Source organism: Wandonia sp., assembly GCF_984588085.1.
The window spans coordinates 24,258-81,928 of the sequence record NZ_CFIGVI010000005.1; the positions used below are offsets into that span (position 1 = coordinate 24,258).

Below are 57,671 nucleotides of genomic sequence, written 5' to 3' on the forward strand. Positions count from 1 at the left end.
AGGTTTGTCCGACGACAACAACTTCGTATGAAGCTATTATTACGGATGGAGTAGAAACATGTAATAGTACAATAACTATTGTTGTGGAAGATCCTGTACTTATCGTTGATGCCGGAGAAGATACCACATTTTGTCCCGGAGAATGTATTGATCTCGATGCCGAAGCCAAAGTGATTGTCAGCCCTGCAGGCATAAAAGAGTTTTGCGATGGTACCATTCAGGAAATCACAGGAGCTTTTGGTATGGTAAGTAACTCTATTGAAATTAATGTCACCGGGTTAAATTTAGCTACAGTTACTTCAGATTATATCACCTCTGTATGTATTACCGGATTACAGTTTTTCGGACAAAACCTTTTTCCTCCGTCAACTGTTGATTTATCCAGTTTTGACATTTCACTCTCTTGTCCTTCCGGGCAATCTGTCCAGCTAGTAACAACCGGAGACTTGTCCGGTCAAAACCTTAGTAGCTTTGGTCAGGAGACCTGCTTTACATTACTGGCTGCCCAGCCAATCAATACTGGAACCAATCCTTATGATGGTGACTTTCTGCCAACAAACGGAAACTCGCTCAACGACCTCACAGGATGCAGTACAGAAGGTAACTGGACATTAACAGTCAATACTGACGCAAATATTGGGTTTGGTTTTTTCAATGGCTGGTGTATCACATTTGACGATCCTGAAATTAGCTATGAAGCGGATTTTGCATGGACTCCGGTAACTGATATGACCAATGAAACAACATTAACACCAACGGTCTGCCCTACTACCACCACAACTTATACTTTGGAAGCTTCTGACGCCAATGGTTGTATCAGTACTTCTGATCAGATTACAATCAGTCCTTCGTCAGATTGTTGTGACCTTGTTATTGATGATATTCAGGTTACCCCTGCATCATGTGGTGCAAACGATGGTGAAATTACGATTCAAACCTCAGGTGCTACAACCGGGTTAATTTTCAGTATTGATGGAGGAACAACCTTTCAACCATCTAATGTCTTCAGTAATTTATCTGCCGGCAACTATGCTATTGTTGTAACAGATGATAACAACTGTGATGTTTCGGAGAATGTAACTATTAGTAATAATGGTGCTCCCGTTATTGACGATATACAAATAACAGGCTCCAATTCATGTACTGCTTCAAACGGTTCTATTTCTGTCACTGTTTCCGGAGGTACACCGCCCTATCAGTATAGTTTAGATGGTGGAACGACTACTCAACCGGGAGCTAACTTTACAGGTCTTAGCAGTGGTAATTATACCGTAACTGTTATTGATGATAGTGGTTGTGAAGTATCCAGCTCAGTTATTACTATTCCGGGATCCGGAGGTGCAATAACTGCAGATACTGATACACAACCGAATTCGGCCTGTTTATCCTGTAATTATGATGGACCTTCTATCATGATTAATGAGCTAATGATCTCTCCAAGCAGTGGAGACGGATCCATATCAGGTGAAGGTGGTTCCGGAAACGGACGGGGTGAGTGGATCGAACTTTACAATCCTAACTGGTGTGACTCAGTTGACATTTCCTGTTACTATCTGGGGAACAGTGCTCCTGGCAGTGTTGGTGGGACAAACTCAGGAGGTTACGTAATCCCTCAGGGAACGATTGTACCACCATTGGGATTCGCGTTGATAAGAGGAGTGAACGCCTCTCCGGTGCCCTCACAGCTTCTGGTTGAAAACGGAGGGAATGTTGTCGAATTAATTGTACCTTATAATATTACCGATCCCGGAGTTTGTGTGGGAACAGGTACACAACGTCTCTGGTTCCCAAATGCCGGAGGATGGTTTGCTTTTTATGATGCTCAGGGAGTTCCACAGGATGCAGTAAGATGGGGAATGGGAAATACAACTGATTTAGATGGTACACCTTGTGTTCCCCAATCAAACTGTAGTTTTTCCGGTACTCTGGATAGTTATAATGCAATTCCTGATGCAAACAAAAATCACGTCAGTACTCTGGACGCCGGATCTCATATCGGGCAGTCTATTCGAAGAATTCCGGATGGAGGAACATGGAATGGAGCTGGAACTTCTTCTTTAGCCACTTGTAATGATCCTTCTAATTGTCTTGCTGAAACCGGAATCAGTTTTTGCAACGGAACTGCAACAGTTACCCCACAAACCGGAACAGCACCGTTTAGTTATCAGTGGGATGATCCGGCATCCCAAACCTCTCAAACGGCTTTAAATCTGTGTGCAGGGAATTATACGGTAGTCGTAACGGATGCCAATGGTTGTACTGCCACTTTTTCGGTGACTGTAGACGAAGATGTTTTTACAATTGAAGCTACCAGTATTGATCCTGTTTGTTACGGTACAGACGGTAGTATTAGTGTCACAACAAGTCCGGCAACAGGTACTTATCAGTTTGACTGGTCTGCCAATACAGGAATAACAGATAATCAAACAACCACAGCTGACAACCTTGGTGTGGACACCTACTCTGTATCGGTAACCCGCGGAGGTTGTACAAGAGACACTTCTGTTACGCTCACATCGAATGGTATCGAAGCCATTGTAATTACAACCGAGTCAACCGAATGTGGTTTTGATAATGGTGCACTTTCCGTTACCTCGGTAACGGGAGGAACTCAACCCTATTCTTATCAGATCAACTCCGGTTCTTTTGGTTCCTCAAATCAATTTACTGATTTAGCCTCAGGTAACTATACGGTTACTGTAGAAGATGCTGAAGGATGTGAATACACAGAAACGGATATTTTAGTTGATCCGTCGAATGGTATTGAGAGCATTACAGCCTTCAGTGCTGAAGCCACATGCGGTTTTGATGATGGACAAATTATTGTTGAACAGGTTTTCGGAGGTGAAGCACCGTACTCTTTCCTTTTGAACAATACACTTACTTCAGAAGAAGGTGTATTTACAGATCTTTCTGAAGGGGAATATACGCTGACAGTTGAAGACAACAACGGATGTATTCTGGAGAATCTGTTCACAGTTCATACAGCTGCATCAATTGAAGAAGTAATTGTTCCGAACGTATTAACACCTAACAATGACGATGTGAATGATTACTGGTTTGTAACCGCTGATTGCGTAGAGGAGTTTGAATGCTCTATTCTTAATCGATGGGGAAATCTTGTCTACCAGTACAATGATATTTCAGGCTTCTGGAACGGGAAGGATATGGGAGGAAATGACTCTCATGAAGGCGTGTACTTCTATAAAATAACGTTGAAGTATTACTCCGGAAACTCTGAAGATTTACACGGGTTTATTACCCTTGTTCGAAAATAATAACTACTCACAATAAAACGGGGCGGTTAAAAACCGCCCCGTTTCTCTTTGTATATATGCTTCAATAGCTATGCTTCAATTAAGTTGATTGTTTCTTCAATAGCTGACTTAATATTATTTCTTACTTCTATCATACTTGCGTCCATCATATAACAAGGAGCAGAAACAATTCTATTTACCGTATCTACCTGTACTTCCTTAACCGTTTTAAAAACAGGTTCTACACCTGTCTGTTTGATCCCATCTGAGAAGCCCTGAATATCATAAGGAGAAGCCTCTTCTGTTGTTCCCAAAGTCATGGTTACATGAATATCGGAATCTTCAAGAGCTTTTGACACAACAACCGGACTAACACATAGTGCACAAACCGGTTTCCCGATATTTATCATATTAACGATCAACAATTTGACTTCAGGTAAAACCATTCCCTTCGGACCATCAAATGCCCAGGATGTAAAGTTTTTTGCAGATCCGAATCCTCCCGGAATTACTAAAGCGTCAATATCCGCAGGGTCGATTTCTGTTATGTCTTTTACATTTCCTCTCGCAATACGCGCAGCCTCTGTCATCATGTTTCGGCTTTCTTTCATTTCTTCTCCAGTTAAATGGTTCACAACATGGTGTTGCGGTTTATTTACTGAAATACAAACGTATTCTGCTCCCGCTTCCTGAATAGCAAGCATTGTAAAAACTGACTCATGAATTTCCGCACCATCATACACTCCACATCCTGATAACAATACACCGATCTTCTTCATATCCTCAAATCTGTTTTTCTATTTCTCTGATTAATTTCGACAACGACTAAGATAAGAATTGTTAAGCAATGGAATAAAACTTATTCGTATTTTAGCGGGTATGAATGATTTTCATAGAATCGTTTTTTATGACGGCGATTGTGGTTTTTGTAACCGATCGGTAATGTATATATTGCGTCATAATAAAAAGGAACCTTTTTTATATTTCGCCTCGCTTCAATCTGATTTTGCAAGTGACTTTTTTTTGCAGAAAGGAGAACCTTTGCCCGACTTATCTTCTCTGATTTTCTTTGAAAATGAACATTTTCATTACCGTTCAACCGGTGCACTCCGAATAGGAAAGCATCTGAAAAGGCATAAACTTTTATCAGGAATATTATTACTAATCCCGGTTATCATTCGGGATAGTGTATATAACCTCATTGCCAAACACAGAAAGAAAATCTATAAACAGGAAACCTGCCAACTTCCTTCCGAGAAGGAACGACATCGCTTTCTCGGATAACCCGATAGTTAGAATATAATAACTTTTTGCATTTTTTGACTTCCTTCTTCAGTAACGCAAATAATATACAAGCCTTTTGGAAGCGAAGATACTTCAAAGACTACCTGATCTCCTGTATCAACAGCCGACAACTCTACCTGTTGACCGGTTGAATTAATTATTTTGACTCCACTGATTTCATCACTATCTACTACAAGTGTGTGATCAGACGTATTTAAATAGGCAAATAAACGTTCTTCACGAGCACAATTTACTGTAACAACTCGCAACATTTCGCCCTCTCCATTAAAGTCGGTCTGTGAGAGTTTATAATACATGATTTCCTCATCGTCTGATACATCTTCAAACTCATACGTATTACTATTATTTGTCGTTCCGCTTCCTTCTACTCGCCCTACTTCTCTCCATGAAATACCATCTACTGACCTTTCAATCGAAAAGTAATCGTTGTTACTTTCAGAAAAAGTTGTCCATCTTAGTATCGTTTTATTATCATTTTCACAAACCGCTGTGACATCTTTTAGCTTAACCGGAAGAGGAAAACCGCCACAATCTACACTGTTAATCTGAAGGTTATAGGTTCTGTTCTGACTTGAAGACGTTGCGCTACTCCAACTTGAACCCCACCCTACTTTACCGGAATAAACTCCTGATCCGGCATTATTCGTCCGATCGAACCAGGGCTCTTCATCCGTATTATCACTTCCCCCCCTGTTTTCGATTAGAAGCTCAAGGTTCTGAATACCATCGTAAACAAAACCTGTGGACAATACAAATGTGTAAACTCCAGTTGAACTGAAGGTCATATTTCCCGACCAGACCTGTGTAAAACCAGCTGTTCCCGGGTACCCCGGAGAACTGCTATAATTATTCACAGAAGTATGTCGCATATATATTCGAATATTGTTGTAGGTGTAGGATCCAAACGGGGAATGATTATCTAAACGAAAAGATAACGTTGTAAGTGTTTGTGCCCCACCCAGCTGAAAAGGCATATACAATCCTGCCGACCAACTGTAAAGTGCCCAATCATCGTCTGTGGTAAAAGGGAATTCAGAGGTATTCAGTGGACAGTCAGTCTGCCCAGACACAAAAAAGCTTGAAATAAAAATACTGGTGGCTAGTAGTAGTTTGTTCATGATGTTACGTTTTATTTTGACCGCAAAAGTACATCATAATCAATCTGATACAAAAAAAAATTGTTTTTTTTATCAAAAAAATGCGACCCGTGTTAAAATTAACGTAACACTTCGGTAAGAATAAGTAACATTACCCAACTCGTTCTGAACCTATATTTTAGGGCACTTCTTACAATGTTTCCCCTTCTTCTTATAGTTCTTACAACACTTACTTTTCTTTCCACAACATCCTCCATCAAATGAAGGAATGTCTTCCGAAAAAAGCGGATAATTAACTTCCAATCCATTAAGATTTTTCGCTTCCATTTATTTAGATTAAATCCAAACAAAAATAAGCAAAAAAACGTTTGATTAGAATCAGGCAGATAATTTTATTGTCATCAAATTAAAAAGCCTATCAAATTTAGGGGTTGCAGCGCGAAGATAATTGACAGAATCATTAACTAAACCGGAGATATTTTCATCCGAAGTATCATCAATACTCTCGTTTGCAATCAGTAAATCAGGTTGTAAACGCACATACATCAGATTTTGATCAAAGTCCATCTGTTTCTTCATGTAAGAATGTGTCTTTACCACCTCGCTATCTATCCAGTCGGCTTTCTTCGTTACACAAGATCCCGTTCCCAAAGAAATTACTAATAGCTTATCATTCGGAAATAACTCCCTCGCATATTCGTACGCATGTTTCGTTGGGTTCTTTGCTGTCAGCATTCCGTCAGCCAATTCCCGATCCCGGTATCGAACAGGAGGAAAGTATCCGGGTACAGCAGAACAAGCCATAATTACCTCGGACAATTCCGTAGCGTTTTGCTCTTCTGTATTGTTCTTAAAAAAATAAGGTGAGTTTTCAACCAGATCATAACTAACGAACATATAGTTATGTTTCAGATCACTCATACGATAATTCCCAAAACTGGACTCCAATACCAATCGGAAAGGATAAACATATCTATGAGAACTATTCCCATTACTTTTATTAAAAATCTGGTGTCCCCGATTCATATACATATTCAGCATATCTCTTACCGAATATTTCATCGAACCATCAGGATTCTTTAACATCAGACCACTACTGATTATGGTCCCGGTTGAAGTACCAACAAATAAGTCTACTAAATCAGGGATTAGAACTTCATGACCTATCACTCGAAAATTCTCTACGATATGATCCAACATAATCAAAGGAATAATACCTCTGATTCCCCCTCCGTCAATCGACAACACAACTCTATATCCGCACGTATCCATGGATACAACTTACGAAAAAAAAGAGTGGCAAACAAATTTTTGTGATTTTTTTAACGAACACGAAGTGTCTGTCCTATCTGAAGAATAGTCGTCTGACGAATCCCGTTTAACGAGCACAAACGCGACACAGTAGTTCTGTATTTGGCAGCAATATGTCCCAATGTATCGCCTGAGCGCACTTTGTGATAGGTCGCGCCTGATGTTGATGCAGAACTGGCCGAAGATGAGGAGTAAGAAGGACTTCCTTTAAATAGTCCGCTATGTACAAATAGGTTCTCATCTACCAATTCTTTTTTATCAAAATTAATGATTCGTTCCGGATTGATCGGAATGTCAAAGAACCGCACTTCAAAGTGAAGGTGAGCGCCGTACGACCTACCTGTATTTCCCCCCAGTCCAATAGGGTCTCCTGCATTTACTAATTGATTGGGAACAACCATATGCTTGGATAAGTGTGCATAAAATGTCTCCAGACCATTGTAATGGCGAATAATTACAAGATTACCAAAACCGGACTCATTGTATTTAGCATAGCGTACCCTACCTGAGAAGGCAGCGCGAACGGTATCTCCTGTTCGCAAACCAATATCAATTCCATGGTGAGGACGACCTCGTCTCCATCCGTAACGAGAAGTCACTCTTCCGTCAAATGGCATCACAAATTCGGAATACATTGAATCTACCGTACACAACCAGATTGTGTCTTTCAGATCTGAGTAACTATTTTGCAAATTGGAAGGATAGCAAACTTCCGTGTCCCAATCATGTGTAAAATTCAAGGTGGAATCTGCCGCAAGAATATCGTATAGGTAGCTATTCATGATACCGTCAAAGTGCATATCCTCCAGATATTCCCAGGTATAATTTGAATAAATAACCATCGGACCTCTTTCAGAATCCAGTGTATCCAGTACATATTGAGATCGAGCCGTTAATGCGGAAGCAAAAATGATAAAAAACAGAGTAAATCGAATAGTGAACTGCATGATTTTCAAGTATTTTAAAAAGTCGGGGTGAGAGGATTCGAACCTCCGACCACACGCCCCCCAGACGTGTACTCTAACCTGGCTGAGCTACACCCCGAGCTCATTAAAATTCAAAACTTCGCAAAGATAGCAATCTTTTTTAGTTTTAGGATGTATACTACTTTATCCAACTGATTTTTGTATAGAAGAATATGGATAATCAATTAATTAGCATCCAAAATTTTGAGGATACGCAAATCAAAAAATATACTCTCGTTTGGCTTAACCAAATTGAGGTTTCCCTTTGCTCCAAAAGCATGTCTGGAGGGAATCCGAACCCATAGCTTATCACTTAATTTCGCCTTCGAAAGTGCCATATTTAATCCTGGCAGGTTGCTTCCTCCCCCAATCTTCAATTGATATGGTTCTCCGTTCTTAAAGGAATTATCATAACGAGGATTAGATTTAGCGTGTGCAAAATAGTCTATCAGAATTTCGTCGCCCTCTTTTACATCTGGTTGTGTCTTTCCTCTATTGATGATCCATACCTCTACACCATCGACAGTGTAATCTGGCATACTTATTTCATTCACTTTCAGCGCAATCAAATTATCTGCATTAGGAGGAACGACACCCGGGATTCCTTTTTCCCCTCTCGCATATTTCGCCGGAAGAAATATATCCACCTCATCACCTTCTTTTAATTCTTTAATGGCAATATCCCAACCTTCTGTCTGCAATCCCCATCCGACCATATACGGTATGGGTTTCCCCAACTTCTCGTTGGTATCAAATACTCTTCCATCCGTAAGTCGACAGGTATAGTCTATCCAAATAACATCATTATCTTTTACCTGTGCTCCGCTACCTTTCTCCTTGTATACGATATAAATACCATTATTCAGAAAAAGTGTATCAATCGGGGCTTTTTCAATTTTTGGTGGCATAACATCAGAAACTGTCTGTTCAGTAGAATCCGAACTTTCAATTGATTTTCCGTTCTCACGAAATGATTCATCCTTTTTTTTATCTACACCTGAAAAATTACAGGAAGTGACTACTAAAACTACTAGCAGCAAAAAACTTAATTTCTCGTTTTTCATCGGCTCAAACCAATTAAGTGAATATCAAAAACAACCGTTTCCAAAGGAGGAATTTTATCCATATCCCCTAATAGACCATGCGCTAAGTGACTTGGAATAATCAATTTTGCCCGATCACCAACCCGCATGTACTTAATTCCTTCCTGAAGCCCACTTTCCACTTCACTCCTGTCAATCAAAAAAGATTCGGCACCCGTTGAATCCGATGAGTAACAAACAGTCCCATCCAATAAACTGATCTCGTATTCTACCTTTGCAAACCAACCTGCTCTTGCAGAATCTCCTTCTCCATGTTCATACACCATATAACGAAGTCCTGTTCCTGACTCTGTCATTTTCCAATCCGGCCTTCTTTCCAAAAACTTTTGGATTACATATTCTTCGTCTTCTGACCAGGACTTATTCAGTTCAACGGATTGCTCCTTTGTCCACTCAATATTCTGCTGTTTTTCTTCTTCTCCACAACTCTGGAGTATCAAAGCTATACCCAGCAATACGCAAAAGCTATATTTCATTTTTTAATGCTTTTTTAAATCGTTCCACAGCGCTTTCTATCGGTAAGTCCCATCTTCCTCCGGCTGCATTTTTATGTCCTCCACCACTGAAATATTTTGCCGCTATCTCATTTACCGGATTATCCGCTCCTTTGGAACGGAAAGAAATTTTCACAAATCCTTCACTTTCCGAAAAATAAGCTGCCATTTTCACTCCAACAATAGACAAAGCTACATTTACCAGTCCCTCGGTATCTCCCTTTTTATAGTTAAAGCGTTTCATTTCTTCTTCTGTAAGAGAGATAACTGCCGTGTCCAGATCTTCCCAGATTTCCATTTTTTCAGCCAGGGCGTATCCTCTCAGCTTGATCCGATCAATAGTATTGGTATCATATACATTTTCATGTACTTCATATTGTTTGACTCCCGCCCGAATCAGCTTTGCTATAATCTCGTGTGTCTCCGGTTTTGTTGACGGGAATCGAAATGAACCTGTATCAGTCATAATTCCACAATAGAGTGGCGTACCGATCAGGGCGTTCAACTTATCTTCATGTCCCGAGGCCATAATAAGTTCGGCAATCATTTGACTGGTCGAGCAACAAGAAGGATCAGAATATGAAAGATCAAAAAAGTCTTCATCAGGATCCAGGTGATGATCAATCATTATTTTCTTTGCTGTCGCTTCTTCCAAAGCTGGTCGCATATCCTCTCCTACACGTCCGGGAGCATTAAAATCCAGATGTATTATAAGGTCTGCTTTAACAAAAAGATCTTTGGCAAACTCATTTTCCTGCTGCCAGCTATGCACCTGATCAGCTCCCGTCAGCCAGGACAGAAACTCAGGAGCGGGATCCGGATGACAAATATGAGAATCAATTCCTAAAGATTTGAGGAAGAAATACATTCCTAACGAACTCCCTATGGAATCTCCGTCAGGTGATTTGTGTGCTGTAATTACGATGTTATTTGCGGCTTCAACTTCTTTCAGGAAGCGAAGACTGTTCTCTGCATTAAATATGGACATGTACCTTGTTCAATTTTTGCCCTAAAGGTATGAATTTTGGCTGTATAACGTTAGTTTGCACTTTTGTTACGCAATTCCCTAAAAGCTACTGAAAACAAGTACGATTCCTGAAAACTTATACCAACGTCTTCATTTCTTCCACAATTTTTCCTGACAAATCAGAAGAAACATTAACAAGAGGAAGGCGCATATACTTCTCCATTATTTTTCTGAAAACCAGGGCTTCTTTAACTCCTCCGGGATTTCCTTCTGCGAAGAACAATCCGGTAACAGGCAACAGTTCATAATGCAGCTTACGTGCCAATTCCAAATCTCCTTTTAAACCTGCATGTACCATTTTACAGAACTTTTCAGGAAGAGCATTCGAGACAACGGAAATAACTCCGTCTCCCCCACACGCAAGAATCGGTAATGTAAGTGCATCATCTCCCGAAAGAAGAAGAAAATCGTCCGGTTTGTTACGAATAATTTCCATGATCTGCTCTAAACTTCCGGAAGCTTCTTTCATAGCAACAATTGACGGAATTTCAGAAAGTCTCAAAGTTGTTTCTGCTACTACATTCGACGAGGTTCTCCCCGGAACATTGTATAAAATAATCGGTAAATCCGATACCTCAGCTATGTACTTGTAATGTTGATAAATCCCCTCCTGTGTAGGCTTATTATAATAGGGAGATACGGAAAGAATCCCATCCACAAGTGACGTATCAACCTGCTTGATTTTTTCAGCAACATCAACTGTATTGTTTCCTCCCACGCCATAAACAATCGGAAGTCGTTTATTGTTTACTTCCGCTACCGTTTCAAGGACCTGCTGTTTTTCAGTTGACGATAATGTCGGAGACTCCCCAGTAGTACCTTGTACGACCAGAAAATCTGTCCCCCCATTCAGTTGCAACTCTACCAATTTTCGCAAAGCAATAAAATCGATTGAATAATCTGATGTAAAAGGGGTTACCAAAGCTGTCCCTACTCCTGAAAAACGTTTAGCGTTCATACGTTGAATCTATTTAATACCTAACTGATACAAAGTTGGCGAAAGTTTTGAAATATTTTTATCTTCTCAGAACATACTTTCTGAATAATCTTACTTTTTCAGAGAACTGGTTGCTACTATCTGAAAATACTGCCGAGTAAAAATCTTCTTTTGGAGTAAATCCAATCTTTAGCCTGTTTTCTGTTTTTCGCAATAGTTTTCGTACTTTATCTGGAAATTCAAAAGGAAAAACTACCAAAACTTCAAAGTCTCCTGAGAAATAATGCTTCAAATGTTCATTTTTGAGTTTCCCGAAAAGGGAGAAATCCGTCCCGTTCATTTCATTTGGAAGCCGAACATGATTCTTTGCCCCTGACTTTCGCTTATCCGGTTCCCAAACAATAGTATCAAGCTGTAGCCCGGAATTCATATCTTTCATTTCCAGTAATAATTCCCGAAATTTTTCCTGTTCCGCATGATTTAACACGGGTAGAATAAACAAAACACGCTTCCAGTCTTCTATATTACTAACCTCCATCAGGCTTTACCAATTAGGGTTAAGAATTCTTTTTCACTTATTATCTGAACCCCTAACTTCGTTGCCTTTTCTAGTTTTGCGGGCCCCATATTTTCACCCGCTACAAGATAGGTAGTCTTTGATGAAATTGACCCCACGTTCTTCCCCCCGTTATCCTCAATCAGCTTTTTCAGTTCATCTCTGCTTACTGTTTCAAAAACTCCTGATACAACTACTGAAGCTCCTTCCAGCAGATTAGATACCAACTCTTTCTCCTCCATCTCAAACTGGAGCCCACTTTCCCGAAGACGACGTATGATTTCGATATTCTCCGGTTGCTGAAAATGATACTGGATACTCATCGCTATTTTTTCTCCTATCTCATCCACCGCTATCAATTCGTCAAAAGAAGCTGCTATCAGTTTATCAATCGACCCGAAGGCCTTTGCCAGTTTTTTTGCGACAGTCTCTCCTACAAACCTGATTCCTAACGCAAACAAAACGCGTTCAAAAGGTATTTGCTTGCTGGCTTCAACTCCCTGCAACAAATTATTGACAGACTTATCAGCCATCCGTTCCAGTTTGACTAGATCATCGAATTTCAGGTTATAAATATCTGCCACATCTCGTATTAAGCCTTTTTTGAAAAGTAATTCAATGGTTTCTGCTCCCATTCCGTCAATATCCATTGCCTTTCTACTGATAAAATGCTCCATCCGTCCTGTTATCTGAGGAGGGCAGCCTAATTCATTCGGGCAAAAATGTTGTGCTTCCCCCTCACGACGGATCAACTCAGCCCTACATTCAGGGCAAAACTCTATAAAACTTACTTTTTCCGCATCCGATTGGCGAAGTTCAGTATTCACCCCTACGATCTTCGGGATTATCTCCCCTCCTTTTTCCACATATACCGCATCACCAATATGTAAATCCAATTTTTCTATTTGATCAGCATTATGGAGAGAGGCTCTTTTTACGGTAGTCCCTCCCAATGCTACAGGTCGTAAATTTGCAACGGGTGTAACTGCCCCGGTTCGCCCTACCTGAAAGTCAACCGATTCAAGAATCGTCTCAACTCTCTCTGTTTTAAACTTATACGCAATTGCCCATCTGGGAGACTTAGCTGTAAACCCCAGATCATCCTGTTGCTGATAACTATTTACCTTTATAACAACTCCATCGATTTCAAAAGGTAATTCATTTCGTTGCTTATCCCAAAAATGGATGAACTCCATAATTCCTTTTATGGTTGTATGCTTTTCAATATATCGCTCTTTAACAGGAGGAATCTTAAACCCCCAGTCTCCCGCATGTCGAACCATTTCAAAATGTCCGGATTCTACTCCGTCAGCACCATACACGCCATATAAAAAACAATCCAAACCTCTTTCTGCTACGACAGAAGAATCCTGTAATTTCAGCGTACCTGACGCTGTGTTTCTTGGATTAGCGAATAACGGTTCTCCTAATTCTTCGCGATAATTATTTAATGCATGAAAATTCTCCAACGGGAAAAAGATTTCTCCTCTGATCTCAAAATCTTCAGGAAAGTCACCTCTGAGTTGAAGAGGAATTGTTCTGATTGTACGCACATTTGCAGTAATATCTTCTCCCTGGGCTCCATCTCCTCTAGTAACAGCCTGAACAAGCCTACCCTCAACATATCGTATCCCTATCGCTACACCATCATATTTAAGCTCACAAACATATTCCAGATCTCCCGGAGCCAGTTTTTTTATCCGGGCCTCCCAATCGGTAATTTCTTCCTCTGAGTAGGTATTACTCAAAGAAAGCATTGGGAAACGATGTACAACCGAAGGAAATTTCTTTGTTATATCTCCACCTACGCGTTTTGTTGGGCTATTTTCATCGGCAAACTCAGGAAATAAAGCCTCCAGCTCCTGTAATTCTTTCAACAACATGTCAAACTCGAAATCAGAAATTTCAGGTTCTGATTGTACATAATATAAATAATTATGATGATTCAGTTCTTCTGTTAATCGTTTAATCTTATCCTCTGCCTGTTCTTTTGTCATGATTGAAAGTCATTTTCGGGGCGAAAATTACGCATTTTCAGCAAAAACCATTCGTTCCTTCTCCTGCAAATCCATCAACACACTTACGTGAATAAACTTGTGTTCCTGTACTTGCTTTACCGTCTCTTGTGCCAGATCCTCATGTATTTCAAACCCTAACAAACCTCCGCTCAGTAAACTTTTTGAAGCATACGCAGCTATTTCCCGGTAAAAGATTAATGGATCATCGTCTTCAACAAACAAAGCTTTATGTGGTTCAAAACCAAGAACATTATCTTGCATCTCTCGCTTATCACGCAACGGAATATAAGGTGGGTTCGAAACAATAATATCCCACTTCGCGTCTTTCAACACCTCACACTCTCTCCATTTTAATACATCTCCCTGATAAAATGCTACTTCTAATCCTGTATTTACTGCATTTTCTCTGGCAAGTTGTAACGCCTCTTCTTCACTATCTACTCCAACAACTTCTGCCGTCGGGAAAGCTGACTTCAAACTCAAAGCAATACAACCTGACCCTGTACATAAGTCAAGTATTCTCAATCCTTCATAACCGTCCCGCTTATTTACAATCTGGTGAACCAATTCTTCCGTTTCCGGACGGGGAATCAAAGCTCTTTTGTCAACCTTCAACCTCAGTCCAAAAAACTCCGTATCCCCAATAATGTATTGCAAAGGTTCATCGTTCAGTAAACGTTTCACCACATCTCTGAAAAAAAGCAAATCAGATTCAGACAGACCTTCTGTTTTATTCAATATCAGATCTGAACGGGAAAACCCGAAACGTTTCTCAAAGGCAAGATGCTGGATACCCCTGATTTCACTTTCACTAAACCGGGATATCAATCGCTCTTTCATGTAATCAAGACATGCAGCTATTGTATTTTTACTTACAAACATTTTCTATTCTTCTAATAACAGCAAAAGTAATTTTATATTCTCGTAAATTTTTTATTCGTCCTTTTCAAAGTCTCATTTTAAACTTTATTGTTCATCGGCTTACCTCGTTAAACGAACAAAAACAACACTTCATCCCAAAAGAATAATAATTGCAAGAATATTTTGTCTTTTCTACCCTTCAAGCCCCTATCCTTCTACTATTATTCATAAGTAAAAATCCCACTCAAAAAGCAAAAACCCAAGCAACTTTAGCTGTTTTTTAAACGTCTAATAAGTATATTTGTAAAAAATATAACAATGAAAAAACTTATAATTTCAATATTTTCTTTACTGTGTTTAGCGACATCTTTCGCGCAGGAACAACCTAAATCAAACTCCAGCAATACAAGTGTCCAAAAAGATCGATTTACATCAATAGCGGACGTTGATTCATATATTAAAGCAGTTCAAACAAAAATTGAGTATGTAAAAAATACTCCTGAAGAGCATGCCATAGCACTTAAAGAAGGTTGGTACGAAAAAATGGAAAAGAACATTCAGAAAGCTCTGATTCAGAGAGAAGAATTAGTTAAAGCATCTGAAGATAATAACAAATAAAACCAATTGACATGAAACACATACATTTTCTCATTGGATTACTGGCTCTTGGTATATCTTCTTTCGCTAACGCTCAGGGGAACAATTGTATCAATGCAGCCCCTTTGTGTACTGATTCACCCATTACTTTTCCTGCCGGAACCAACTCTGGAACAGGAGAAACAGGACCTGATTACGGATGTTTGGGTTCTGAGCCTAATCCGGCATGGTATTTTCTTCAAATTGCTGACCCCGGGTCTATCACTTTTACTTTAACAACAAGCCCTTCAGAAGATATAGATTTTATCCTTTGGGGACCTTTTGCAAGTCAATCAGCACCTTGTACGGATGATTTGACAGATGCAAACGAGGTAGATTGCTCCTATTCATCTGCTTCCACAGAAACAGCCGTGATTCCAAATGCTCAAACAGGAGAGTTGTATATTCTACTAATCACAAACTATTCTAATGATCCTACAAGTATATCAGTATCCCAAACAGGAGGAACCGGTACAACTGATTGTGGAGCCGTCATTCCCTGTGATTTGGTTGTAGATGCAGGTCCTGACATTAATATCTGTGTAGGCGAACCTCAACTTCTTAACGGATCATTTACTGATGATGCAGGTAATACATCTTACACCTGGACATCTGTTCCGGCAGAAGCTGTAAATGATCTGGATGATCCGACATTGCTAACACCTACATTTACTCCGACAATAAATTATGACTCAGTAGTATTTACTCTTACAGTCGCTGATGACGGAGCTTCTTTAGGTACTTGTACACGAACTGACGAGGTTACAGTTTACTTCAGACCTCTCCCCTCATTATCTTACAATCCGAATGTTTGTCCTAATGATGATGCCTCCTTTGTTTTTTCGGGAATAGAAGGTGACACTATCAATTACACATTAAACGGTGTAGCAGGTATAGCTGCAATTGATCAATCGGGTGAGGTTGTCATTACAACTGAAAATGTCACAGAAAGTCAGGAATTAATCCTTACCAGCGGATCTATCGGAACATGTCCACTTTCTGCGGACGACTTAGATAGTATCGGAAATGGATTTATTACAATGTATCCGATATCAATAGATACACTCATTCAATACCCTGCCGATTGTGGCGTTAACAATGGAGCTGTACAGGCTGTTGCCTCTAACTTTCAAGGAACACCGAGTTACCTGTGGAGCGGACCAGGTCCCGACAGCCCCAACACTTTTCAGGCTACAGTTTGGCAAAACCTTTCATCAGGATGGTACTACTTCTCCGTTTCTGATAATGTTTGCACCATAAATGACAGTGTATTTGTAGAGCAAAACAATCAACCCGTTGCACAGTTTGAAGCTGATCCAACTTCAGGAAATGCACCATTGAATGTCGTATTTACAAACAACTCGGAAAATGCAAGCTCATTTGAATGGGACTTTGGAAATGGTGAAACTGCCAGTGTAAATGATATGAGTTCTCAAAACACAACATACGGTCAGGAAGGTGTTTATATTGTAACACTTACAGCTATTGAAGGAGAATGTACAGATGTGGCAACTCAGGAAATTGTGGTCAACCTTATTTTACCTCTTTCCTATGACCTTCCAAACGTATTCACTCCTAACGGGGATGGAAGTAATGATGTATTTACTGTGAACGCTCAAAACGCGACGAGTATGAGTCTTTCAATTACCAATCGTTGGGGGAATATCGTTTTCCAATCAGATGATGTAAATGCAACATGGAATGGTCGGATAATGAATACAGGTGAAATGTGTGCTGAAGGGGTGTACTTCTATACCTTAAAGATTGCAGGAGCCGATTTAGAGCAAATTTCAGAACATAACTTTGTACATTTGGTACTGGAATAAAGTTTGATTTTCTTTTTAGTTAAACGATAAAAGTCTCGGGATTTCTTCCCCGGGACTTTTTTATTTACCATTATCAATGCTCCCACTATCTAAATGAATTCATACGCAAAGTTTATCTAGCTGTTTTCTACAAACCATTTCTTCGTTTCCCTTTATTCCGCAGTAAGACTATTATTTACATGTTCCATTCTAATGGAACAGTTAACTAACTGGTTATAAATAAAATTTAAACTTGAGCTTCTGAAGTTTTGCTTCCGGTGTACCCATAACAATGGAAATCTCATAGTCTACGACACACAATTTTGCAACCAATTCAATACTAAACCATCCTTAAACCTCCTGATATATTAATTCACCGGATTTAACTAAAATCCTGAACGAATATACTACCCGCTGACTACGTAGAACTCTTAATTTACGTCAAACTATCTGTCGTATCATTAAATCATGTCTACTTATTCAGAACAAGACACACCGAAACAAAAAAGAGGACTCAAATAATGAATCCCCTTTTACTTTCATAGTTGTTTTTTAGCTTACAGCTTCTTATTAATTCGCACGTAGCGCCTCAAGATCTTCTACAGGATGGCTTTCTCCATCGATTACAATAGTGGCAATACCCATGTTTTTCAATGCAGAAATTGCATAGTTCACATCCTTTTCAGGTTTAAACATTAGAACTACACGATACACATTACCTTCTCCTTTTTCGTATGTAAACTTCATGTGTTCATACAATGGATTCGTATAATTTATCATATTAGTAAATTCCTCCTGAGTAGCTGTGACTTCAAACCTTGTAGATTTGAATCGTGCCTCTGTCTTAAACAAATTCTCTTTCACTGAATAATGAGCAGTTAATTCCTGTGCATATCCAAAATACCCCAGGCTTAATACAGCCAAAATAGCAACAAACTTTTTCATAATTTACTCTCGTATTAATTGAACGAAACCATGCTTTTCAAGAATCTCTCCGTTCCATGTTTCTGTTTTCACATTATAAAAATAAACACCTTCTCCTAATTCTTCTCCTGCCTCATTCGTACCATCCCACTTAAAGTCAGGACTTGTATATACCCGAATCACATTCCCCCATCGGTTAAGAATAGCAATTTCAAAATTCTCAAGTCCGTCATACTCTTTCAACTGGAAGAAATCATTCAAATCATCCCCATTAGGAGTAAAGACATTAGGCACCTCAAGATCACAAAGAATAAAGTCCACAAGAATTGTATGACTATATGATCCACATGAATTTGAAACAGTCACCGTATACTCACCTGGCTCATCAATATTTGTTGCTTGTGCCTCATATCCATTATCCCAGGAATAAGTCTCATTTTGTTCCAAATGAAGCGCTTCTACATAATAGACACTTCCTGTACACAATACAGAATCTCTTGCCTCTGTCCATGGATACCTGTTAAAATCAACATAAGTCGTGTCCGAATCATCACAAACATCTTCCGAATATACGAAACCTACAGTTCCCATACCTTCATAAACAGCATTGGTATTCAGGTCATTTTCATCGATAAAAGTAACATCCAAATCATCCAAAACAGACCATACACCTGTGGTTACACCCTGATTACCAAACATAAATAATGTGTCATCACAAACTAAACTAAAATCATTCAGAATGATCTTGTCCTGTGTATCAATGGTAAACAATGTATCATTTGTACATCCACTACTATCTACAAGCGAAGCCTGGTACTCTCCGGCAGGAAGATAATTAGAGAAATTCGTCCCTATTACCGATCCTCCTGAGATCCATTCGAATGACTCAAGCGCCAGTGAATCTGCAGCAAACAGAAACTCCTCATCTCCTGGACAAACAAAGAAATCAGAGTCAAACCCAAAGTTCTCAGGGATAGCTACTGTTACCGTCATTTGATCATCTGAAGAACATTGTGGAGCCCCTTGCGGATACACTGTGATCGTAAAGGTTTCTTCTCCCGTAACAGTAGCATTCGGATTAACAATATTCGGATTATCCAAATTATCAGGACTTGTCCATTCGTATACCAGATTTGAGAAACCATTAGCTGAAACTGTTGCTCCCAACTGAACAACATCAGTACCAGTTGTATTACAAACAAGAATATCATCTAATGCCTGAACAACAGGTGGCTCTTCAACATTTACGACTAAAGAAGTATCATTAATACACCCAAAGTTATCAATCACCTCATAATTCAATGTGTACTGTCCAACCTGATCCGGGGTTCCCTGAAATAAATTATTGTTATCTGAAATACTCCCCCAAGGATAAGAACTTGTCCAATACGAACTATCCTGATCTTCCGGAACGACAACATCAATTGTAATATTCTCCGCTAATAAAGCCGGGTTTACATTAATAGAGAAACCAAAAATCACTCCATCATCTGCCGCCCAGTTATCCGTAAATATAATGGTCCACACATCATTCAACGGACATCCGATCAAATCACTCAGGTCTCCAACTGCTGCATAGTCCCCTGCAGGGATAGATCCACTACCTGAAGCAGCATCTACCCAAGTCTGTGTTGCAGTTGGCGTAAAACAATAGTTATATCCGACTCCAATTGTAGAAGGGTCATCACAATCTACATTATCTGCCTGAACAGGCTCTCCAAGGTTAGCACCTCCCCCTCCTTGTTGGTGAAGCGTTACCGTTTGTCCTGTAGCACATTGAACCTGTAAAACAAAATCCCCGATAAATGAATGTTCTATCTCTATGCATACACTTTGTAAGTCATTTATATCCGTAAGTGTTGCTCCGGGCACATACCCTCCTAATTCCAGAGTATGTACTTGTGCAACTCCGTATTGTTCATCATCCACACATCCATCGGCAATAGTAGATGAATTAGGAAAACCATTCCATGTATTCCCATATGTTTCGAGTGTGGCTTCAATAGAAATGGATTGTCCCAAACAGATGGTTGTATCTGTTGGAAAGTCTTCAAAAGATGGTGGTGGCGCAACATATACGCGCAACCCTGTAGAGTTCATACTTTCACACCCGTTCTCATCCACGACTACTAATCGAGGCGTGTAATATCCTGGCTCGGTGAATGTATGCGTTGCATTTTCCTGAGCAACCGGTGCCGAACCATCCTGGAAATCCCACTCATAGCTCACAATATTAAATCCTGAAGGTGAGTACGATCCGTTATTCAAAAAATCTAATGGAACGTCCAAACATGCCGGAATACTATCTCCTGCAATTCCGGAAACAATAGCATCTACAATAGGAGGTGTACAAGGTGCAACACACGTTACCGCCGCTGTAAACCTTCCTCCCCCTGAGGCATCTGAAACAAACCGTATTGTGATACACCCTGTCGGGTTTGTAGCTGATGCAGCCAATACAATTCCCTCTAATTCATTATCAACATACGAACCTATTAAAGGGGCTCCCGTATTATCTCCATCATAAACAAACATAGAATCTGCAGAACCACCAACAGCATCCAGATTAAAGAGGTTAAACTGGATGAAAATTTCATCATTTACCGGATCAGGTGGACAAAATGTAATGGTTATATCTTCATTATCCGAATACCCGGGTCCCCCCTGTCCTCCTGAGTCAATAATAAAACCTGTACATGTACTAAATGTAGCTCCATCATTTGCCGAAGTATAATCAATTTGATCCTGTTGTGCCTTCAAAAGAAAAGGAAATGCAAGACCAAACAATAATAAAACTTTCTTCATTTTTTACCGTTAATAAACTGTTTATACATTATTCTGTTTAAAACGAAATAGTAAGTCAAAAACACTAACTTTGCACAAATATTATTGAAATAATCCTTATGCAGACATCAGAACTTCAACGAATCGCTTCACAGGTAAGACGTGATATTGTCAGAATGGTTGCAGCAGTTAATTCCGGACACCCGGGTGGATCATTAGGTTGCGCTGATTTCCTGACTACGTTATACTTTGATACTATGAGAATTACTCCTGAAAATTTTTCTATGGATGGGGTAAATGAAGATTTGTTTTTTCTTTCAAACGGACACATTTCTCCTGTGATTTATAGTGTTCTTGCAAGAAGAGGTTATTTCGACGTAAAAGAGCTTGCCACATTCCGCAAGCTTAGTTCCCGTCTTCAGGGACACCCCAGTGTCGATAAAGGATTACCGGGAATTCGAATGGCGTCAGGTTCTCTTGGACAAGGTCTTTCGTGTGCACTTGGAGCAGCTTTGACTAAAAAGTTAAATAACGACGATACTGTTGTCTACTCGCTTCACGGAGACGGAGAATTACAAGAGGGGCAAATTTGGGAAGCTGCGATGTACGCTGCAGCCAATAAGGTAGACAATATTATTGCCACAGTTGATTACAACGGCAGACAAATAGACGGAGACGTGGATGATGTCCTGTCACTTGGAAATCTGGCACAAAAGTGGATGGCTTTCGGTTGGGAAGTACTTGAAATGGATGGGCATAATATTGATGAGATTAAAGATATATTGTCAAAAGCAAAGTCTAAGCTAGGAAACGGAAAGCCTGTAGTCATTTTGATGAGAACAGAAATGGGACAAGGAGTTGATTACATGATGGGCTCTCACAAATGGCACGGAGTAGCTCCAAATGCCGAGCAACTTGAAAATGCGCTTGGACAATTGGAAGAAACGTTGGGGGATTATTAATTTTAGATGCGGAAAACCTTTTTTGTCATACTGTTTAGTTGCATCTCGTTGGGAAGCTATGCTCAACCGGATGAGTTAACTCGAATTCTTTTCGTTTTTGACGCCTCCAACAGTATGAATGCAAAATGGGACGGATCAACACGTATTGCAATTGCCAAAGAACTATTGATTAAAGCGGTTGACAGTTTGCGTGGTGTTCCGAATCTAGAACTCGGATTACGTATATATGGTCATCAGTCACCAATTACTCCTACCTATCAGGATTGCGAAGACACCAAGCTTGAAGTTCCTTTCACAAAAGGCAATCACAATCTGATAAAAGGAAAAATCAGAGGAGTCATTCCTAAGGGAACGACCCCGATTGCCCGTAGTCTTGAAGCAGCAGCAGATGACTTTCCTGATAAAAATGCCCGAAATGTCATCGTTCTTATTACCGACGGAATTGAAGCATGTGATCATGATCCTTGTGTAATAGCGGATAAACTTCGCGCAAAGGGAATTTCCATTCGTCCTTTTGTTATTGGAATCGGGATTGATATGGAATACCTCAATCACTTTGATTGTATCGGAACCTATCTGGACGCGAATAACAGAACTTCGTTTGCCAACGTTTTAACCACTGTTATAAACAGTGCTTTAATAGCAACTACGGTTCAGGTTAATCTGAACGATATCTATGGCACCCCTTCTGAAACAGACGTGACATTTAACTTGTATGAGTCCGGTAAAAAAATCCCTTTGTATTCGTACACACATACGTTGAATAAATTCCGTCTTCCTGATACATTAGTAATCAATGATCGGGTAACATACGATCTCGAAGTATTTACTACTCCTGTCGTATCTAAAAGTGGTATTACTATCAAGCGAAATCAACATAACATTATTGAGATTGATGCTCCAAGAGGAACACTACATGTTCGCTTTTCCAATGCTCTTCGGGAATACCCTGTTCAGACGCGTGTCATGCAACACGGAAAAAGTAAAACACTGAACGTGCAGGAAATGAATCAAGAGGATGCTTATATCGTAGGGAAGTACGATCTGGAGATTATGACTCTTCCCCGGATTTACCAAACAGTAGAGATTAACCAGAGTAGTAAAAAGACGATCAATATTCCGGCACCGGGAATTCTGTTGTATACGACAAGTAAAAAGATATCCGGGCAGTTATTCCTGATTACTAACACCAATGAAATGGAGTGGGTAGCCAATCTTGATGAACAGGCACAATCCGACACATGGAACTTACAACCGGGTAATTACCGGATTGTATACCGTCCTCTGAATGCAATGAATACATTGCACACTGATAGAAAAGACTTTAGAATATTATCCAATAAAACAACTTCGTTAAATTTTTAGTAGCATGCAAGAATTTGAAATTTTTGGGAATAAAGATACCCGTTCAGGTTTTGGAGAAGGACTTCTTGAAATCGGAAAGAAAAACCCGAATGTTGTTGCACTTTGTGCTGACCTGACCGGCTCATTAAAAATGAATGCCTTTCAGAACGAGTTCCCGGAAAGATTTTTTCAGGTAGGAATTGCTGAAGCCAACATGATGGGACTCGCTGCCGGAATGACTATAGGAGGAAAAATCCCATATACAGGAACTTTTGCAAACTTCTCTACCGGGCGTGTATACGATCAGATTCGTCAATCCATTGCTTATTCTCAGAAGAATGTCAAAATCTGTGCTTCTCATGCCGGGCTAACATTAGGTGAAGACGGAGCTACTCACCAGATTCTTGAAGACATCGGTATGATGAAAATGCTGCCAAACATGACCGTTATTGTTCCTGCTGATTTTAATCAGACCAAACAGGCTACAATTGCTATCGCAGATCATGTAGGTCCTGTTTATTTACGATTTGGTCGTCCTTCAGTTCCGATTTTTGTTAAACCGGATGCGAAGTTTGAAATTGGAAAAGCAGATGTTCTTATCGAAGGAACAGACGTAACAATCATAGCATGCGGACATCTTGTGTGGAAATCAATCGAAGCTGCTCAGGCACTTCACGAAAAAGGAATTTCTGCTGAAGTTATCAATATGCATACGATAAAACCACTGGATGAAGAAGCTATTTTGAAATCTGTTGCAAAAACAAAATGCGTAGTAACAGCAGAAGAGCACATGAGAAATGGTGGTTTGGGAGATTCCGTAGCACAAGTACTGGCTATGAACACTCCTGCTCCTCAGGAATATGTGGCAGTCAATGATACTTTCGGCGAAAGTGGAACTCCTAACGAATTAATGACCAAATATCATATTGATACAGTTGATGTTATTACAGCAGCTGAAAAGGTACTGGCTCGTAAAGCCTAGTTTCTTCTCCTTATGACCAGAAAGGATACTTTTCTTAAGCGTTTAGGACAAACATCCCCCTTCCCTTTTTTGATCGATGTGGATTATGCTGAAGGCATATACATCTACGATAAAGCAGGAAAGGCATACATGGATATGATTTCCGGTGTATCTGTTACTAACATCGGACATCGTCATCCTAAAGTAATTGCAGCACTGAAAAAGCAACTGGATAAGCATCTGCATGTGATGGTTTATGGAGAATTTATTCAGGATAGTGAAAATGAATTTGCAGAAAAGTTAACAGCTATACTGCCGGAAAGTTTGAATTGTGTATATGCTGTAAACTCTGGAACAGAAGCAAATGAAGCTGCACTGAAATTGGCAAAAAGAATTACGGGCAGAACCGAGTTGATTTCTTTTCGAGGATCTTATCATGGCTCCACACACGGATCTATGAGTGTCTCCGGAAATGAGATTAAAAAGCTAGCTTTCCGTCCGTTATTACCTGATGTACAATTCCTTCAACACAACTTTATCAGTGACCTGGAGCGAATTACAGAAAAAACAGCGGGGGTTATTATAGAAACTATTCAAGGTGATGCGGGAGTTCGCGTTCCTTCTGTTGAATTTCTGCAGGCACTTCGTAAACGATGTTATGAAACAGGAGCCCAACTTATTTTTGATGAAGTTCAGGTAGGTTTTGGAAGGACGGGTAGAAATTTTGCATTTGAACACTACGCAATTGTACCCGATATTTTAACATTGGGAAAGGCCTTGGGAGGAGGAATGTCTTTCGGAGCATTTGTTTCTTCTTATGACAAGATGAAGTTATTGTCTTTTGATCCTATACTTGGTCATATCACTACTTTCGGAGGGCATCCGATGAATTGTGCAGCAGCAGCAGCAGCGTTAGATGTTCTCGTCACAGAAGTAGACATGAATGAAGTAGAACGACTAGGATATTTACTGGAAAAAATCGTTAGTCAATCTGACGAAATAAAAGAAGTAAGACGAAAAGGAATGTTATTTGCATTTGACATGGTCTCAGCTGACAGGGTAGCAAAAGTTGTAGACAGATGCCTTGAAAAAGGACTTATTAGTTTTTGGTTCCTTTCACATCCTTACAGTTTCCGTTTATCTCCTCCACTGACTATCACAGAAAGTGAAATTCGAAAGGCAGGACAAATAATATTGGACGCAATCAAAGAGACAGAGTAATTCTCAGAATCTGTTTCTTTTGTTAAAAATTTCTAATAATACGCTCCCGCCTGAAATAATTTCTACCTTTATAATAAGATTAAGAATTTCAAATGGAATCTTTCAGGTGTAATACACGCGTTTTGTGTGTGTTTTTTTGTAAAGTAACGGAAAAGCAATTATGATACTGTTACTTATATACCTTTTTATAGCAATTTTCACTTCTTTTCTTTGTTCTATAATGGAGTCCGTATTGCTATCACTACCGATTTCCTATCTTAAATCAAGAGCTGAAAAAGGAGACCGGAATGCTGATTCTATGGTTAAGCTGAAAGAAGACATTGATAAACCGTTGTCTGCCATCCTTTCCTTAAACACCGTAGCCCATACAGTCGGAGCTGCCGGAGTTGGTGCACAAGCTTCCATTGTCTTTGGGGAAGCCTATTTCGGGTTGGTTTCTGCTATTCTTACTGTTTTAATATTGGTTCTTACAGAAATTATTCCCAAAACATTAGGAGCTAGTCATGCTAAAGATCTGGTAGGACTAACGGCTAAGATTATAAAGGGAATGATTATTCTTACCTATCCTTTAGTTGTTGTTTCTGCATTTATAACCAAACTGATTTCGAGGAATAAGGAAGGTGATTTTACAATTTCGAGGGACGAAATTTCTGCGTTAGCCAGTATTGGTACGCGCGAAGGAATTTTTATTGAAAAGGAGAATAAAATCATTCAAAACCTGATAAAACTAAAAGGTATCCGCGTATCGGAAATCATGACCCCACGTGTGGTAGTTGTAATTGCCAATGAAGAAATGACTCTACAGGATTTCTTAAAAAACAAAGATTTTCTGCACTTCTCCCGCATTCCGGTTTACAGAGAGAACAGTGATAATATCACCGGATATGTCTTCCGCTCTATGGTATTTGAGAAACTGGCCGAAGATCAGTTTAATCTTAAACTAAAAGACATTAAACGAGACATTCTGATTTTCCCAAAGTCCACAACCCTTTTCAATGCGTGGGATGAAATGCTTTCAAAAAAAGAACATATTTCTCTTGTTGTAGACGAATATGGGGGAATGGATGGAATTACAACTCTGGAGGATATTATCGAATCTTTGCTTGGCTTCGAAATTGTTGATGAAAAAGACAAAGTTGAAAACATGCAACAGTACGCAACCGAACGTTGGAGGACGAAACAGAAAAAATATATTCTACTGAAAGAAAGTCAGAAAAGCAAAGAAGAAAATAACGAATAGTTTCGTTGTTATTCGCTGATAACTTTTTGAAAGTACGGAAGGGCTTGTACCAAACGGCTTCCATACCACGAGAAGAACTCACCATCCAACAATCGAACTTCTGCATCGGGACATAGCGCTTTATACCGCCGAATATGTTCCTCTTTATACGGATATGGTTCTGAGCTCAATATAATTAAATCGGGATGCAAGCAGACAATCTCTTCATCGGACAACTCCGGGTATCTTACCTGTTCTTCTAAAACATTCTCCCACCCGATTCTTGTTATCATATCATGAATAAAAGTGGTGCTACCTGCTGCCATAACCGGTCTTTCCCAAATTAAATACAGCACTCTTTTTCTTTTTTCAGCTTGTTGAATAGCTTCAAAACCTTCTCGAATTGTAGTAATCATTGAACGGGTTTTCTCTATCCTATTAGTCAGAACACCAATACGCTTGATCATATCCAGCGCTTCTTCCAGTGTATGAATATCAGAAACCCAAACAGGTGCAATACGCGCTAACTTTTCAATATCCTCTTTGGTATTCTCTTCCTTATTAGCGATAATAAGATCCGGGGCCAACGCCTGCACCTTATCGATGTCTACGTTTTTTGTCCCTCCTACTCTTGTTTTTGATCGAAACCAGGTATCGGGATGAATACAAAACTTTGTAATTCCGACAACCTCATCTTCCAGCCCCAGATCAAAAAGAAGCTCGGTCTGACTGGGCACTAAAGAAACGATTCGCCTTGGAAAATTTTCCAGGCGAATCGTTCGGTTCATTTGATCTTTATATTCCATTCGGCACAGGTTTTACGCCATTGCCGCTATAATGTCATGACGCGTAATAATATGGTATCCGTTCCCTGTATTAACCAAAACTGCAGGAACATCTTTAGTGATTAACGCCGATATCTTTTCAATCGTAGCTGTACTGTCAACCACAGGTAAAGGCGGATGCATAATCTGTGAAACAGGTTTATTCAATAAATCCGGTTGCTCACACAACAACTGAAAAACGTGAAGATCATCCACAAATCCAACAAACTCTCCTTCTTTCATCACCGGAATCTGAGAAATAGAATGTTTCTTCATTTTCGCAACCGCATGTGACAACAACTCTTCCGAATACAATGTCACCAAAGGCTGATCTCCATGACGACCGACAATATCTCCCGCGTTCTTCGTTTCTTCCTCAAGGAAGCCACGTTCACGCATCCAGTCATCATTAAAAATTTTCCCGACATATCGACTACCATGGTCATGGAAAAGCACAACTACAACATCGTCTTCCTTCAACTCATCTTTTAGCTGTAAAATCCCTTTAATTGCAGCCCCGGCGGAATTTCCTACGAATATTCCCTCTTCTCTTGCCAGTTTACGTGTATAAACAGCAGCATCCTTATCCGTAACTTTTTCGAATTTATCAATCACATCAAAATCCACATTGGCAGGAAGGATATCCTCTCCTATCCCCTCCGTGATATACGGATAAATCTCTGCTTCATCAAAAATTCCTGTCTCATGGTACTTTTTGAAAACAGAACCATACGTGTCAATACCCCAGATCTTAATGTTTGGATTTTTTTCCTTTAAGTATTTCCCTACTCCTGAAATAGTCCCTCCGGTTCCAACACCAACTACAAAGTGCGTTATTTTACCATCTGTTTGCTCCCAGATCTCAGGTCCGGTCGATTCATAATGCGCTTCACGATTCGATAAATTGTCATATTGATTGACATACCATGAATTAGGGATTTCATTCGCAAGACGTTTTGAAACCGAATAATACGATCTTGGATCACTCGGATCAACCGCTGTAGGACAAACAACGACTTCAGCACCTACCGCTCTAAGGATATCCATTTTTTCCTTCGATTGCTTATCATTCAGAACACAAATCAATTTATATCCTTTTACGATAGCCCCCAAAGCCAATCCCATACCGGTATTTCCTGAAGTACCCTCAATAATGGTACCTCCCGGTTTTAGTAAACCTGCTTTTTCAGCGTCTTCAATCATTTTAACCGCCATACGGTCTTTCACTGAATTTCCGGGGTTAGTAGTTTCTACTTTCGCAAGAATCGTAGCCTTTACGTCCTTTGTCAGTTTATTTAAACGTACAAGCGGAGTATTCCCGATTGTCTCAAGTATGTTGTTATACACCTTCATAAATTCTCTTTTCTTTGACAAAGATAATAGTATAAAACGGAATAGCCGGGGTATCAACTCCTGTTTTCCGGCAATTCCCCGGACGGAGTCCCCCAATCGTTTTCAAATGACACAGAAGCTATTAACAAGAGCCTATTTCAAACATCCCATGATCTCTATTTATTCACTAATTTTGTAGAATGAAATGGAAATTTCCGTCCCCTGATCCTTTTATCATCGGAATTATCCTGATGATTGTGGTCGCTTCTATTTTCCCCTTCCGGGAATCATACAGTATTCATTTCCCTCTCAAAGACATTATCTACTGGGGAATTACAGGGATTTTCTTTCTTTACGGGTTAAAACTAAACCCTAAACAGATCCGTCAGGACATGAGTAACTGGCGACTTCACATCCTGATTCAGTCAGCAACTTTTTTATTTTTCCCTCTGATTATTTTACCTTTTTACTCTTTGTTTGCAGGAGGACCTTACGAAAATATCTGGCTGGCAGCTTTCTTTCTGGCTGCCCTGCCCTCAACAGTTTCCTCTTCCGTAGTGATGGTATCAATAGCCAAGGGGAATATTCCATCTGCCATATTTAATGCCAGTATCTCAGGATTAATCGGATTAATTGCCACTCCTCTCTGGATGAGTATCTTTTTATCTGCAAACGGAGAAGGTCCTGAACTTTCCGAAACGATCCAACAATTGGTTCAGCAGATATTACTCCCTGTTGCTTTAGGGTTATCACTGAATAAGTACCTGGGAACAACCGCTCAAAAACACAAATCCCTGATCGGATGGTTTGACAAAATCATTATTTTTCTGATTATTTATAAAAGTTTCTCCACCGCCTTCCTTTCCGGAGTATTTACTCAACTCCCACCGGTTTCGTTACTTTTACTTGCTGTTTGTATTATTGCGCTCTTTTTCCTTGTATTTTATAGCATCCGTTTTTTATCACGAAAATTTCATTTTTCAAGAGAAGATACAATAACAGCTTTATTTTGCGGTTCAAAAAAATCACTGGTTCACGCATCAGTTTTTGTGATTATTCTGGTTACAGATAGTGCGGCTCAAAGTTTATTTCTGCTTCCTGTTATGGTGTATCATGCTTTTCAGCTTTTTTACACCAGTTACCTCGCCCGGAAATGGGGAAAAGAACAATAAAGTTGTATTAATCGGTCAAACGAAGCAGCAGATTCGGGTTAGGACAATTCGCACTTAGATCCGACAACTCTTCTTCCGAGCTTACCCCCGGATAATCCCCCTCTTTTCCCTGCATATCCAGAATAATCTGAAAGTGAAGATGTGGAGGATAATCTCCGTTTACAGTCCGGTCTCCTAACTCTCCAATCTTTTCGCCTGCTTTAACTTGTTTTCCTTTCCAAAGTCCTTGTAAACTATTCACTGATAGATGACCGTATAAGGTATGAAAAACCTGCCCGGCAAACTGATGTTTCAAAATTATTGTAGGGCCATAATCTCCCAGTGAATCATTGTTCTGAAAACTATGTACTTCTCCTTCCAAAGCTGCGAGAACAGGTGTACCGGAATCGCACCAAAGGTCTATTCCCAGATGAATAGTACGCTCCGGAGTTTGAGAATCTCTAAAAACAGGGCTTCTTTTATAAATGGCTCTTCGCTCCAGATAACCTCCCCACAAATAGTCCACATCAAGATCAGCTATGATTCCATCCACATACTTACAGAAGGCTTCGCTATCACTTACCTCCACACTATTCTGTTCCGTAAAAACCTCTGACAAATCAAGCCGGGCATACTTGCTCCCGATTTCTAATACCCGGGCTTCTGGTAAAGCGCTAAAAAAAGCAGTATTAAATACAGACATACTTCAAAGTTACTAATGGGATTTTGTAAACCCAAATCAACGGTCCGCGATTTTGCGAAAATAACCAGTAAACGAAAATTAATGTACCTTTAAAAATCAATTCGTTTTTAAGAAGAATTTCATGTCTGGACAACCGTTAAAAATACTAAAAGCTTCTGCTGGATCAGGTAAAACCTATGCCCTGGTTCAGGCATTTTTAAAGATTGTGATTACCAATGATAACCCCGATCACTTTGCGAGGGTTATGGCAATGACTTTCACCAATAAAGCGGCTTTGGAAATGAAAGAGCGAGTGATTAAAGCACTGGTACAACTCAGTTTTCAGGAAGCGGAGGACATTAAGTTTGTAAATGACACCTGTACAGCAATTGGTATTCCTCCGCATGAAATCCAAACAAAGGCTAAAAGAATTCTTAAACGTATTCTTCACAACTTTAATGATCTCTCCGTTCAGACGATTGACAAATTTAATATCCGGCTTGTCCGGTCATTTACCCGAGATCTTGATCTCCCGGGCGATTTTGAAATTCTTCTGGATACGGAAGAACTTCTTTCCCGTACGATTGATAAGTTAGTAGATGAAATAGGTGAAAAAGGGAAAGAAAAAATATCCAATCTTCTTATTTCTTTTGCCCGACACAATATTGACGAAGAAAAACACTGGGATTTTAGAAAATCACTACTCGACTTCCTAAAAATGACCGAAAAGGAGGAGTTTAAGGAGGTCATTGATATCATATCAAGAACCGAATTTACAAAAGAGAAAAAAGAAGCAATTTCTCTGGTTTGTCAACACCTGGAAGAACAGTTCAATCTGAAAAAAGCTTCGATTGTTCGCACGATTGAAAGTAATAACTGGACAAAAGAAGATTTTAAAATCGGGCGTGCTAATCCTTATGACAGAATTTGTCAGATTCCAGAACTTTCATTAGCAGATATGACAATCCGGTCAAGTACGGAAATAAGTGCAGTATCTCCTACAGAGGCGATGCTTAAAGCCATTCTTTCAGAAGCGGAAGGAGGTGCTAAAACAGCTATTTCTCCTGAGTTTTTCCAGCAATTACTGGATTTCTACAATTATACAGAGAGCATCAAAGACGAGTATATGGTACACAAGTACGCAATTGATAGTTTTCATCAATTGGCGCTGCTTAAATATACTTCCGAACTCATCAAAGAAACGCGAAACAGGGAAAACATCTTACAAATCAGTGAGGTAAACGGTTTAATATCAGAGCTCATTCAGTCAGAATCCGCACCTTTCATTTACGAACGAATCGGTACACGCTATGACAATTACCTGTTGGACGAATTTCAGGATACATCACGGTTACAGTGGCTCAACCTGATTCCCTTGCTACATGATTCTATGGGAGAGAATAATAGTAATCTGATTGTTGGAGATGCCAAACAGGCTATTTACCGGTTCAGAAACGGGCTTGTAGAACAGTTTGCTGCTTTGCCTGCTATCTACAACCCGGAAGACAACCCCGAAATAGCGATGAAGTCGGTTTATTTTCAACAAATGAGTTTACCCGATACACTTCAGTATAATTTCAGATCCAAAAAAGAAGTGGTCGAATTCAACAATACTCTTTTTGCCGGAATCCGTGAGCAACTTCACCCCGATTACGCCCCCTATTATAATAACGAGGATTTAGTCCAGATAGCCCGGGGAGCTTCCGGCGGATATGTGAAATTTGAACTTTCCTCTCCTGATAACACCAATGAAACGTCAGAGGAAGAAGATGAATCCACACCACAGGAATTATCATTCATAGACAAAACAATTGAAGAAGCTGTTGCGGACGGATACAGTACCGGAGATATTTGTATTCTGGCAAGAAAACGCGGGCATTGCGAGGAATGGGCAAATTACCTGATCAAAAAAGGATATTCCGTTATTTCGGACGAAGGGATGAAAGTAAGTCAATCCCCCTGGGTGACAACCCTTGTTGCCTGTCTTGAATACAGAAATACCCCTTTATCGGAAACTCATCAACTACTTTTATCGGAGAGCTTTTTGCTCGCAAAGCAAATAGAGCCTTTTAAGACACTTGTTCCTTATATAGAAGAAAGAAAGTTCGACTTTCGAAGATTCTGTAACGATTTTTTTCAATCCGAATCGGCATTGGACTTTACCTATGAAAACCTGTACGATTTTTCGCAACACCTGTTAAAAATCTTCCAAATACGGGAAACAGATGATCCGTATATTCATTATTTCTGCAATATGCTTCTCAATTTTGACCTTACCTCAGGTCCCGATCTGTCGCGTTTTCTGGAGCATTATCGCACAAAAGGGCATAAAGAAAGTATTCCTCTCCCGGAGCAGAGTGATGCCATTACCATCATGACTGTACACAAATCGAAAGGACTTGAGTTCCCGATCGTTCTGCTTCCCAATATGAAATGGAGATATTCCCTCCTTCCCGGAGAACAATATATCTTCCATGACAAACAATATGATCAGGTATTTTATCAGGCCATTAGCTCCAACCGGACGAAAATTCAGGCAGAAGTCTACGAACGAAAACTCGCGACCAACCTTCTGGATGAAGTAAACCTGTTTTATGTGGCTTGTACACGTGCTGTTGATCGCCTGTATGGATTCATAGACACAGCCAAATCCAGAGGAGGGAAGTATCTTACCGATATTATTCTGGAAACCATACAAAACCTTTCAATTCTGGAAACGGAAGAAGAATACTTCAGCGTCTATGGAAGCCGAACATATACGCCTCATCCTAAAACTCCGGTCGATAAATTTAAACTGAAACCGGAAGGAGAAAAACTGTGGTTCCCGGACATTTCACTGATCGATAAAGAAAACATTGATGATCTGGATATCAGTTCCGAACGGATTTATGGCCGCAACCTCCATCGGGTCATGCAGGAAATTACTCAGCCGGAAGAGCTACAAAGTGTTATTCAGCAATTGACCCTTGAAAAAGTAATTGAAACTGAATTTGCTCCACCTATAGAAGACAACATCCGGAAACTACTGGACACTCCTGAAATAAAAGAAATTATCCTTCCTCAGGAGGGAGAGAAAGTACTGGATGAGCGGGAAATCATTCTTTCCAAAAATGAAAAAATACGACCCGACCGGGTAATTGTCAGAGGAACGGCTGCCCGGATTATAGACTATAAAACAGGTATTCCACGAGAGAAGGATAAAAAACAGATTTTATCTTACGCACTTGCCCTACAACAAATGGGCTTTGAAACTTGTAGTGCTTATGTTTTATACACGGATTCAGAACAATTGATTCAATTACGCTAATACTATGCTCAGGAAATTTCTATTTACCATTTATCTGTTTCTCACACTCCCTTCCCTGTCACAATCAGGACCGATGGTAGAGAAAATCATTGATTTTGAAACAAATGAATCGGCTTTCATCGTTACGCAGGAGTTTATGTTACACATGAAAAGCGGAGACACGGTATTTGTTGAGTGGAATCTTCAGCCAGAAAGAACCGGATTCGTTATTGACGACTTTGTTCTCTTCTTTCCGGAAGATTTTAAAGGGAATTTACGTAAATCCATCCTTACTTTTCATTTAGAAGATGGTCAGCAAATTCTCCTTCCTGCTTCCTATTTTATGAAGGAGTTATCCGCTCTTTTTTTCACGCTCTCTCCTACACAAAAAAGAACGATCAGCCGCTCTCCCCTTAAAACCATTACACTTTCCTCTTCAAAACAAACCTATTATTTCTTTGATCTTTCCGGACGCAACAAATATTTTATGCAGCAACTTTTTGAAGAAGAACAGAACACTATCTATTCTCCCGTAAACTGGTTGAATCCTTATTATTACGATGAGTAGAGAACAGTCGTAACAGATATTTTTTCTTCACGGGTTGAATACCACTCCGAATATTATTATTTTTACCGAAAATTCACAAGACTATGGACGACAACAACAATTATTTTGACGATTCGACAGCTGGCGTAGGTACTATCTATACAGTAGTTTGTTTGGCAATCGTTATTGGAATTTTAATCTTCGGATAAAAAAGGAGAATAGAGAATTCTCCTTTTTTTATTTCATCTCATTCTCAAACGGGAATTGAGGTATCTTCACTTCTACTTTCGCATTCGGGTTTTTATACCTGATGAATTCAACGATCTTATCCGTAAAATCATCCAAACCGGGACGTAACTGCTCGAAGGAAATCTCCAGTACTTTATATCCCCTATCGTATTCGTATTCAATATATCCGAATTTAGCTACTTTTTCCGAATTATAATAAATGAACTCTTTATCATACGAAAATTTACTGATCTCATCTTCAGTTAATGTCATCTTGTATCGAATACCACTGCAAGAAACTAAAACAGCAGCTACAAATCCTAAAATCAAAATTCGTTTCATTCTTCTTTTTTCAGCAAAGCTAGGACGGTTTATCTGCTTGTGAGTTAACACAAGGTTAATAATAGTTAACAGTAACATTATCCTTTCAGGCCTTTATTTAAAGTCTCCCCCTTTCACCATTTACAGCAAAAGAGAGAGACTTCAGGCAGTAGGTTAGGTTGAAACGCAACTGAATTGATTTGCCTGTAATCAACACGTCAAAGTTCCGGAAGAAAAGCGCACCACCTGTTTATTAATCAATTGTATCTGTAAGTTATTCGTTTGAAAACTTTTTTACCACTAAAAACCAATAATTTAAACCTCAAACACAAGCAATCGAAGTGTTCTGTTTTCTTTTGTTTATTTTCGTTACTTTCTTCGTATGAAAACGGGAAAACAACAGCAAAGCATTCGCATTTTTTTATTAAATTCGCATCGCTTGTAAAAGTCAATTCAAGGACTGAATTCAAGTAGGTTATTTGAAATTTTATCCAATAAATAATACATGTAAAATGGCATCAAAAATCATTTACACAAAAACGGACGAAGCTCCTTTTTTAGCAACTTATTCATTATTACCAATCATTAAAGCTTTTGCTGGTTCAGCAGGAGTAGAAATGGAAACCAGAGATATCTCCCTTGCAGGACGTATTCTGGCAAACTTCCCAGAGTATCTTTCTTCTGAACAGCAAATCAATGATGATCTTGCTGAATTAGGCCAGTTGGTTACTCAACCTGATGCCAATATTATCAAACTACCTAATATCAGCGCTTCTGTACCACAGATAAAAGCAGCTGTAAAAGAACTTCAATCGCAAGGATATAAGCTTCCTGATTATCCGGAAGAACCTAAGAATGAAGATGAAAAGGCAATTAAATCCAAATACGACAGAGTAAAAGGGAGTGCTGTGAATCCGGTACTTCGCGAAGGGAACTCCGATCGTCGTGCTCCTAAAGCAGTAAAGAATTATGCCAAGAAAAACCCGCATAGTATGGGGGCGTGGGCTTCCGACTCCAAGTCTCATGTATCTACAATGACTTCCGGGGATTTTGCGCACAATGAAAAATCGGTAACGCTTCAAAAAGCGGGAAGTGTACGCATTGAAATGACAAACAACACAGGACAAACAACAGTCCTGAAAGAAAACCTAAAAGTACAGGAAGGGGAAATCATTGATGCAACTATTTTAAACAAACAAGCTTTACTGCAATTCATCAGCCAGCAGATTGAAGAAGCTAAAGCGCAGGGCGTGCTTTTCTCGCTTCACATGAAAGCAACCATGATGAAAGTTTCCGACCCTATTATTTTCGGTCATGCTGTTGAAGTATTCTTTAAAGATGTCTTTGAAAAGCATGGTGCGACATTCAAAGAACTTGGTGTTGACGTAAGAAACGGGTTCGGTGATCTTATTGCAAAGATCGAAACACTGGATGAAGGAAAAAAACTGGAAATACTCGCTGACATTAATAGCGTATATGCATTACGTCCGGAACTTGCTATGGTGAACTCAGATAAAGGCATTACCAATCTTCACGTTCCAAGTGACGTGATTATCGATGCTTCTATGCCTGCTATGATCCGTAATTCGGGACGTATGTGGAACAAAGAAGGAAAAGCACAAGATACGAAAGCCGTTATTCCTGACAGCAGTTATGCTGGTGTATACAGTGCTACTATTGATTTTTGTAAGAAAAATGGTGCTTTTGATCCTACCACGATGGGAACGGTTCCGAATGTCGGGTTGATGGCACAAAAAGCGGAAGAGTACGGATCTCATGATAAAACATTTGAAATCAAAGGGAATGGTATTGTTAAAGTGGTTGATCAGGACGGAAACGTATTGATGCAACACGATGTTAACGATGGTGATATCTGGAGAATGTGTCAGGTGAAAGATGCTCCTGTTCAGGACTGGGTTAAGCTTGCTGTAAACCGTGCTCGTGCAACAGCAACACCTGCTGTATTCTGGTTAGACAGTAACCGTGCTCATGATGCAGAGTTAATTAAAAAGGTAAATCTATACCTGAAAGATCATGACACAGAAGGTTTGGAAATTCTCATCAAATCTCCGGTAGAGGCAACTCTTTACACATTGGACCGATTGAAAAAAGGAGAGGACACTATTTCTGTAACCGGAAACGTTCTTCGTGATTATCTTACCGATTTATTCCCTATTCTGGAGCTGGGAACCAGTGCAAAAATGCTTTCTATCGTTCCGTTAATGAATGGCGGAGGTCTTTTTGAAACCGGTGCAGGAGGTTCTGCTCCTAAGCATGTTGAGCAATTCCTTGAAGAAAACCACTTGCGTTGGGATTCGTTAGGTGAATTCCTTGCTATTGCTGTTTCGTTTGAGCATTTAGCACAAACGACCAACAATGAAAAAGCACAGATATTGGCAGACACATTGGATGAAGCAACCGGAAAATTCCTTGAAAACGATAAATCTCCATCCCGTAAAGCAGGAGAATTGGATAACAGAGGAAGTCACTTCTACCTTGCGACCTATTGGGCTGAAGCTCTTGCTAACCAATCTAAAGATGCTGAGTTAAAGGCACTTTTTGCGCCAATAGCCGAAGAGATGAAAGCTAATGAAGATAAGATTATTGATGAACTAAACAGCGTTCAGGGACAACCTGTAGATATCAAAGGATACTATCACCCGAATGAGATGTTAACTTCATCTGCAATGCGTCCAAGTGTAACTTTAAATACAATTTTGGATAAATTAGCTGTTGAAGCCTAAAAAATAGCTAACAATAAGCATATCAAAATGGCGGGTTTTATATCCGCCATTTTTAATAAACACCACTTTTCATCAATATGGAAGCCAATACATTCAAACGCGAAGTACGGATTACCGAAGATGGTTCGAAAACGATTTATATTCCGGAAATGGATGAAAATTATCATTCGTTTCACGGTGCACTACAGGAAGCCCGACATGTATTTATCCAACATGGCTTGTTACATACAGATCAAAAAGAACTCTCTGTTCTGGAAGTTGGTTTTGGTACAGGTCTGAACGCACTGCTAACTGCTTTAGAGGCTGAAAAAGAGAAAAGAAAAGTTTCCTATTTTGGACTGGAAGCCTATCCGGTAGAACGTGAAATTCTGGCTCAGATGGATTATTGTTCGGTCATTTCTGAAAGCAATTGTCAGTTACTTTATGACGCAATACACGCGTCCGAATTTGGCGAAAAATGCGATGTCTCGACATTTTTTAATATCGAGAAAATTCAGGAAAAACTGGAAGACTATATCCCCTCGGAAAGCAAATTTGACTTGATTTATTTTGATGCGTTCGGCCCCCGTGCCCAGGCGGATATGTGGAACAAAGAACATTTTGAAAAGCTATATCACGCATTAAAGCCGGGAGGAATATTTGTTACCTATTGCGCCAAGGGACAGGTAAAAAGAGATTTGAAAGCTGTAGGATTTAGCCTTGAAGCACTTCCGGGACCTCCGGGAAAAAGAGAAATGACACGGGGAAGGAAATAAACGGATGAAAATCCTCCCCCAAATGTCATTTTATTTCCATCCACCACCTAAAGCCCGGTATAGATGAATCATTGCTTTATACTTACTTAATTCATCCGATATTTCTTCAATCTGCGCTCCAAGTAATGCCTGTTCAGATGTAAGAACATCTGTATAGTTTGTAGAACTTGTGAATTCCAATAACTTCATTCGGAAAGTAACTGCATTTTGTAACGCCTCAATTTGCTTTTCTCTGATTACTTCTTTTTCCTCTATTGTTTTGTAAGCAAAAAGAGCATCTGTCACTTCCTGCCCGGCAACCAGCATGCTTTTCTCGAAATTATTAAACGCTTGTTGTTGCGCCAGTAAGGCATTCCTGTGATTCGCCTTCAACTTTCCTCTCTGAAAGAGCGGTTGCGTCAATCCACCTACGATATTCGCAAAAATACTTTTCGGATCAAGTAAGGTACGTGTTGTTAAAGCCGAAATTCCAAAAGTACCCGAAGTAAGAGTAATGGAAGGATAGAAAGATGCTTTCGCTACATTAGTTTGTTCAAAAGCTTCTCTGAAAGCCCATTCCGCCTCCATCACATCGGGACGATTTTGCAACAACCGAACCGGAACTCCCACCATCAATTCACGGGAAAGGTCTACCTCATCCAACTTCGACCGATCAATGGCTTGAAATGGTTTTCCCAATAAAACACATAACGCATTTTCCAGTTCCCGAATCGATCGTCTTAATTCAGGAACCTGAATTTCCGCAGCATACAGATTAGATTCTGCCTGTACCAGATCTGCGCGGGTAATCGTACCTGCCTCCAATAATGAGGACAGAGTATTCACGGTCTCTTTACGCAAATCAATTGTCCGCAGCGTAATTTCCAACTGTTTATCCAACGCCATTAGCGTAAAGTACGATTCGGCAACAGAACTGATCAACGATGTCTGATACGCTCGTTTACCCGACTCAGCTTTCATAAATGAGGCATACGCCTTATTCTTAGCCGCTGTCATTTTTCCCCATATTTCCAATTCCCATGAACTGGAAACACCAATCGACACGTTTGTCGTTTTGAGATTAATGTTAACAGATGGAGGCAAATTCAATGAATTCTGCGACGTATTATTGTACGTAACAGAAGGAGAGAAATCTAAACTCGGCAAGAAAGCCAGTTTACTCTGCTTCAGTGAATTCTCTGCAGCCTGAATAGATAGTACAGCATTCTGAAAATCATAATTATTCGCCAGAGCCTCGTCTATCAGAACCAACAATTTAGGGTCCTTAAAAAACTCTTCCCATGAAATATCCCCGATACTTAACGTATCTGTAACCGTAGTATCTCGATATAATGAATCAACAAGTCCTTCTGAAAAATCAGGACGTTCATATTTTTTGGTGACTACACCGCAGGCATTCAGAACAAGTAGTCCGAATAGTATCCCTGCTATAATTTTAACTGAAAAACGTTTCATATTATTCTTCATGAATTTCACTATTCTCTCTCTTTTTTCCGGAAACCTTTTCCTGTAAATACTGGAATACGACAAACAAAGCCGGGATAACCAGTATTCCCAACAAGGTTCCTGTTAACATTCCTCCAATAGCTCCTGTTCCAATGGAGTTGTTCCCGATAGCTCCCGCTCCTTTCGACAACATCAGCGGCAAAAGTCCTAAGATAAATGCAAAAGACGTCATCAAAATCGGGCGGAAACGCGCTACAGCACCTTGTACAGCAGCCTCAACAAGCCCCATTCCCCGCTTTCTTCTGTCAACCGAGTACTCTACAATCAGAATGGCGTTCTTAGCCAGCAATCCGATCAACATGATCAAGGTGATCTGCAAATAGATATTGTTACTAATATCAAAAAGATTTGCAAAAAGGAATGTTCCCGCTAATCCGACCGGTACCGATAACAAGACAGAGAATGGTAAAAGATAACTCTCGTATTGAGCTGCCAACAGGAAATAAACGAAAACAACTGATAACAGGAAGATGTATATCGTTTGACCACCTGCATTCAATTCTTCACGCGTCATTCCCGAAAACTCATATCCATAACCAACCGGTAGTGTTTCTTCTGCAACTTCTTCGATTGCATCAATCGCATCCCCAGATGAATATCCCTGATCAGGAGCACCGGTAATTGTGATACTGGTAAACAGGTTGAAACGATTAATAATCTGTGGTCCAAGTACTCGTTCTATCGTAATAAACTCAGTAATTGGTGCCATATCTCCGTTCGCATTTCTGACCATTATCTTTCGCAATGATTCTTTATCCGCACGGAATTCGGGTGCTGCCTGGTACATCACTCGATATTGCTTTCCGAAAGCGTTAAAGTTGGAAGCATAAACCCCTCCGTAATAACCTTGCAGCGTACTCAGAATATGATTAACAGGAATACCTGCTTTCTTCGCTTCTGCCGCCTTCACATCTATCAGGTATTGCGGGAAATTTGGAGAAAAAGAAGTCGAAGCATATTGAATTTCGGGACGACTGTTCAGTTTTGCTAAGAATTCATTTTTAACTCCGTCAAAATCGGTTATCGAGCCACCTTTTTGATCCTGAAGCTGCAATTCAAAACCGGAAGAGAATCCAAAACCGCGAATTGTAGGCGGCGCAAAGAAAATAATACGGGCATCATTTATTTTCCCTGTTTGCATAAAGAGCTTCTTAACGATACTCTGCACATCCTGACCTTGCTGTGTCCGCTCTGCCCACGGTTTCAACTTAACGATAATCATTCCGTAATTGGAACCGGAACCGGAAATCAATGACCGACCTGAAATTCTCAAGATATTATTGACCTCAGGGATTTCCTTCACTATTTTCTCTATCTCAAGTAATACTGTTTCTGTTCTTTCTATCGACGTTCCCGGAGGAAGAGAGATATCAGACATAATAGAACCCGTATCCTCATTAGGAACAAAGGCCTTTGGTGTTGTTTGCATCAGGAACACAAAGAGTCCTATAAATGCAGCAATAAAACCAAATGTCAGCCATTTTCGTGCGATAAAGAAGTTTACAATCTTTCCATATTTATTGGTCGTTGCTGTAAACCCTGTATTAAATGCCACATAAAATCGTTGCAAGAAATTCTTGTTCTTATGCTCTTCGTGTGGTTTCAAAAGGATAGCACAAAGTGCGGGAGACAATGTTAACGCGTTTACTGCTGAAAGTAGAATTGCAATCGCAAGAGTTAATCCGAATTGTTTATAGAATACACCTGCTGACCCGGAAATAAAACTCACCGGAACAAATACTGCCGCCATGACAAGTGTAATGGAGATTATTGCCCCAGAAATGTCATGCATTGCTGCAAAACTTGCTTTTCGGGCATTTTTTTCTCCTTCTTCCATTTTTGCGTGGACCGCCTCGACGACGACAATAGCGTCATCCACTACAATTCCCACCGCAAGTACCAAAGCAAATAAGGTCAACAGGTTGATGGTAAAACCAAATAAACTCAGGAAGAAAAATGTTCCGATGATAGCTACGGGAACAGAGATGGCAGGGATTAACGTAGAACGCCAATCCTGAAGGAAAAGAAATACAACAATAAATACGAGAATGAATGCCTCTACCAATGTAGAAATTACTTTCTTAATCGATGCATCCAGGAAATCATTTGCATTCACAAGACTGGTATAATCCACTCCGGAAGGAAATTTCACTTTTTCCTCCTCCAATACTTTCAAACAGTCTTCAATTACCTGCTGAGCATTGGAACCAGCTGTCTGACTGATTGCCACACCAACCGATCCGTTCCCGTTTGTAAACGAATTACTGGCATAACTTTGTGCGCCCAACTCAATACGAGCAATATCTTTCAAATAAAGTATCTGACCGCTCTCATCCGAACGAATCACAATATCTCCGAATTCAGTCTCATTTTGAAGACGTCCTCTGTATTTCAGCATATACTGAAAGGACTGATCTCCATTTTCCCCAAACTGACCGGGAGCTGCTTCAATATTCTGTTCAGCCAATACCGCCTGAATGTCATCCGGTACCAGTCCATAACTTGCCATCACATCCGGCTTCAGCCAGATCCGCATAGAGTAATCCTTCTGCCCGAATACCATAGCTTCTCCTACCCCGGTAACACGTTTAATCTTCGGTAGAATGTTAATATTGGCGTAGTTTTGCAAAAATGTCTGATCATACGCCGTGTTCTCCGAATACAACGAGAATATCAAAATGTTATCCGACTGTCTCTTGGCTGTATTCACCCCGGATCGGGTTACTTCCTGAGGCAAAAGAGGAGTTGCCCGGGCAACTCTGTTCTGCACATTTACAGCTGCAAGGTCAGGGTTAGTCCCCAGTTTGAAATAGATGTTAATATTTGCAGTTCCGTCATTGGAAGAAGTTGAAGTCATATATAACATGTCCTCTACTCCATTGATTTGCTCTTCCAGCGGAATTACAACAGAATTCATTACTACATCAGCATTAGCTCCCTGATAGTTTGCTGACACTGTCACTGTAGGAGGTGCAATCTCCGGATACTGCGATACAGGGAGTGTAATCAGACCTATTACTCCCAGAATGACAATGAGAATAGAAATAACCGTTGAAAGAACCGGTCTTTCAATAAACTTATTAAACATAAAAATCTTATTTACTTAAATTATCCGCCAGCTGAATGACTTCTTTTGTATCAACCTTAACCGGTTCAATGACTGTACCTTCTGTCAACAATCCTATTCCTTCTACAACAACGCGATCATTAACAGACAGACCTTCATCCACAACAAAATACTTTCCTCCTGGAACGGGACGCACTTTTACAGGAACACCTTTTACAGCATTTCCATCACCTACGATAAACGCCATGCGCTTGTCCTGCAACTCAACCGTTGCTCCCTGCGGAATTACAATACGATTCTCAACTTTAGTCGGGATTTGTATACGCGCACTTCCTCCGGAAAGAAGAACTCTTTCCTTATTCGGAAAAGCAGCTTTTACACGAACTGACCCTGTCAGAGTATTGACAATACCGGAAAAACTCTCTATATGCCCCTCTTCTTCATATTCTTCCCCCGTTGAAAGAATTAACGACACAGCATCCATATTTTTAATTTTCTCGGTCATGTCTTTCCCTTCCAGTTTTCTCATCATCTCTAACTGTTCTTTTTCATTCAGAGCAAAAGAAGCATAGACTTCGCTGATATCTGAAACGGTTGTTAACGGTTCTTGTGTAGCATTACTGATATAACTTCCTACTTTAAACGGAATAACTCCCACAACACCATTAACCGGGCTTTGAATCTTAGTATAACCTACATTGGTTCGGGCATTAGATAACTGTGCCTTAACCTGTGCCAAATTAGCCTCCGCAGATTTCAGTTTCAATTCCGCTGCCTGCAGATCAAATGCAGAAACAATTTTCTCATCTACCAATGGACGTGTTTTCTCTACCTGAAGGCGAGCTGTCGCGATTTCTGATTCGGCAGCCGCTCTAGACGCTTCAAGCCGCATAACATCCTGATTGTACTGCGGATTCGAGATCGTAAACAATAGCTGTCCTTTTTTTACTTCCTGTCCTTCAATAACGTGGATCTGCTCAATATATCCGTCAATCTTTGAACGGATACTTACATCCTGCTTTCCTTCCAGTGTCGCAGGGTATGAAGTCAACAATGTTACATTTTCACCTGTTGCTTCGATGAACTTATACGGCTTAGCCTGCTGTACCTGCTTACCATCCTGTTCACTCTGACCACAAGCCGCCAACATTAGCAAACCCGTGATCCCTGCAATAAATTTAAACCTCCTCATTCCTACTTTTACTGTTTTAATTAAATACCATCCGTAAAGCAACTTCTTTACGGTCTGCCAACATTTGTTCGTAATCGTGTTCCGAAATATTAAATGCACTTTGGTAAATTGGCTTCATCACTTTTGGATATGAAATCAAAGCGATAATCGTAATGATAAAATCAATTGGCTGCTTGAATTTTAATCTTCCTGCCTTTATCTCCTCATCCACCTCACAAAGAAAAACCGACAACTCTTCAATATATTTAGGTTGTACAATGGATGCTTCCCTGTTCGAAATTTTCGCCGTCTCGTGGATATTAAATACTTCTAAAAACGGATATCTATCCCTGAATTCAAGAACAAAGTCAATAAACAACTCTACTTTTTCCCTGAAAGGAACTTTTTCCAGATATACCCGTGCAAGCTCTCCCTTCATCTCTTTCATTACCTCAGCATGCGCTTTCGCAAAGAGGTTCTGTTTAGAACGGAAATAATAATTTACAAGGGTTCTATTCACACCCGCAAAATCAGCGATTTCCTGAGTGCTTGCATGTAGCAACCCACGTGAAAAGAAAAGCTCTTTTGCTTTCATTAACAATTGCTCTTCTGTTGACTCACAAGGATTTGACGATTCGTTTAACATACTGTTTGACAAAAATGTCAACAAAAGTAATCAATTAACCCGACCAGCATATAGTTACCTGGGTAATTTAACATTTTTTTAATTCGTAATAGACAATTCCTGCCGGGAAACTGAGGGTTAGTTAACACAAAAAAACGGCTCCTGTTAAGAAGCCGTTCCACTATTTATATTTTCCAGGATTACATTAACATACCTCCGCAAACATGCAAAGTCTGTCCTGTAACATATGCTGACATTTCAGAAGCCAGAAATACAGTAGCATTTGCCACATCTTCCGGTGTCCCTCCTCTTTTAAGAGGAATTGAAGCTCTCCATTCTTCAACTACTTTCGGGTCAAGCACTTCCGTCATTTCCGTTTCAATAAATCCGGGAGCAATGGCATTACAACGAATATTTCGGGATCCCAGCTCCTGTGCAACTGATTTCGAAAAACCAATCATTCCCGCTTTCGAAGCTGCATAGTTTGCCTGTCCGGCATTTCCTGAAACCCCGACAACCGACGACATATTAATAATTGACCCCGATTTCGCCTTCAACATAGGACGAATAACCGCCTTCGTAAGGTTAAAAGCAGATTTCAAATTGGTATTGATAACCTCATCCCACTGGTCTTCTGTCATTCGCATTAAAAGTGTATCGCGTGTAATTCCGGCATTATTAACAAGCACATCTACTTTACCATAGGTAGCCACCACATCATCCACCAGTTGTTGGGCTGCATCAAAATCACCGGCATTTGATTTGAATCCTTTTGCCACACCACCATTCGCTGTTAATTCCTGCTCTAATGCTTTAGCTTTTTCGTCTGAAGAAACGTACGTAAATGCAACGGTTGCTCCTTGTTCAACAAATTTTTGAGCGATCGCTTTACCAATTCCTCTTGACGCTCCTGTTATAATTGCCACTTTTCCTTCCAGTAATCTCATAATGTATTGTTTAAGCCCATCCCGAATCAATTCAGGTGGCCAAATATAGGTAGTCTGTCTCAGAAAAAGAAACCCATAATAAATTATTGATTGTCTACAGGGATAAGATCAATAAACCAGTAAGCCGCCTCTTCATATTCTGCTGAAGGAGCCGGATATGTTTTTTTAACGATTTCCCCCTTAGAAAACTGAACCGGTTTAGTAAACAACGGCCCATCAAATACAAAAGTATGAAACTCTCCATTTTCGCCACAGGGATCGACTCCCTCTGGTAATTCCTCCAGCAGTTTCCTGTCCATAACTCGTCCGACAAAACTTTGGCCCAAAACACGTGCATCGACACAGGTAATTATTGTTTTAAACCCCAGATCTATAAATTCTCGTATCAATTCTCCTGTATTTCTTCCCCAAAGCGGGAAAACAGCAGTAATACCTGCTTTTTTAAGGTTGTTCTCCCGATAGGCACGTAAATCTTCCAGAAAAATATCCCCAAATGCAGCATACGAAACACCTCTTTGGGTATATATTTTCAATTGTTTCTGCATACGTGCTTCATACACTTCCATATTCGTGTTTTCAGGAATATACATCAGATCACAAGGAAGCCCGATGGCTTTTACCTGTTCTTTCAAAAGCTCTGTACGCACACCATGCATAGAGATGCGATCCGCACCGGAAGTAACGGTTGTCAAAAGCGAAACAACTTCAAAATCTGCTGTTTGTTGTAAGGTATAAAGTGCCATACAAGAGTCTTTTCCTCCACTCCAATTCAGAAAAACCCTCTCCCGCTCTTTCATTTAGGTATGCACATTGTTAATCCAGAAATCGCTTCATTCCGGGAGTAAAGAATTTCTCCATTCGCCCCTTTTTATTTGTAAAAATAAGCAATACTTCCAGGTGCAAATCTGAATTCGTTTCCAGAAATTCCATTGCCTTTTCTGTCCCCATCACCATAAAAGCAGTTGCGTACGCATCCGATGTCGAAGCCTGTTCTGACCAGACCGTTGCACTCAATAACGTATGTTGTACCGGGTAACCTGTAACGGGGTTGATTGTATGACTATATTTCACCCCGTCTTTTTCATAATATTTACGGTAATTTCCGGAAGTAGCCACCGCTCCACCACGCAAGTTTACAACATTCGTAATATCACGCACTTCATCTCGCCCGTCATTGGATTCCTTAGGAGCATCAACACCTATTCTCCAGAAATGACCTTCCCGGTTCCGTCCTTTTACCCGAACTTCTCCACCAATCTCTACAAAGTAATTCTCATGCCCCTTTTCCTCCATATATTTTGCCACAACATCAACAGAAAGTCCTTGTGCAATAGCATTAAAATCCATCCTGAGCCCCTGCTTCTTTTTGGTTAGAGAAAAACGTCCGTCACCTAAATTCTTATACTCAAAATCAATCCCACTCCGGAATCCTGTCATAGTCAACAGCGAGTCTACTACATGCTGATCCATCTCCACTCCCGGGTCTTTCAAAAAGCCCCATCCTGCAACCAGAGGAAACACTGTGGGGTCAAATGCCCCTTTCGTTCGATCATAAACACGCATTGACTCCTCTATACATTGTTGAAAATACTGCTGTGGATCATCGAAATAATAAACTCCCGGAGAAGCCGCGTTGAATCGGGATACAATTGATTCCGGAATATACGACGACAGAGATGTATCGAAATCCTTTAACAAGTTATCAATCTCCTGTTGAGATACCAGCAGGGAATCATCCCCTGTAATAATTGTATAGGAAGTCCCTTGCGCATATCCTGAAATCAATTGATCTACACGTACTTCATCGTTCGCTGTTTCAAATTTTTCTTCAGAAACGGGAGCATCACAAGCTGTAAGAAATAAGGCTCCCGTTAGTATAAACTTACTTATGACGCACCAGTTTCGCGTCTTGTGTATCTCTTTGCCAAACATATTCTGCAATCGGTTCTCCATTTTTCGTATAAGTCGTCCCGTACTTGTTCGAACTACGTACATATACATCTCCTCGTCCATCCTTCACAACAATTCGACGGGTTTTCATTTCAACCAACAATCCATCCTCATCCTCTATTGTAAAGTTTTGTTCTGTTACTCCTTCCGGAAATTCTTCTCCCAGGGTATTGGCTACAGATTCAGAAAAGCGAATTCCTTTTGTCTCCAGACTCTCCAACATACGACGCATCTCAAGCGTTCGTTTTTTCTTGTCCTCAGAATCCTTACCTGCCTGATCTTCTAAATCTTGCTTTGTAGAAGTGATAACTTCGTTATTGTCCGTTTGTTTCTCGGACTCTTTTTCCTTTTCCTTCCGAACTCCTTCTTCAATATTGGAAACCGTCTTTTTCGTCAGATAAATATCTTTTGTTTTATCATCTGATTGCTTGGAAAGATGATCTCCCTGTTCTTTATTCAATCCCTGAACAGTTTCTACAATCTCTTCTCTTTCTTCTGCTCTGTCACTAACCGCTACTTCGTATTTCTCTTCTACTTTACCAACTTCTTTTCTCGTATCCAGAATTTCTGTTTTCTTTTCATTCGTTCTTTCTGCGGTAACATCATTCTGATGTTTGAATAAGCCTTTCACGGTCTCAACATTTTCCTGTCTGTCCAAATCCCGCCCTTCATTATCCGCACTAACCTCTTCATTTACCGCACTAATTTTTCCTTCAATTGCTTTGATTACCTCATAATCCGAAAGCGCTTTCTCCCGGACATTATCCGATATTTCTTTATTGACACGTGAAATTTTCTCATCAATATCTTTACCGATCAATAGCAGATCTTCTTCAGCTGAGTTCTTGTTTTTGGAAATTTCTTCCATTTCCTGAATCATTCTTTGAACCCGGTCATATTCTGTCAATAACTCTTCATCGGTCTTGGTATCAAGATCAAATTTCAACCCTTTTAATGCCATCTCATTGGCATCAACAATCATCTTATCTTCTTCCTGAAACCCGGAATGTTTCTCTTCAATATCCACAACCAACGATCGGGTCTCCTGATGAACAACCTGTTCATCCATAGCATCATTTCTTAGTTTCTGCTCAATTTCATACGTTTTCCCTTTTATGATTTCCTCATTCTCATTTGGGATTACGACTTTACCTTCTTCATGTTGTGCTTTTTCAACCACCACCTGACGAGCATAGGCTTCTCTTCTTAATCGTTCGGCATAAGCAAACAGGTTATCTTCGGCTTCTTTTGCTTTCAGGGAAGTATTCAACTGATCCACCTCTTCCGCAATCACCTGTTGTTCCTCACTCCTGTCTGCTTCAAATGCTGATTTTTCCTTTTCTATATCTGCTACAACTTCTCTCGTTTTTAAACGTTCTTCTTCTTCAGATTCAGAGACCACAACTGACTTATCCTGAATCTCCTCTTCTGTTTTCTTAACTTTCAAGTTGCGTTTGTATCTTCTATTCTCTTCCGCTTTTACAAAAAGAGCTTCTCCTTCCAAAATAGAGATATTCTCTTTTTTACCCAGATTCTCCAATTTGACAGGCATTTTACCTCCATTGGCTAAAATGGCTTCTATCTCTACCAGTTTATCTTTCGGGTACTGATCATTTGCTCGGAAAGTAAGTGCTCTTTCATACATTCCTTTTGCCTTCTCCCAATTTTCACTATCAAAAAAGTCATCGGCTTTTGCCAGAATTTTCAGATATTGTTTTTCAGCTTCTTTCTCGGATTCTTCTTTTTGTTTCTCAATTACTAAATTCAGCTGACTTTTCGCATACTTATCCAAAGGACGAATTGTCAACGCCTCCTGATAGAATTCCTGTGCCGATTTCCAATCCTCCTTCACAAAACGGGTATCAGCTTTACTAATCACTTTTCGGTATGCCTGTTCAGTCTCCGCTTCTTTCAATTTCTGTTCTGCTATACTCTCCAGAATTTTATTGATTTCTTCAATCTTATCCAAAGCAGCTTTATCGTTTGGCTTTACTTTCAATGCTTCATTGTAAGCATTCTTTGCCACATCATAATTTTCCTCAGAAAACGCCCTGTTCCCCTGTCCTATCCATTCTGCATATTTTTGATTATCCGCCTGATTCTTTTCCGATTCGATCCGTGCTTTCACTTCCTGAATTCGTTTTTGAGCATCGGAATCACCTGGCTTAACCACAAGCGCTTTCTCAAAAGTAGTTATTGCCTCCTGGTAACTTCTTGCATCAGCCAGTTTGTTTCCTTCGGACATATATTTTTTATATTCTTGCTGTGTTTTCTCTGCATTCATCTTTGATGCCATCAGATTATTCACCTGTTCAATTTTCTGCCCCGGTAATGATTCATTAGGTTTCAAATTTTTCGCTTTCACAAACTGTTCAAGTGCTCCGGACAAATCTCCTGCAGCCAGTTTAGCATCTCCACTTTTCATAGCGGCATCGTACTCCGCAGTAGCTTCTGCATTTTGGGCTTCCTGCCTTTTACGCTGTTCTATTATCTCCCTTATTTCTGCAATTTTTTGTGTGGGATACGCGTCGGCAGGTTTAATTGTCAAAGCACGTTCATAGTAACCAATTGCGTTTTCAAAATCTTCTGCGTTTTTCAGCTGATCTGCCTTATCAATAATCTTTTGATAGTTTCTTTCCTCCTGTTCCTGTGTTTCTGCTTTCATTCGTGCTTCCACATCTTCCAGTTTACGACGAATAGCATCGTCTTCTCGCAGAGCAAGCGCCTCATGGTACTTTTCTTTTGCTCCATCATAATTCCCTGCCCCTAACTTCGTATCTCCTTCACTAACGAGTTGTGCGATTTGATTATTCAGCTCCTGATCGGCCGACTGTTTTGCCAATCGGTCTTTTAGTTCACTGATCTTTTGACGGGGAAGTTCTTCTTCAGGCTTGATCTGTGTCGCCTTTTCATATTCTGCAATTGCTCCGGATAAATTTCCCGACGCTTCCTGCCCCTGAGCACGGGCGATGGTCTCATTATAATTTTGTTCTTTAGACAATTCAGCTTCTTTTGCCGCTAATTCTTCCGAAATAGCAGTAATACGTTGACGAACGTCAGCGTCTTCTTTATACGATAATGCCTCTTCAAATTTTGCTATGGCTCCCTTCAACTCACCCGATCCATACAAGGAATTAGCCGCAGCAACCAGTTCTGTAAACTGTTGTTCTTTTTCAGCCTCCGATTGTTTCGCTGACAGCTTATCATTTAATTTTTTGATTTGCTCTTTGGGGTATTCATTTGAAGCATCAATCTCCTGAGCTTCCTGATAAACCGTTATTGCTTCCGCATATTTCTCAGCGTCACGCAACTGATCCGCCTGAGCAATTTTCTGCTGGTACAACTGCTCCTGTTGCTCTTTTTTAAGACGTTCTGCCAGTTGCTCATCAATTTGGGCAATTTGTCCTTTTGGATAAGCTTCATCTTTAACGCCTAATGCATCCTGATACTTCGCCTTGGCTTCTTCGAGGTTTCCTGCATTCAACAGTCCGTCCGCCTCAGCAATCAACTGATTATACTGAGCTTCCTGTTCCGCATTAGCCGCCTGTTGTTCTAATAATTGATTAATTTCAGCTATCTTATCTTTTGGCTCCTGTTCATTCGGTTTTAATCCGGTAGCTTCCTCATACTTTGCTTTTGCAGTAACTAAATCTCCCGTAGAAAAAGCATTCTTCGCCGCCTCCATTGCCGACGTATAGTTGCTTTCCAATTCTTCAGCAGCTGCTAATTCACCAAGAAGGGCGTTTATTTCCTCAATTTTTTCACCCGGTAGACTTTCTGCCGGTTTTACCGTCTGCGCCTCCTGATACTTTGATTTAGCCTCCTGATATTTCTGTTGCTGGAACAATTGTCCTGCTGCTGCAATTAATTCATCGTACTGTTTTTGTTGTTCAGCTGCCGCATTCTGTTCTGCCAGTTTACTGTCAATCAACTCCACCTGACTTTTCGGATAACTCTCCTCCGGTTTAAGAGCTGATGCTGCCAAATAGACCGGTTTGGCTTCAGTCAATTTACCTTCGGCAAAAAGTTTGTCTGCTTCGGCAATTTTTTCAGCAAATTCCTGTTCCAGTTGTTCCTGATTCTTCAATTTTTCTATCTCAGCTTGCGCTAAAACTATTTTATCTTTTGGCGCCTGCTCGTCAGGCTTAATTCCTAAAGCTTTGTTGTAAGCATCAATTGATTTTTGCCACTCTTTCGCATCAAAGAGCGTATTTGCTTCCGCCAAAGCCTCATCATACGCTTTGTCTTTCGCCATCTGATCTGCCAGATTTTGCAAAATCCCTTCGATCTCAGTTATTTTATCTTTTGGCTCCTGTTCATCCGGTTTCAATCCGGAAGCCTCAACATACTTGCTTTTGGCTTCTTCGTAGTTTTTCTGATCAAACAGAGCTTTTGCCGCAGTCATAGCAGCTGTATATTCCTTTTCCAATTTTTCAGCAGCATCTGCATCAGCCATTATTTTCTCTATGTTCTGAATCTGATCCTTTGGATACTGCTCTTCTTTTTTCTCCAGTGCCTGCTGATAGGTCTGAATTGCTTTTTCGTAGTTCTTTTGATCACGCAGGTTATCTGCCGCCTGAATCAAGTTATAATACTCTTCATTCTTCTGTTTCTCTTCCAGTTCTTTTCGCTTCTGTTCAGAAAGAATTTCATCAATTGCCACAACTCTTTCCGTTGCATGCTTATCATTTGGCTTGTACCCCAAAGCTTCTTCGTATCCTGATAGTGCTTTATTCCAATCTTTTTCAATAAATGCTTTGTCCGCAGCAGCTATCGCCTCATTGTATTTCGCCTCTTGTTCCGCCAGTTTTTTCGCTTCTTCCTCCTCTTTGATTTTCGCTTTTGCTTCCTCAATTTTGGTCTTTGGTAAAGCTTCTGTTGGTTTTAATTTTTCTGCGTTCTGGTAATGACTCAATGCCTCTTTGTATTCTTTCAAGGCCATCGATTTATCACCGGCCGCCATCGATTCATCGTATTGCTGATTAATCGCTTCCGTCTGATCGCCCAGTTCCTCCTTCTTTTCCAACATGTCATCGATCTTAGACTTCATGGAAGAAATCTGCTTCCCATCCATATCGACCATCATCTTTTTCATGTTGACCGAAAAAGTGGTTGTGGGTTCTTGTGCAAAAAAGGACATATCTACTCCGGGAACCTCAGCGTAAAGTGTCATCTCCATTTCCTGCATCAAGTCTCCTGCCGGTAAATCCTCTTCATTGACCCCTACTAAATCTACGTATAGGTGACGAGCCGCCAGACCGCCTTTGTTAAATTCTATTTTATATCTTTTTCCATAGTCAAGTGCAACCTTAAATTTACCGGAATTGGAAGTAATTGTAGTAGCAACCGGAGATCCATTTGCAGTAACCGTAACAGTCACGTCACCTTCACGGCGATTCATATCATCATTAGTTACCGCTCCGAAAAGCAAAAACTTACTTTGTCCTATCGAATAGGAAGCAGTTAAAAGGAAAAGAAATAATATTATGTTTTTCATTTCGGTTACTTCAACGCAATTCGGTACACTTTGTTACCAAAAAAGTTCATTCTTTAACTTACAAATATCGTGAAAAATTAGCATACTTGTTAAAAACGAACACAATGCTTTCATTTCGCGACTTAAGTTACTGGGAAAAAAGATCTTTCACGGAAAACATTGATTATGTCATTATTGGCTCCGGGATTGTTGGTCTCAGCACCGCTATCGAGTTAAAACAATTACATCCGGAAAGTAAAATTGTCATTCTCGAAAGAGGCTATTTGCCCACAGGAGCGAGTACAAAAAACGCAGGTTTCGCTTGTTTCGGAAGTCCGTCAGAGCTTCTCGACGACCTTAAAACCAGTACTCCTGACAAAGTCAAAGAAACAATTCTCTTACGCGTTCAAGGATTGGATCGTTTACTAAATCGACTTGGTAAAACAGACATAGACTATCAGAACTGTGGATCGTATGATCTTTTTACAGAACAGGAAACAGATGCATTCATGTACTGTTCTTCACAGATTTCCTTCCTCAATAAACTCATAGAAGAAACCACGGGGTTACGCGATTGTTACTCCGTTTGCGAGAAAGGAATGATCCCGGGATTACCCAATATTCACGGAGCCATTTATAATCGTCATGAAGGTAGTATTGACACCGGAAAAATGATGAACTTACTATTGAGAAAAGCTGTAGAATCAGGCATCGTACTACTCAACCGGATACGGGTTACCAAAATTCTTTCACAAGAAAACAATGTTCAGATTGCAACTGAATTCGGATCTCTTTGTGCTAAAAAGGTAGCTTTATGTACCAACGGACTCACGCAATCTTTATATCCGGATATAGAACTGGAACCTGCCCGGGCACAAGTACTTGTTACCTCACCTATTCATGATCTTCAGCTCGACAGCACATATCATTATGATAAAGGATATTTTTATTTCAGGGTAGTGGACAAAAACCGAATACTGATCGGTGGTGCACGTAATTATGACTTTGCAGGGGAACGAACCGAAAAAATAGAAAATACAAACCTTATTCTCGACAAAATTCAGGAATTACTTCGTGAGGTAATTATCCCTGGACAATCATTCAAAATTGATTATCAATGGGCTGGAATTATGGGGATAGGAAAAAATAAAGCTCCCATCCTGAAAGAACTGGAACCAAACATCTATTGTGCTGTCCGCTTAGGCGGCATGGGAGTTGCAATGGGTTCTGAATTAGGCCATCGTCTTGCCAACTTACTTTCTTTCAGGTAAACAGAATGGTACGTACAGTTAACACCAAAAGTATTGATCTGTGAAAAATCACTTTTTTAAACCAATCAATTTGTTATTTTTGCAGCCATTAACGGCATGTTTCCAATGAAAAAAGTTCTTGTTTTACATTACAGTCAATCCGGTCAGCTGACAGAAATTTTAAAGTCCCTGACATCTGGCATGAATGCGAACAACGTAGAGCTGGAATTTGTCGATATACGACCCAAAAACAAATTTCCTTTTCCATGGAAAGGAGATAACTTTTTTGAACAAATGCCTGAATCCGTATTGGGAAAACCTTGCGAACTGGATGAAATCACGACCCGTCACGACCAATATGATCTGATTATCCTCGGTTATCAGGTTTGGTTTCTCAACCCTTCTGTTCCTTTCAATAGTTTCTTACAGTCTGACAAAGCCAGGACTCTTTTGAACAACACACCTATTGTCACTGTCGCTGGAGTTCGCAACATGTGGGTTATGGCACAGGAAAAAATAAAGAACGAGTTACAAAAAATCGGAGCCCGTCTTGTTGGAAATATTATCCTTGAGGATAAAAATCCGAATCTTATTTCTGTCGTTACGATTCAACATTGGCTTTTTACAGCAAAAAAAAGCCGTTTCCTCGGTTTTTTCCCACTTCCCGGTGTCAGTCAGGAGGATATTGACGGAGCGAAACGGTTTGGCACGACTATTGAGGAAGCATTACTGAAAGATGATTGTAACAATCTTCAGGAGAAACTCGTCAAACAAAATGCTGTAAGGATTGTTGATACAATCGTTTTTGTTGAAAAACGGGCTACGACTCTTTTCGGAATCTGGGCAAACCTGATTGAAAAGAAAGGAACTACCCCGAAAAAGAAGAAACTATGGCTCAGGGTATTTAATTATTATTTGCTTTTTGCCATATTTTTTATTTCTCCTATCGTGATACTGCTGTATTCAATAGGCAGATTATTCTTCTTAGGGAAAGTGAAAAAAGAAAAATTGTATTATCAAGGTGTTAAGTTAAAATAATGATAAAAGAAGCCTATATAACACGCATAAGCAAGTTTTTGCCGCATGATCCGATATCAAATGACGAACTGGAAAGCGTGCTAGGTTATGTTAACGACCAGCCCTCTAAAAGTCGTGCTATTGTTCTTCGGAACAATGGAATAAAAACACGCTATTACGCGGTAAAAGATGGTGTATTTACGCACAACAATGTTCAGTTAACCTGCGAAGCAATTAATAAACTTGTTGATCAGCAAGAAATTCAGGAAGTTGATTTACTGGCTTGCGGGACATCTTCTCCTGACCAGATGATGCCTTCTCACGCTTTGATGGTACATGGAGAGCTTCGTCACGCTCCTTCTTTTGAAGTTGTTTCCCAGGCAGGAAATTGCTGCTCTTCTATTCACGGTTTGAAGTATGCTTTCAATTCCGTTCGGGTAGGCGATGCAAAAAAAGCAGTTGTTACAGGTTCTGAATCATTTGCCAGAAAAATGCAGGCTTCTAACTTCGTTGAAGAAGTTCAAAAACTAAAAGAGTTAGAAGACAACCCTTATATCGCTTTCGAAAAGGATTTTCTTCGTTGGATGCTTTCTGACGGCTCTGCAGCAGTACTTGTTGAAGACCATCCGAACGAAGAAGGTTTATCCCTTCGTATTGACTCTATAGACATGTGTTCTTACGCCCAAAAGTATGACACCTGTATGTATATGGGAGGAGATAAAGATGAGAATGGAGATTTTAAAGGATATCTTGAATTCTCCAATCAGGAATTAATCGAAAAAAGTATTTTCTCTGTAAAACAGGATGTAAAACTTTTGCGTCCGAATATCGTTGCACAAGGCTTTGAAAAACTAACTGAGATTTGTGAAAGATATGCAATCGGAGCAGATGACATTGACTGGTTCTTACCTCATATGTCTTCCGAGTTTTTCAGAAAACCGATTCAGGAAGCACTGATCAAATATAATTTACCCATTCCGCAAGAGAGATGGTTTACCAATTTGACAAAGGTTGGAAATGTCGGAGCAGCCAGTGCTTTTCTAATGCTTGAAGAGTTACTGAATAAGAATATGTTGAAAAAAGGAGAACGCATTTTAGTGGCTGTTCCTGAAAGTTCCCGTTTCACGTATGCATTTGTTCTGCTAACCGTTGTTTAGCTATGAAAAAAGATGAAATCCCTCAGGACTACAGTGCGCTTGTCAATCACTTTCGCGAATTATGCTACGCAAAAGACCAAGACGGAAAATACACCACCGGGCTTTCTACCGGCTGGGAAGTAAAAACAGTAGCACTTGAACAGGCCTGGGAAGAAATTAAACTCCGTATAGAAGAAACGCTGGAAGAAATCCGGAAGGGACATAAAACACCGTTGGCTTATTTTATGGAACTGCGGCTAATGGACTCCAAACTCCTTTCCAAGTACGCAGGCATCTGGCATTTCAAAGTAAAACGCCATCTTAATAAACCCGAGGTTTTTCGTAAATTAGACAGTAAAACGATACAAAAATACGCACAGGCACTCGACATTACAGCAGAGGATTTGACCCAATTTAACAAGGCATGAAGACAAATTTCGAACACCATCAGGCAGCCCATTGTGAAAACGGGGTCACCTCTAATTTGTTCCAGTTTTATGGACTGAATCTTTCTGAGCCTATGGTATTCGGAATAGGTGGTGGTATATTCTTTATGCACCTCCCCTTCATTAAGGTTAATAATGCGCCGGGAACTACCTTTCGTCCAATGCCCGGAACCATTTTTAAGCGCAACGCGTCTTACTTTGGAATAAAATACAAGCGCCTTACATTCAATTCCCCGGAAAAAGCACAGAAGAAACTGGATGAAATGCTGGAACAGGGAAAACCGGTAGGTTTACAGGTCGGAGTATTTCACCTTCCCTACTTTCCGGTTGAATATCGTTTTCATTTTAATGCCCACAATATTGTTGTTTTCGGAAAAGAAGGAAATAGCTATCTGATTTCTGACCCTGTAATGGAAACCACAA

At 40.1% G+C, this 57,671-nt stretch carries 45 protein-coding genes and 1 tRNA gene (1 of these 46 only partly in view); 19 read left to right on the forward strand and 27 right to left on the reverse strand.

Annotated elements, in window-relative coordinates:
- The coding region (locus AC4PL9_RS03290; protein ID WP_491603351.1) for a T9SS type B sorting domain-containing protein at window positions 1-3,278 on the forward strand (3,278 nt) is incomplete at its 5' end.
- A 68-nt stretch (window positions 3,279-3,346) separates the two neighbouring features.
- On the opposite strand, the gene elbB is transcribed toward AC4PL9_RS03290, so the two are convergent.
- Window positions 3,347-4,036: an isoprenoid biosynthesis glyoxalase ElbB gene (gene elbB, locus AC4PL9_RS03295; RefSeq protein WP_491603352.1), complete on the reverse strand. Its 690-nt coding sequence runs from the start codon at window positions 4,034-4,036 to the stop codon at window positions 3,347-3,349.
- A gap of 100 nt (window positions 4,037-4,136) precedes the next feature.
- Between elbB and AC4PL9_RS03300 the strand changes: the two genes are divergently transcribed.
- Window positions 4,137-4,541: a thiol-disulfide oxidoreductase DCC family protein gene (locus AC4PL9_RS03300; protein ID WP_491603353.1), complete on the forward strand. Its 405-nt coding sequence runs from the start codon at window positions 4,137-4,139 to the stop codon at window positions 4,539-4,541.
- Between the two features lie 8 nt (window positions 4,542-4,549).
- Here AC4PL9_RS03300 and AC4PL9_RS03305 read toward each other — a convergent pair whose 3' ends face one another.
- The 12 genes from AC4PL9_RS03305 to prmC all read right to left on the reverse strand — a co-directional run bounded on the left by AC4PL9_RS03305 (window position 4,550) and on the right by prmC (window position 14,952).
- Window positions 4,550-5,680, reverse strand: a complete 1,131-nt coding sequence (locus AC4PL9_RS03305; RefSeq protein ID WP_491603354.1) for a T9SS type A sorting domain-containing protein — start codon at window positions 5,678-5,680, stop codon at window positions 4,550-4,552.
- A gap of 150 nt (window positions 5,681-5,830) precedes the next feature.
- The gene (locus AC4PL9_RS03310) at window positions 5,831-5,986 is read right to left on the reverse strand and encodes a hypothetical protein (protein ID WP_491603355.1); all 156 of its coding nucleotides are present in this window, start codon (window positions 5,984-5,986) and stop codon (window positions 5,831-5,833) included.
- Window positions 5,987-6,037: 51 nt separating this feature from the next.
- A complete protein-coding gene (locus AC4PL9_RS03315) occupies window positions 6,038-6,931 on the reverse strand; it encodes a patatin-like phospholipase family protein (protein WP_491603356.1) in 894 nt (297 codons plus the stop codon).
- Window positions 6,932-6,981: 50 nt separating this feature from the next.
- Window positions 6,982-7,917, reverse strand: a complete 936-nt coding sequence (locus AC4PL9_RS03320) for a peptidoglycan DD-metalloendopeptidase family protein (RefSeq protein ID WP_491603357.1) — start codon at window positions 7,915-7,917, stop codon at window positions 6,982-6,984.
- A 22-nt stretch (window positions 7,918-7,939) separates the two neighbouring features.
- Window positions 7,940-8,014, reverse strand: a tRNA-Pro gene (locus AC4PL9_RS03325).
- Window positions 8,015-8,120: 106 nt separating this feature from the next.
- Window positions 8,121-8,975 (reverse strand): FKBP-type peptidyl-prolyl cis-trans isomerase, encoded by an 855-nt coding sequence (locus AC4PL9_RS03330; RefSeq protein WP_491603358.1) that lies wholly within the window; start codon window positions 8,973-8,975, stop codon window positions 8,121-8,123.
- A 20-nt stretch (window positions 8,976-8,995) separates the two neighbouring features.
- A complete protein-coding gene (locus AC4PL9_RS03335) occupies window positions 8,996-9,514 on the reverse strand; it encodes an FKBP-type peptidyl-prolyl cis-trans isomerase (protein ID WP_491603359.1) in 519 nt (172 codons plus the stop codon).
- Window positions 9,504-10,520: a DHH family phosphoesterase gene (locus tag AC4PL9_RS03340; RefSeq protein WP_491603360.1), complete on the reverse strand. Its 1,017-nt coding sequence runs from the start codon at window positions 10,518-10,520 to the stop codon at window positions 9,504-9,506. The genes AC4PL9_RS03335 and AC4PL9_RS03340 overlap by 11 nt, the downstream gene beginning before the upstream one ends.
- A 115-nt stretch (window positions 10,521-10,635) precedes the next feature.
- Complete coding sequence (gene dapA / locus AC4PL9_RS03345; RefSeq protein ID WP_491603361.1) at window positions 10,636-11,517, reverse strand: 4-hydroxy-tetrahydrodipicolinate synthase; 882 nt, start codon at window positions 11,515-11,517, stop codon at window positions 10,636-10,638.
- Window positions 11,518-11,575: 58 nt separating this feature from the next.
- Entirely contained in the window at window positions 11,576-12,034 is a 459-nt protein-coding gene (locus AC4PL9_RS03350) for a DUF6913 domain-containing protein (RefSeq protein ID WP_491603362.1), read from the reverse strand.
- The gene (gene ligA / locus AC4PL9_RS03355; RefSeq protein ID WP_491603363.1) at window positions 12,034-14,049 is read right to left on the reverse strand and encodes an NAD-dependent DNA ligase LigA; all 2,016 of its coding nucleotides are present in this window, start codon (window positions 14,047-14,049) and stop codon (window positions 12,034-12,036) included. The genes AC4PL9_RS03350 and ligA overlap by 1 nt, the downstream gene beginning before the upstream one ends.
- A gap of 27 nt (window positions 14,050-14,076) precedes the next feature.
- On the reverse strand, window positions 14,077-14,952 hold the full coding sequence (prmC, locus tag AC4PL9_RS03360; RefSeq protein WP_491603364.1) for a peptide chain release factor N(5)-glutamine methyltransferase: 876 nt from the start codon (window positions 14,950-14,952) through the stop codon (window positions 14,077-14,079).
- A 297-nt stretch (window positions 14,953-15,249) separates the two neighbouring features.
- Here prmC and AC4PL9_RS03365 point away from each other — a divergent pair, with 297 nt between their 5' ends.
- Window positions 15,250-15,549: a hypothetical protein gene (locus tag AC4PL9_RS03365; RefSeq protein ID WP_491603365.1), complete on the forward strand. Its 300-nt coding sequence runs from the start codon at window positions 15,250-15,252 to the stop codon at window positions 15,547-15,549.
- Between the two features lie 11 nt (window positions 15,550-15,560).
- Window positions 15,561-17,393 carry a T9SS type B sorting domain-containing protein gene (locus AC4PL9_RS03370; RefSeq protein ID WP_491603366.1) on the forward strand — a complete coding sequence of 611 codons (1,833 nt, stop codon included), beginning with the start codon at window positions 15,561-15,563 and terminating at the stop codon, window positions 17,391-17,393.
- 549 nt (window positions 17,394-17,942) lie between these two features.
- Here AC4PL9_RS03370 and AC4PL9_RS03375 read toward each other — a convergent pair.
- Window positions 17,943-18,317 carry a hypothetical protein gene (locus AC4PL9_RS03375; protein ID WP_491603367.1) on the reverse strand — a complete coding sequence of 125 codons (375 nt, stop codon included), beginning with the start codon at window positions 18,315-18,317 and terminating at the stop codon, window positions 17,943-17,945.
- A 3-nt stretch (window positions 18,318-18,320) separates the two neighbouring features.
- The gene (locus AC4PL9_RS03380) at window positions 18,321-21,101 is read right to left on the reverse strand and encodes a T9SS type B sorting domain-containing protein (protein WP_491603368.1); all 2,781 of its coding nucleotides are present in this window, start codon (window positions 21,099-21,101) and stop codon (window positions 18,321-18,323) included.
- A gap of 98 nt (window positions 21,102-21,199) precedes the next feature.
- Here AC4PL9_RS03380 and AC4PL9_RS03385 point away from each other — a divergent pair, with 98 nt between their 5' ends.
- From AC4PL9_RS03385 to AC4PL9_RS03405, 5 genes are all read left to right on the forward strand, one after another.
- Complete coding sequence (locus AC4PL9_RS03385) at window positions 21,200-22,042, forward strand: transketolase (protein WP_491603369.1); 843 nt, start codon at window positions 21,200-21,202, stop codon at window positions 22,040-22,042.
- Between the two features lie 6 nt (window positions 22,043-22,048).
- Window positions 22,049-23,407: a vWA domain-containing protein gene (locus AC4PL9_RS03390; protein WP_491603370.1), complete on the forward strand. Its 1,359-nt coding sequence runs from the start codon at window positions 22,049-22,051 to the stop codon at window positions 23,405-23,407.
- Window positions 23,408-23,411: 4 nt separating this feature from the next.
- Window positions 23,412-24,368, forward strand: a complete 957-nt coding sequence (locus AC4PL9_RS03395; RefSeq protein ID WP_491603371.1) for a transketolase family protein — start codon at window positions 23,412-23,414, stop codon at window positions 24,366-24,368.
- A gap of 12 nt (window positions 24,369-24,380) precedes the next feature.
- Window positions 24,381-25,568, forward strand: a complete 1,188-nt coding sequence (locus AC4PL9_RS03400) for an aspartate aminotransferase family protein (RefSeq protein ID WP_491603372.1) — start codon at window positions 24,381-24,383, stop codon at window positions 25,566-25,568.
- A 160-nt stretch (window positions 25,569-25,728) separates the two neighbouring features.
- Window positions 25,729-26,808 carry a CNNM domain-containing protein gene (locus tag AC4PL9_RS03405; protein ID WP_491603373.1) on the forward strand — a complete coding sequence of 360 codons (1,080 nt, stop codon included), beginning with the start codon at window positions 25,729-25,731 and terminating at the stop codon, window positions 26,806-26,808.
- An 8-nt stretch (window positions 26,809-26,816) separates the two neighbouring features.
- On the opposite strand, the gene AC4PL9_RS03410 is transcribed toward AC4PL9_RS03405, so the two are convergent.
- Complete coding sequence (locus AC4PL9_RS03410) at window positions 26,817-27,593, reverse strand: ABC transporter substrate-binding protein (RefSeq protein WP_491603374.1); 777 nt, start codon at window positions 27,591-27,593, stop codon at window positions 26,817-26,819.
- 12 nt (window positions 27,594-27,605) lie between these two features.
- Complete coding sequence (locus AC4PL9_RS03415) at window positions 27,606-28,964, reverse strand: pyridoxal-phosphate dependent enzyme (protein ID WP_491603375.1); 1,359 nt, start codon at window positions 28,962-28,964, stop codon at window positions 27,606-27,608.
- 179 nt (window positions 28,965-29,143) lie between these two features.
- On the opposite strand from AC4PL9_RS03415, the gene AC4PL9_RS03420 reads away from it, so the two are divergent.
- Window positions 29,144-30,115 carry a bile acid:sodium symporter family protein gene (locus tag AC4PL9_RS03420; RefSeq protein WP_491603376.1) on the forward strand — a complete coding sequence of 324 codons (972 nt, stop codon included), beginning with the start codon at window positions 29,144-29,146 and terminating at the stop codon, window positions 30,113-30,115.
- Window positions 30,116-30,122: 7 nt separating this feature from the next.
- Here the strand turns inward: AC4PL9_RS03420 and AC4PL9_RS03425 are convergent, their stop codons facing one another.
- Entirely contained in the window at window positions 30,123-30,797 is a 675-nt protein-coding gene (locus AC4PL9_RS03425) for a peptidoglycan DD-metalloendopeptidase family protein (protein WP_491603377.1), read from the reverse strand.
- A gap of 121 nt (window positions 30,798-30,918) precedes the next feature.
- On the opposite strand from AC4PL9_RS03425, the gene AC4PL9_RS03430 reads away from it, so the two are divergent.
- Window positions 30,919-34,083, forward strand: coding sequence for a UvrD-helicase domain-containing protein (locus tag AC4PL9_RS03430; protein WP_491603378.1), 3,165 nt, complete (start codon window positions 30,919-30,921; stop codon window positions 34,081-34,083).
- A gap of 4 nt (window positions 34,084-34,087) precedes the next feature.
- Window positions 34,088-34,630, forward strand: a complete 543-nt coding sequence (locus AC4PL9_RS03435; protein WP_491603379.1) for a hypothetical protein — start codon at window positions 34,088-34,090, stop codon at window positions 34,628-34,630.
- A gap of 216 nt (window positions 34,631-34,846) precedes the next feature.
- On the opposite strand, the gene AC4PL9_RS03440 is transcribed toward AC4PL9_RS03435, so the two are convergent.
- Window positions 34,847-35,179, reverse strand: coding sequence for a hypothetical protein (locus AC4PL9_RS03440; protein WP_491603380.1), 333 nt, complete (start codon window positions 35,177-35,179; stop codon window positions 34,847-34,849).
- Window positions 35,180-35,670: 491 nt separating this feature from the next.
- Here AC4PL9_RS03440 and AC4PL9_RS03445 point away from each other — a divergent pair, with 491 nt between their 5' ends.
- Together AC4PL9_RS03445 and mnmC2 are read left to right on the forward strand one after the other, a co-directional pair.
- Complete coding sequence (locus AC4PL9_RS03445) at window positions 35,671-37,902, forward strand: NADP-dependent isocitrate dehydrogenase (RefSeq protein WP_491603381.1); 2,232 nt, start codon at window positions 35,671-35,673, stop codon at window positions 37,900-37,902.
- A gap of 77 nt (window positions 37,903-37,979) precedes the next feature.
- The gene (mnmC2, locus tag AC4PL9_RS03450) at window positions 37,980-38,657 is read left to right on the forward strand and encodes a tRNA (5-methylaminomethyl-2-thiouridine)(34)-methyltransferase MnmC2 (RefSeq protein ID WP_491603382.1); all 678 of its coding nucleotides are present in this window, start codon (window positions 37,980-37,982) and stop codon (window positions 38,655-38,657) included.
- A gap of 30 nt (window positions 38,658-38,687) precedes the next feature.
- Here mnmC2 and AC4PL9_RS03455 read toward each other — a convergent pair whose 3' ends face one another.
- From AC4PL9_RS03455 to AC4PL9_RS03490, 8 genes are all read right to left on the reverse strand, one after another.
- Window positions 38,688-40,124 (reverse strand): efflux transporter outer membrane subunit, encoded by a 1,437-nt coding sequence (locus tag AC4PL9_RS03455; protein ID WP_491603383.1) that lies wholly within the window; start codon window positions 40,122-40,124, stop codon window positions 38,688-38,690.
- Complete coding sequence (locus AC4PL9_RS03460) at window positions 40,114-43,251, reverse strand: efflux RND transporter permease subunit (protein ID WP_491603384.1); 3,138 nt, start codon at window positions 43,249-43,251, stop codon at window positions 40,114-40,116. The genes AC4PL9_RS03455 and AC4PL9_RS03460 overlap by 11 nt, the downstream gene beginning before the upstream one ends.
- 7 nt (window positions 43,252-43,258) lie before the next feature.
- On the reverse strand, window positions 43,259-44,422 hold the full coding sequence (locus AC4PL9_RS03465) for an efflux RND transporter periplasmic adaptor subunit (protein ID WP_491603385.1): 1,164 nt from the start codon (window positions 44,420-44,422) through the stop codon (window positions 43,259-43,261).
- Between the two features lie 16 nt (window positions 44,423-44,438).
- On the reverse strand, window positions 44,439-45,047 hold the full coding sequence (locus AC4PL9_RS03470; protein WP_491603386.1) for a TetR/AcrR family transcriptional regulator: 609 nt from the start codon (window positions 45,045-45,047) through the stop codon (window positions 44,439-44,441).
- A 179-nt stretch (window positions 45,048-45,226) separates the two neighbouring features.
- Window positions 45,227-45,973 (reverse strand): 3-oxoacyl-[acyl-carrier-protein] reductase, encoded by a 747-nt coding sequence (gene fabG / locus AC4PL9_RS03475; RefSeq protein WP_491603387.1) that lies wholly within the window; start codon window positions 45,971-45,973, stop codon window positions 45,227-45,229.
- Between the two features lie 83 nt (window positions 45,974-46,056).
- Window positions 46,057-46,770: a Dph6-related ATP pyrophosphatase gene (locus AC4PL9_RS03480; protein ID WP_491603388.1), complete on the reverse strand. Its 714-nt coding sequence runs from the start codon at window positions 46,768-46,770 to the stop codon at window positions 46,057-46,059.
- 16 nt (window positions 46,771-46,786) lie between these two features.
- A complete protein-coding gene (locus AC4PL9_RS03485; RefSeq protein WP_491603389.1) occupies window positions 46,787-47,926 on the reverse strand; it encodes an FAD:protein FMN transferase in 1,140 nt (379 codons plus the stop codon).
- Window positions 47,856-53,420 carry a hypothetical protein gene (locus tag AC4PL9_RS03490; RefSeq protein ID WP_491603390.1) on the reverse strand — a complete coding sequence of 1,855 codons (5,565 nt, stop codon included), beginning with the start codon at window positions 53,418-53,420 and terminating at the stop codon, window positions 47,856-47,858. The genes AC4PL9_RS03485 and AC4PL9_RS03490 overlap by 71 nt, the downstream gene beginning before the upstream one ends.
- A 104-nt stretch (window positions 53,421-53,524) precedes the next feature.
- Here AC4PL9_RS03490 and AC4PL9_RS03495 point away from each other — a divergent pair, with 104 nt between their 5' ends.
- The 5 genes from AC4PL9_RS03495 to darH form a co-directional block, all read left to right on the forward strand.
- On the forward strand, window positions 53,525-54,670 hold the full coding sequence (locus tag AC4PL9_RS03495; RefSeq protein ID WP_491603391.1) for an NAD(P)/FAD-dependent oxidoreductase: 1,146 nt from the start codon (window positions 53,525-53,527) through the stop codon (window positions 54,668-54,670).
- A gap of 105 nt (window positions 54,671-54,775) precedes the next feature.
- Window positions 54,776-55,687, forward strand: coding sequence for a dialkylresorcinol condensing enzyme DarA (locus tag AC4PL9_RS03500; protein WP_491603392.1), 912 nt, complete (start codon window positions 54,776-54,778; stop codon window positions 55,685-55,687).
- On the forward strand, window positions 55,687-56,823 hold the full coding sequence (gene darB, locus AC4PL9_RS03505) for a dialkylresorcinol biosynthesis protein DarB (protein ID WP_491603393.1): 1,137 nt from the start codon (window positions 55,687-55,689) through the stop codon (window positions 56,821-56,823). The genes AC4PL9_RS03500 and darB overlap by 1 nt, the downstream gene beginning before the upstream one ends.
- Before the next feature lie 2 nt (window positions 56,824-56,825).
- Window positions 56,826-57,230 carry a flexirubin biosynthesis protein DarG gene (gene DarG, locus AC4PL9_RS03510; protein ID WP_491603394.1) on the forward strand — a complete coding sequence of 135 codons (405 nt, stop codon included), beginning with the start codon at window positions 56,826-56,828 and terminating at the stop codon, window positions 57,228-57,230.
- Window positions 57,227-57,671, forward strand: partial view of a BtrH-related acyltransferase DarH gene (darH, locus tag AC4PL9_RS03515; protein WP_491603395.1) — the 5' end (the start) only. Its footprint extends 560 nt past the window's final position; 445 of the gene's 1,005 nt are visible here — the first part of the coding sequence; the start codon lies at window positions 57,227-57,229; the stop codon falls past the right edge of the window. The genes DarG and darH overlap by 4 nt, the downstream gene beginning before the upstream one ends.

Excerpts from the sequence above, each read along its gene's own strand:
- elbB (WP_491603352.1), bottom strand. The coding sequence starts at position 4,036 with ATGAAGAAGATCGGTGTATTGTTATCAGGATGTGGAGTGTATGATGGT.
- AC4PL9_RS03300 (WP_491603353.1), top strand. The coding sequence starts at position 4,137 with ATGAATGATTTTCATAGAATCGTTTTTTATGACGGCGATTGTGGTTTT.
- AC4PL9_RS03305 (WP_491603354.1), bottom strand. The coding sequence starts at position 5,680 with ATGAACAAACTACTACTAGCCACCAGTATTTTTATTTCAAGCTTTTTT.
- AC4PL9_RS03310 (WP_491603355.1), bottom strand. The coding sequence starts at position 5,986 with ATGGAAGCGAAAAATCTTAATGGATTGGAAGTTAATTATCCGCTTTTT.
- AC4PL9_RS03315 (WP_491603356.1), bottom strand. The coding sequence starts at position 6,931 with ATGGATACGTGCGGATATAGAGTTGTGTTGTCGATTGACGGAGGGGGA.
- AC4PL9_RS03320 (WP_491603357.1), bottom strand. The coding sequence starts at position 7,917 with ATGCAGTTCACTATTCGATTTACTCTGTTTTTTATCATTTTTGCTTCC.
- AC4PL9_RS03335 (WP_491603359.1), bottom strand. The coding sequence starts at position 9,514 with ATGAAATATAGCTTTTGCGTATTGCTGGGTATAGCTTTGATACTCCAG.
- AC4PL9_RS03340 (WP_491603360.1), bottom strand. The coding sequence starts at position 10,520 with ATGTCCATATTTAATGCAGAGAACAGTCTTCGCTTCCTGAAAGAAGTT.
- dapA (WP_491603361.1), bottom strand. The coding sequence starts at position 11,517 with ATGAACGCTAAACGTTTTTCAGGAGTAGGGACAGCTTTGGTAACCCCT.
- AC4PL9_RS03350 (WP_491603362.1), bottom strand. The coding sequence starts at position 12,034 with ATGGAGGTTAGTAATATAGAAGACTGGAAGCGTGTTTTGTTTATTCTA.
- ligA (WP_491603363.1), bottom strand. The coding sequence starts at position 14,049 with ATGACAAAAGAACAGGCAGAGGATAAGATTAAACGATTAACAGAAGAA.
- prmC (WP_491603364.1), bottom strand. The coding sequence starts at position 14,952 with ATGTTTGTAAGTAAAAATACAATAGCTGCATGTCTTGATTACATGAAA.
- AC4PL9_RS03365 (WP_491603365.1), top strand. The coding sequence starts at position 15,250 with ATGAAAAAACTTATAATTTCAATATTTTCTTTACTGTGTTTAGCGACA.
- AC4PL9_RS03370 (WP_491603366.1), top strand. The coding sequence starts at position 15,561 with ATGAAACACATACATTTTCTCATTGGATTACTGGCTCTTGGTATATCT.
- AC4PL9_RS03375 (WP_491603367.1), bottom strand. The coding sequence starts at position 18,317 with ATGAAAAAGTTTGTTGCTATTTTGGCTGTATTAAGCCTGGGGTATTTT.
- AC4PL9_RS03380 (WP_491603368.1), bottom strand. The coding sequence starts at position 21,101 with ATGAAGAAAGTTTTATTATTGTTTGGTCTTGCATTTCCTTTTCTTTTG.
- AC4PL9_RS03385 (WP_491603369.1), top strand. The coding sequence starts at position 21,200 with ATGCAGACATCAGAACTTCAACGAATCGCTTCACAGGTAAGACGTGAT.
- AC4PL9_RS03390 (WP_491603370.1), top strand. The coding sequence starts at position 22,049 with ATGCGGAAAACCTTTTTTGTCATACTGTTTAGTTGCATCTCGTTGGGA.
- AC4PL9_RS03395 (WP_491603371.1), top strand. The coding sequence starts at position 23,412 with ATGCAAGAATTTGAAATTTTTGGGAATAAAGATACCCGTTCAGGTTTT.
- AC4PL9_RS03400 (WP_491603372.1), top strand. The coding sequence starts at position 24,381 with ATGACCAGAAAGGATACTTTTCTTAAGCGTTTAGGACAAACATCCCCC.
- AC4PL9_RS03405 (WP_491603373.1), top strand. The coding sequence starts at position 25,729 with ATGATACTGTTACTTATATACCTTTTTATAGCAATTTTCACTTCTTTT.
- AC4PL9_RS03410 (WP_491603374.1), bottom strand. The coding sequence starts at position 27,593 with ATGGAATATAAAGATCAAATGAACCGAACGATTCGCCTGGAAAATTTT.
- AC4PL9_RS03415 (WP_491603375.1), bottom strand. The coding sequence starts at position 28,964 with ATGAAGGTGTATAACAACATACTTGAGACAATCGGGAATACTCCGCTT.
- AC4PL9_RS03420 (WP_491603376.1), top strand. The coding sequence starts at position 29,144 with ATGAAATGGAAATTTCCGTCCCCTGATCCTTTTATCATCGGAATTATC.
- AC4PL9_RS03425 (WP_491603377.1), bottom strand. The coding sequence starts at position 30,797 with ATGTCTGTATTTAATACTGCTTTTTTTAGCGCTTTACCAGAAGCCCGG.
- AC4PL9_RS03430 (WP_491603378.1), top strand. The coding sequence starts at position 30,919 with ATGTCTGGACAACCGTTAAAAATACTAAAAGCTTCTGCTGGATCAGGT.
- AC4PL9_RS03435 (WP_491603379.1), top strand. The coding sequence starts at position 34,088 with ATGCTCAGGAAATTTCTATTTACCATTTATCTGTTTCTCACACTCCCT.
- AC4PL9_RS03440 (WP_491603380.1), bottom strand. The coding sequence starts at position 35,179 with ATGAAACGAATTTTGATTTTAGGATTTGTAGCTGCTGTTTTAGTTTCT.
- AC4PL9_RS03445 (WP_491603381.1), top strand. The coding sequence starts at position 35,671 with ATGGCATCAAAAATCATTTACACAAAAACGGACGAAGCTCCTTTTTTA.
- mnmC2 (WP_491603382.1), top strand. The coding sequence starts at position 37,980 with ATGGAAGCCAATACATTCAAACGCGAAGTACGGATTACCGAAGATGGT.
- AC4PL9_RS03455 (WP_491603383.1), bottom strand. The coding sequence starts at position 40,124 with ATGAAGAATAATATGAAACGTTTTTCAGTTAAAATTATAGCAGGGATA.
- AC4PL9_RS03460 (WP_491603384.1), bottom strand. The coding sequence starts at position 43,251 with ATGTTTAATAAGTTTATTGAAAGACCGGTTCTTTCAACGGTTATTTCT.
- AC4PL9_RS03465 (WP_491603385.1), bottom strand. The coding sequence starts at position 44,422 with ATGAGGAGGTTTAAATTTATTGCAGGGATCACGGGTTTGCTAATGTTG.
- AC4PL9_RS03470 (WP_491603386.1), bottom strand. The coding sequence starts at position 45,047 with ATGTTAAACGAATCGTCAAATCCTTGTGAGTCAACAGAAGAGCAATTG.
- fabG (WP_491603387.1), bottom strand. The coding sequence starts at position 45,973 with ATGAGATTACTGGAAGGAAAAGTGGCAATTATAACAGGAGCGTCAAGA.
- AC4PL9_RS03480 (WP_491603388.1), bottom strand. The coding sequence starts at position 46,770 with ATGAAAGAGCGGGAGAGGGTTTTTCTGAATTGGAGTGGAGGAAAAGAC.
- AC4PL9_RS03485 (WP_491603389.1), bottom strand. The coding sequence starts at position 47,926 with ATGGAGAACCGATTGCAGAATATGTTTGGCAAAGAGATACACAAGACG.
- AC4PL9_RS03490 (WP_491603390.1), bottom strand. The coding sequence starts at position 53,420 with ATGAAAAACATAATATTATTTCTTTTCCTTTTAACTGCTTCCTATTCG.
- AC4PL9_RS03495 (WP_491603391.1), top strand. The coding sequence starts at position 53,525 with ATGCTTTCATTTCGCGACTTAAGTTACTGGGAAAAAAGATCTTTCACG.
- AC4PL9_RS03500 (WP_491603392.1), top strand. The coding sequence starts at position 54,776 with ATGAAAAAAGTTCTTGTTTTACATTACAGTCAATCCGGTCAGCTGACA.
- darB (WP_491603393.1), top strand. The coding sequence starts at position 55,687 with ATGATAAAAGAAGCCTATATAACACGCATAAGCAAGTTTTTGCCGCAT.
- DarG (WP_491603394.1), top strand. The coding sequence starts at position 56,826 with ATGAAAAAAGATGAAATCCCTCAGGACTACAGTGCGCTTGTCAATCAC.